This is a genomic window from Saccharopolyspora soli, from assembly GCF_022678645.1.
In the GTDB taxonomy this organism is placed as follows: Bacteria; Actinomycetota; Actinomycetes; order Mycobacteriales; family Pseudonocardiaceae; genus Saccharopolyspora; species Saccharopolyspora soli.
On record NZ_JALBWV010000030.1, the window covers coordinates 55,877 to 99,215 of the forward strand.

Sequence of the window (43,339 nt, forward strand, 5' to 3'; positions counted from 1 at the left end):
CGCGATTGGATTGGTGACTTCCGGTCCGGCCGCGGTTGCCGGGATTTCCGATCGGGGTCGGCTGGAACCCGGTCTGCGCGCGGATCTGGCGTTGGTGCAGCGGGGTTCGAGGTGGCCGCTGGTGCGCGCGGTGTTGTCGGGAGGTGCGGCATGATCGGATGGTCGGTTCCGGACCCGCAGATCCCATCCGCCACGCACGCGGTGCTGGCCGAGGCCGCCAAGGCGGCGTCCGCGGCGTTCCGCGACGCTCGGGCCCGCTACGACCGGACGGAACTCGCCGAGACGTCCTCGATGGGCGCGGACGGCACGGCGTCGATGCGGCTGGATCTGCTGGTCGAGGCGGGAATCGCCGAGGTCGCCGAGGCGCACCGGATCAACCTGCTCAGCGAGGAGGTCGGGTTCGTCGACAACGGCTCGGCGGTGACGCTGGTCGCCGACCCGGTGGACGGCACGGCGAACGCCGCCGCCGGGGTGCCGCTTTCGGCCTTCGCCGGGGCGATCGTGGTCGACGGGACGCCGATCGAGGCGTTGACCTGCTGGCTGGACACCGGACGGTGCTGGCACGCGGTAGCCGGGCAGGCGGCGGAGTTCCGCACCAGCGGCCGACGCGCGCTGGACGGTGCGGCGGTCAGCCTGCTGCGCCCGCACGAGCGCAGCGCGGATGCGTGGTGGCGAGTGGCGAAGCGAGCGGCGCGAGTGCGGATCCTGTCCACGAGCTGCCTGGAGGCGATGCTGGTGGCGGAGGGCTCGACGGACGCGTTCGCCGACGCGGCCTCGGACACCCACCGAATCGTCGACCTGGTTGCGGCGATGGTGGCGCTCCCGGCGGCGGGCGGAGCGGTCCTGGACGTCCACGGCAGACCGCTGGAAATCACCCCGGACCTGCACCGCCGCTGGTCGGGAGTGGTCGCGGCAACCCAGGAGCTGGCCGAAGAACTAGCCACCACCATCCGAGGCTGAAAGCTCTCGCCTTCCCCGGTGGGACGGTCAATTTCTCGCGAAATTGCGCAGCTTCCATGTGGGTGCACGATCGGGGGCTAGGTGAAGGGCACCTTTTCCCAACTATGTTGGTAAAAGGTGCCCCTCACCCGGAACGGATCGCGTGGTGGGTCAGTGGCGGAGGCGGCCGATCATGTTGTCGTCCGGGTCGAAGTCGGGGGATTTGACCCAGTTCAGGAACTTCTGCTCGCGTTCTACGACCTTGTCGGCGGCGGCCGGGAGTTCGGCGGCGATCTCCTTCGGAATGAGCAGGACGCCGTGCTTGTCGGCGTGCAGCAGGTCGCCGGGGGAGACCCGGAGGCCGCCGACCGTGACCGGGATGCCGACCTCTTCGGTGCGCACGTACGCGTGCGAGACGCCGACGGCGCTGGCGAAGAAGCGGAAGCCGATCGCGTGCGCCTCGTCGAGGTCGCGGACGCAGCCGTTGGTCACCACGCCCTCGCAGCCCAGCGCGTCGAAGGTGGTCGCCATGACCTCGCCCCAGAAGGCGCCGTGCGCGGGCGGGTCGTCGAGGTCCTGGAGCACCACCACGCGCGGGCCCGGCACCTCGCGCACGTGGTTCCACACGAGATCCGGTCCGTGGCCGGGCCCGGTGCCACGAGCGCGGATCGTGCCGGTGGCCGCGTAGCCGACCAGCACCGGCAGATCCGGGAAGATGCAGCGGATTTCGTGGCTGGCGTAGCCGGTGTCGCGTGGGCGGATGTCGAAGGTTTCGATCGCGTTGGCCATCGTCGGAGTGTCGTAGCGCCGCAGCGCGGCTAGCACGGTCGACTCCAGTTCCTCCACAGTGGACTCCTCGCTCGTCTGATCACCTGCCAGCTGAGCCGGTCTGGTCGCTCAGCCCACGCATGTCGCCCGAGATGAGTGAGGGGCACCCGTGACCAACTAACTGGGTCACGGGTGCCCCTCACCTCGGCGAAACCGCTACGCGCCGCGTGCCGCGGCCGCTTCCAGCGCCCGGCGCACCAGGACCTTCGCCAGGTGCCTCCGGTAGTCGGCACTGGCGCTGGCCTGGTCCGGAGGCGACGTGTCCTCCGCCGCCCGCTCCGCTGCTTCGGCGGCGCTCGCTCCGCTCGCCAGCGCCTCCTCCACGCCGCGGGCCCGCATCGGCGTCGGGCCCATGTTCACCAGCGCGACGCGCTGACCGGCGACGGCTACGCCGACCATCGCCCAGTCGATGGCCCGCTTGGTGAACTTCTGGAAGTCCCAGCCCTGCGTCGGGTTCTTCGCCACCCGGATCTCGACGAGCAGTTCGTCCTCGCCGAGCGCGGTCTCGAAGAAGTCGGTGAAGAACTCCGTCGCCGGGATCTCCCGCGACCCCGACGGACCCTGCGCGACCAGCACGGCGTCCAGCGCCAGCGCCACCGCGGGCAGGTCCGAGGCCGGGTCGCCGTGCACCAGCGAACCGCCGATGGTGCCGCGGTGCCGCACCTGCGGGTCGCCGATGGTGCCCGCCGCGTGCGCCAGCAGCGGCGCCTCGCGGGCCAGCAGTTCGGAGTTCTCCAGGTCGTGGTGCCTGGTCAACGCACCGATCCGGATCTCCGAGCCGTCCTCGCGGATGTAGGACAGGTCGCGCAGCCCGCCGAGGTCGATCAGCACCTCCGGCACCGACAACCGCAGCTTCATCAGCGGCAGCAGCGAGTGCCCACCGGCGAGCAGCTTCGCGTCGTCGCCGTGCTCGGCGAGCAGGCTCAGCGCCTCCTCGACGGTGTTCGCCTTCTTGTAGGTGAACGCGGCAGGGATCATTCCGCGGCCCCCGACTTCTCCTTGGCCGCGGTCAGCACGGCTTGGACGATGTTGTGGTAGCCGGTGCAGCGGCAGAGGTTGCCCTCCAGGCCGGAACGCACGTCGGCTTCGGTCAGGTCCGGGTTCTCGGCCACCAGCGACACCGAGGCCATCACCATGCCCGGTGTGCAGAACCCGCACTGCAACCCGTGCTTCTGCTGGAAGGCGCGCTGCATCGGGTGCAGGGTCTCGCCGTCGGCGAGACCTTCGATGGTGGTCACCTCGTGGCTGTCGGCCTGGGCGGCCAGCACGGTGCACGACTTCACCGACTCGCCGTCGAGCAGCACCGTGCAGGCGCCGCACGACGTGGTGTCGCAACCGATGTTGGTGCCGGTCAGCCCGCAGTTGTCACGCAGGTAGTGGACCAGCAGCGTGCGGTCCTCCACCTCGTGGCTGCGCTGCTCGCCGTTGACGTTGATCGAAACTTGCACGAAACGGACTCCTAAGTACTCATCGGGCGAGCACCGCCCTCGGCGCGAGGGCGGATCTCACCTACCCAAACCAACTCCACCGGTTTTCTATGCCTGGTTGATCGCTTTCCACACCCGCTCGGGCGTGGTCGGCATGTCGATGTGCCGGACCCCGAGGTGGGCCACCGCGTCCACCACGGCGTTCTGCACCGCCGGAGTGGCGCCGATCGTGCCCGCCTCGCCGATTCCCTTGGCGCCCAACGGGTTGAGCGTGGTCGGGGTCTCCATCGTGAGCAACTCGAAGCTGGGCAGCTCGGCCGCCGTGATGAAGGCGTAGTCGGCGAGGTTGGCGTTCTGCGGGTTGCCGTCGGCGTCGTAGGAGACCTCTTCCAGCAGGGCCTGGGCCGCCCCCTGCGCGATGCCGCCGTGCCGCTGCCCTTCGGTGAGGATCGGGTTGATGATCACACCGGCGTCGTCGACGGTCACGTGTCGAAGATAGTTCACCTTCCCGGTTTCGGTGTCCACCTCGACCACCGCCAGGTGCGTGCCGAACGGGAAGGTGGGCCGGTCCTCGACGAAGTGCACGTCGGCGGCCAACCCGTCCTCGGCCCGCTGGGCCAGCTCGGCCCAGGACAGCGTCACGTTCGGCGTGCCGCGCACCTGCCACTTGCCCTCGGACAGTTCGAGGTCGGCCTCGTCGATCTCGATCAGCTCCGCGGCCAGCTTGCGGCCCTTCTCCAGGACGTCCACCGCGGCCCGGTGCACCGCCGACCCGCCCAGTTGCAGCGAACGCGAGCCCATGGTGCCCACGCCGTTGGGGATCAGGTCGGTGTCGCCGTGCACGACCTCGATCTTGTCCAGGTCGATGCCGAGCTGGTCGGACACCAGCATCGCGTAGGAGGTCCAGTGGCCCTGCCCGTGCGGGGAACTGCCGGTGAGCACCAGGACGCTGCCGTCCGGGCGGATCTCGACGTGCCCGGTCTCGCCCTCGGTGTTGTTCGGCGCGGTGATCTCGACGTAGCTGGACACCCCGATGCCGAGCTGGTGGGTGGCGCCCTCCGCGCGGCGTTTGGCCTGCTCCTCGCGCAGCGCCCGGTAGTCGGCGGCTTCCAGCACGGCGTCCAGGCCCTTGATGTACTCGCCGGTGTCGTAGGTCATGCCACCCGGCGTCTTGTACGGGAACTGCTCCGGGCGCACCAGGTTGCGGCGCCGCACCTCGGCCGGGTCGACCTCGATCTCCGCGGCGAACAGGTCCATCGCGCGCTCCACGGCGGCGGTCGCCTCCGGCCGCCCGGCACCTCGGTAGGCACCGATCGGCGTGGTGTTGGTGACCACGCCGCGGGCGATGGACTCCACCTTCGGGATGTCGTAGACGCCGCTGACCATGAACCTGGTGAACAACGGGAGGAACCCGCCCATCCGAGGATAGGCGCCGACGTCCTGGGTGATCTCCAGCCGGTAGGCCAGCACGGTGCCGTCGCGACGCCCGCCGATGGTCACCACGTGCCGCTGCGCGCGGCCGTGGGTCATCCCGACCAGGTTCTCGCTGCGGCTTTCCACCCACTTCACCGGGCGGCCGACCCGCTTGGCCAGGAAGGCCAGCAGCACGGCCTCCTGATCGACGCCGATCTTGGCGCCGAAGCCGCCGCCGACGTCCGGGGTGATCACCCGGACCTGCTCCTGCGGCAACCCGAGGTTTTCCATCACGGCGTCCCGGCAGCCCTGCGCGTTCTGGTTGGACAGCCACAAGGTCACCTTGTCGCCTTCCCAGGCGCAGGCGGCGGTGCGCACCTCCAACGGAGCCGCGGCGAGGCGCTGGTTCTCGATCTGCCTGCTGACCACGACCTCGCAGTCGGCGAACAGCGACTCGTCCAGCTCGCCGCTGATACCGGTGACGTTGGTTTCGGCCTCCGGGAACAGCAAGGTCTCGCCGCGGAGGGCCTCGTCGACGTCGATCACCGGGTGCAGCGGGTCGTAGTCGATGGAGATGAGTTCGGCGGCGTCCTCGCCCTGCGCGCTGGTCTCGGTGACCACCACGGCGACCGGCTCGCCGACGTAGCGGACCGTGCCGTCGGCCAGGTGCGGCCGCAGCATCGCCGCTGGCGGCGGGCCGCTCATGCCGTCGTTCGGCGGGAACGGCGGGAGGTCCACGTCCTGGGCGGTGAACACGCCGTGCACGCCGGGCAGGTCGCGGGCCTGCTCGACGTCGATTTCAGTGATCTTGGCGTGCGCCATCGGGCTGCGCACGTAGGTGACGTGCAACGCCCCTGCCAACGCGGGATCGCGCAGATCGTCCACGTAGGTGCCGCCGACGGTGAGAAGGCGCGGGTCTTCGCGGCGTTCGACCCGGGTGCCGAGAATGCTCAATGCTGCCTCGCAGTCAACACGATCAGAATCGGGAACTGACCCGTGCGCATCCCGGGGGCCTTCGCGCCCCCGCGCACACGGGTCGTGACCTGGCGGTTCGCTCAGGCGTAGTTGTTCGAGCCGGTGGCCTCCTCTGCTTGCCCGGTCAGCTGGCGCACCGCGGTGGTGGCCGTCCCGCGCAGCAGGGCGGCATCGGAGGCCAGCGTCGTCATGCCGAAGCCCAGGTCCTGCCAGCGTTGCACGGTTTGAACGCCGTCACAATGGATGCCCGCGACGACTTCATTCCGCTTGCAACTGTCCAAAATGGACCGAATGAGCTGTTCGTGGGCGGCCTCGCGGACCGCCAGGGTCGGCGTCATGCCGTGTCCGAGGGCCAGGTCGGACGGCCCGATGTAGGCGGCGTCGATGCCCGGTGTGGACAGGATCTCGTCGACGTTCTCGACACCGGCCGGGGTTTCGATCATCGCGGCGAGCACGGTGCGTCGGTTGCCGACCTCCGGGCTGTAGTCCTCGACGTCGAAAGCCGCCCGGATCGGTCCCCAGCTGCGCGTGCCCAGCGGCGGGTACTTCGCGGCCTCGACCGCGCGGCGGGCGTCCTCGGCGGTGTTGACCATCGGCACGATGATGCCCTGCGCGCCCGCGTCCAGCGCCTTCATGATGTGGTCCGGCTGGTTCCACGGCACCCGCACGAAGGTCGGCGTCCCGGTGATCGCCAACGCCTGCAACATGGGCACCAGCTGGTCGTATCCGATGAGCCCGTGCTGGGTGTCCACGCACACCCAGTCGAACCCGCAGCGCCCCATCAGCTCGGCGGTGAACGGGCTCGGGATCGAGCACCAGCCGCCGACCGTCGGGCGGCCGGATTCCAGGGTTTCTCGCAGCGTTGCCATCATTCTCCTTCGAACCTACCGCCGACTGGTTGAGTTGTTGACCACATTCAGCGGATCTCGCCTGGCGAGTGCGCGACGGATGTTGGTGGCGACCGCGTCGCGCAACCGCACCTGCGCCTCCTCGGTATCGCCGCCGATGTGCGGGGTCAAGAACACGTTGTCCATCCGCCGCAGCGGCGAGTCGGCGGCCAGCGGCTCGACCTCGAACACGTCCAGCGCCGCGCCGCCGAGTCGGCCGGACTGCAGGGCCGCGACCAGCGCCGCCTCGTCCACGACCGGGCCCCGACTGGTGTTGACCAGCAGCGCACCCGGCTTGATCCGGTCGAATTCGGGCGTGCTGAGCAGACCGCGGGTGGTCTCGTCCAGCGGCGTGTGCACGGTGACCGCGTCGGAGCGCGCCAGCAGTTCCCCGAGCGGAACCGCCTGCGCGCCGGAGACCCCGCGAACCGCGATGTCGTGGAACAAGATCCGGCAACCGAACGCCCGCAGCCGGGTGAGCACCGCGCTGCCGATGTTGCCCATGCCGACGATGCCGACGGTCAGCGAACCCAGCTCCCGGCCGGTCCGCCGCGACCAGCCGCCGGTGCGCATGTCGCGGTCGCCCGCCGCGGCGTGCCGCAGCAGGTTGAGCAGCCCGAGGATGGCCAGGTCCGCGACCGCTTCGCGGTTGTAGCTGGTGGCGTTGGCCACCGGGATGCCGCACTCCGCGGCCGCGCGGTGGTCGATCGCGTTGAACCCGACCGCGGGCTGCTGGATCAACCGGCAGCGGTTCATCTTCTCCAGCATCGAGCGGTCCAACCTGTGCCGCTGGCGCGTGTCGGCGATGACGATGTCGGCCTCGGCGACGGCGTCGGCGACCGCCTCCGGAGCAGGCGGCTCCGGCACCAGCAGGACCGTCACGTCATCGGTTCCGGCCAGCTCGCGCACGTACTGCTCGGTGTACGGGCTGAGGCAGGCGATCGTGCTCACCGGCGACCTCCTCGGTTCTCAGGCGGGGTGCAATTCCCGACGGCCCTCGATCTTGTCCTCGTCCAGGTCCATACCAAGGCCCGGTCGCGTCGGCGGGGTCACCACGCCGCCGACCGGATGCACCGGGTGTGCCAGGAAGAACTGGTGCAGCGCGTTCCACTTCACCAGGTACTCCAACATCGGCGTCAAAGCCACCGGCAGCGCGAAGCTCAGGTTCGCGTTCGCCGGAACCGAATGACCGTGCGGGATGAGCTTGACGTCGTAGGTGCTGGCCAGTGCCGCGATCTTGAGCAGTTCGGAGATCCCGCCCGCCCAGTAGGTGTCCGGCTGGGTGAGGTGCAGCGCGCGGGACCGCATCAGCTGGTGCTGGCCCCAGCGGGTGTACTCGTGCTCGCCTCCGGTGATCATGATGCGGTTGTCGATCTGTGCGGTGATCTGCGCGTAGGAGTCGATCCGGTCCGGCTGGACGGGTTCTTCGATCCAGTGCGGGGCGTAGTCGACCAGTCGCTGCGCCATCCGCAGCGTGTACGGCACGTCCCAGGACATCCAGGCGTCCACCATGATGTCCACGTCCGGACCGACGGTTTCGCGCAGCGTGCGGACGAGTTCTTCGTTCTTGGCCATGCCGCCGCGGCCATCGGCCGGGCCGTGCCGGGGGAACCACTTCATCGCGGTGTACCCCTCGCCGACCAGTTGCGCGGCGCGCTCGCGAACCCGGTCGGGATCCAGCGAATAGCCGAGAGCCGAGGCATATGCCGGGATTTCGTCGCGGACCGGTCCGCCGAGCAGCACGTGCACCGGGACGTCGAAGTGCCGTCCTTTGAGGTCCCACAGCGCGCAGTCCAGCGCGCTGATCGCCATCATCTCGGTGCCCTTGCGGCCGTGCACGCAGTACCGGTGCAGTTGGTCCCAGCGCTGTTCGGTGGCCAGCGGATCCTGGCCGAGCAGCAGCGGCGCCATGCTGGTCAGGATGTGCTGCGCCTGTTCCCGCGTGATCGGTCCGGCGGTGCCGACGACTCCGCTGTCGGCCTCGACGTGCACGAACAGCGACTCGACCCGGTAGCTGCGCTCGCCGCTGCGGGGCAGGTGCGGCGGGCCTTCCGAGCGGAACCGCGGATAGATGTCGACGGGGCGGATGAGCCGCTCTTCCCAGAATTCCTCGGGGTGGTCCAGCGTGCCGGTGTATTCGACGCAGCGCACGGACGCGATCTTCATCGGCCGTCCTCCCTGCTCGCGGTCGACGGATGGGGACCCGAGGCATTGCACGCCGGTGCCGCGCGCACTGCCGTATCGAAAACGGTGATCGGCTGGGGGATTTCGGCGTAGATGGCGGTGGTGAGGACGTTGGCGACTCTAGGACACATCTGATGTTTCATGCAATACACCTGCGCGTCATCTGAACGCGCATCGACGCCAACGGAGTAATGACCATTGAGGACAAGAATTTTCATGGCAGCCTGCCGGGCGGTCGATCGACGATGACGCTCCAGAACATCTGACGTATTCGCCCGTGCCCGGCTTCGTGAGTGGCAAAGCGGGTTGGCGGCCGCTTTCGCGGTCACGACTACGCTGGGTCGACTGACGTGGAGGGAGCCGGATGGGGCGCAGCAATGACGCGATCGAGAAGATCCGCCAGCTCATCGCCAGCGGTGCGCTGCGCCCCGGTTCTCGCCTGCCGCGCGAGCCCGACCTGGCCTCGCAGCTCGGCCTGTCCCGCAGTTCGATGCGCGAGGCGGTGACTGCACTGGTGCACGCGCAGGTGCTGGACGTCCGGCGCGGCGACGGTACGTACGTCACGAGCCTGGAACCGCACCGGCTGCTGGAAGGCATCGCGCACGCCGTCGAGCTGATGCAGGACGACACGCTGCCGGAGATCTTCGAGCTCCGTCGCCTGCTGGAGCCCCAGGCGACGGCGCTGGCCGCGGAGCGGATCACCCCGGACCGGTTGGCGGAACTGCGCGAGCGCCTCGACGCGATGCGCCGGTCGGAGACGATCGAAGAACTCGTCGTGCACGACGCCGAATTCCACGCCTGCATCATGGCGGCGACCGGCAACCGGACCCTGATGTCGGTGGTCAACGGCCTCGCGGCGCGAGCCCTGCGCGCCCGGACCTGGAACGCGCTCAACATCGCCGACGCCCGAGAGCGGATCATGAGTCAGCACGAGGCGATCTACCAGGCCCTGGAAAGCGGTGATGCGGCCCTCGCCCTGTCCTGGGCCACGATCCACGTCACGACCTCCGAACAGGACCTGCTCCGCACGATCCCACCCGCCGCCGAGTGACCCGACGCGGTCGGCGGATTCGGCTTGAAAATCCACAATGGAGCATCAGTCGAGGAGTGCTGTCAGGGTCGTGGGGGGGGGGGGGGCGGGGCCCCCCCCCCGGCCCCCCCCCCCCCGGGGGGGGGGGGGGGGGGGGGGGCCCCCCCCCCCCCCCCCCCCCCCCCCCCCCCCCCCCCCGACGGTCGTGGCGGCGTTCCGCTCGGCGCCGGGAGTGTGCGGTCAGCCGGACAGCAGGAGGAGCAGGGCGGTGCAGGTGAGCAGGATCATGGCGAGCACCACCGGGAGTTGGCCCCAGCGGGCTTGCTTCGGTGGGAGCAGGCGCAGGGCTTGGTCGTGGGCTGCGGCCGTGCTTGCTATGTGGCCGAGCACGATCGCGTTGATCTGCACCATCGCCACCAGTTCCGGCGACACCAGCAGGTAGTCGATGGTGTGGTTCCGGGTGCCGAACAGGTCCAGCCCGGTGCCGAACGGGTCGCTGGCCAGGATGATCGGGATTTGGCCTTCCAGCAGGAAGAACGAGAAGTAGTGCGCGACCGCGTAGCCGAGCGCGATCGGCAGCAGCGTCGGGGCGAACCGCCTCGGCAAGCCGCGCTCCCGAGAAACCAGCCGCATCGCGACCGCGTAGAGGACCGACACGGCAGCGATCGATCCCAGCAGTCCGAGCGTGTCGCCGAGAACGCCGCTGGAGGACCAGAAGGTCGTGCGGGTGAGGCCGTCGAATCCGGTCGCGCCGATGAGCACGCACGCGACGGCAGCCAATCCCGGTTCGTCGTCGGGGCGAACGAGTCCGGCCAGCGGATTGCGCAGGATCAACATCCCGTCGCTGCGACGGGCGATCGGGCACAGCCGTGCGATCAGCGTCGCGTACACCTCGAAGCCGTCGCCGCGGGCGAACCAGCCCGCGCCGAAGAGCCGCGCCGCGACCAGGTTCACCGCCGCGTAGCCCAGAACCACACCACCAACCACGTGCGGATCGGATCGCGCTGGCAGCACGAGTTCCAGCCACGCGAAACCGGCGAGCCATCCTGCTGCGGGCCAGTGCCCCAGTCGTGAGTGGTAATGGTCGTTCTGGCAGCCATTACCACTCACGACTGATAGCAGCGAATGCAACGTCCGCAGCGGGTTGACGATCCGCCACACCGGCCCGAACAGCACGCTGAGCGGCACCAATCCGACCCAGAACGTCACGTACAGCACCCAAGGCGCGAGATTCGCCTCCGCCTCCGGCGGTCCGAACAGCGCCACCGCCACCACGACCGCAGCGAGTGCGAGCGTCAAAATCCTTGCGGCCCAACGAAGTCCGGGTGAGTCGACGAAGCGGAGGAACGATAGCGGCCGTCCGGCGTCCGGGTTCAGCCACGGCCGGGACCAGACCTGCGCGAGTGCGACGAACGACATCGCGACCGCGATTCCGCCGCCGGTGATCGCCGCAACGCCGTTCAGCGGCAGGTCGCTCCGACCGCCGAGGCCGTGCGCGAGGAAGTTCACCGCACTTCCAGACTGGGCAGGGCCAGTCCGCTGTCGTGCAGCTCAACCTCGAACACTCCGGGGATGTCCGCGCGGAATTCGACGACAGCGGGCACGCCGGGGCTCAACCGCGCGGATTTGTCGTAACCGTGCACATGCAGTTCGTCGGCCCGGTCACTGCGCACGGTCAGGCGAACCACGCGGCCGAGCGGGATTTCGAAGCGTTCTGCCGAACGGCGCACTTGTCCGCCGATGACTTCCACGTCGGCCGTGGCGACAGTCGGCGCCGATGGCGGTGCCGGTGCTTGCGGCGGTGCCGTGCAACCGGACAGCACCGCGGCCGTGAACAGCGCGGCGCATCCGATGGCAGGTGCGCTTCTCATCGGTCCTCCGTGGGCCACTCGGGTGATGTGGTCAACGTTTACATCGATCAATGTCACATTCAATGGTGACAATGTCCAGTTAGTGGTGTTCCATGCAGGTCATGACCTCGCTCATGCAGCAGCTGCCGGACACCCGCCCGGCCGGTGGGGCCGCCCTCGACCAGATCCTGATCGCCGCCGGAAGCGCGACGCTGCTCACCGCGCTCCTGCTCCTGCTCGGCCACGGCCACCGCACCGGCCGCACCAGGGTGCTGGCCCGGCTCGCCGCGCTCGCCGAGCGCTCCTGGTCGCTGCGCGGCCTGCCCGGCTGGGCAGCGCTGCCGATGCAGCTCGCCTTGGGCTCGCTGGCGCTCGCACTGCTCGGCATGTACTGGGACATCTCCCTGCACATCACGCACGGCCGCGATGCGGGTCCGCTGGCCAACATCGCGCACTACCCGATCCTGTTCGGGCTGTTCGGCCTGTTCGCTGCGGGCATGCTGGCGATCGTGCTGCCGATGGGCGAACGCCCCGGCCGCGCAGCGGTGCGGATCACCCGCGGCTGGTACGCGCCGACGGGCGGAATCCTGCTAGCCGCAGCAAGTTTCTACGCGCTGCTGGGCTTTCCGCTCGACGACATCTGGCACCGCATCTTCGGCCAGGACGTGACGCTGTGGGGCCCGACGCACCTGATGCTCATCGGCGGCGCCGGGCTCTCGCTCGTCGCGATCGCGCTGCTGGAACGGGAGGGGCGCTTCGTGCGCACCGAGCAGACCGAAACGATGCTGTCCAGCTACCTGCGCCGCGGCATGATCGCTGGTGGGCTGCTCGCCGGGTTGTCGGTCTTCCAGGCCGAGTTCGACTTCGGCGTCCCGCAGTTCCGGTTGGTGCACCAACCGCTGCTGATCGCCGTCGCCGCTGGCTGCGCACTGGTGGTCGCGCGGCTGTGGGTCGGGCGCGGCGGCGCGCTGTTCGCGGTCGGTTTCTACGTGCTGCTCCGCGGCGGGGTCTCGGTGGCGGTCGGGCCGGTGATCGGGCAGTTGTGGGCCGCCATTCCGCTCTACGTCGTCGAGGCGCTGTGCGTGGAGATCGCGGCGGTCGCCTTGCTGCGCCGCCCGCTGGCGCTGGGCGCGGTGTCCGGTCTGCTCATCGGCACGATCGGGTTCGCCAGCGAATACCTGTGGACGCAGGTGGCCTTCGTGCTGCCGTGGACGTCGGACATGGTGGTGGAGGGCGCGGGCATGGCGATCGTCGGCGGAGTCAGCGGCGGTTTGCTCGGCGCGTTGCTCGTCGGCGCGCTGCGCGGCGAGCTGCCACGGCCAGCGGTTCGACGAGTTGCCTTCGGCGGCGCCCTGCTGGCGATCGCGCTGGGCATCACCAACGGGCTGATCGGCACGGCCCCGGCCGGAGTGGCCGCGACGGTGGCGTTGGACCGGCAGACCGGTCAAGCGGAGGTGCGGTTGGATCCGCCCACCTTCGCCCAGGACCCGGCATGGCTGGCGGTGACCGGCTGGCAGGGCGGCGGCCTGCACGTCGACCGCCTGCAACCGCTCGGCGACGGCCGATACCGCACCACCCGGCCGATGCCGCTGGATGGCACGTGGAAGACGATGCTGCGGTTGCACGACGGCCGCGCGATGTTGGCGATCCCGGTGTTCATGCCCGCCGACGCGGCGCTCGGCCTGCCGGAAATCGCCGCCGACCCGCAGTTCACCCGCGACGGACAACCGGAGTGGCAGGTGTTGCAGCGGGAGACCAAACGGGATGTTCCGCCGTGGCTGTGGATCAGCGCCTCGCTGGTGGTCCTGGCTTGCTCGGTGGCGCTGGTGCTCGCGCTGGGCTGGGGCGCGCAGCGCCTCTCGCGAGCGATCTCGGGCCCGGACCGATCCCAGCACCCGGTGGTAGTCGGGCTCGCCGAGGACCCGGCGACCGCATGACCGGCGCGGCGACGGAGCTGGTCCTGGCCAGCCACCCGATCATCACGGCGATCCCGTTCTTCGTCCCGACCTTCGCGGTGGTGGCGGTGGTGGCCGTGCTCGTCTACCGGGACCGCCGCCGCAACCCGCCCGACGAAGATCAGGACTCGTGAGGCCGAACCCGTCGTCCGGTTCGTCTGGTCGCACCGCATCGCATGCCCACCGGCGGGCGAATCCGCCCAAGATCTACTGTGTGGCACTTGTCACATTTCGTCATTCCGGGCAGAGTCGTGGCGGGAGCACGACGACTAGGTGGAAGAAGGTGTTCGCCACATGGCCTCGACGACTGAACTGGCCGAATTCCGGCGAGTCCTGGCGCAGCTGCGCAGCAGCGTCAGCGCGCTGCGAGCCCGCTATGGCGACACCCCGGCCGTGCTCCGGATCCACAACGACGTGCAGCGGCTCGACATCGACATCGCCGAACTCTCCGACGTTCTGCCTGCGCAGCGACGCAGCGCCGAGTTCACCGAGAACGTGGTGATCGTGCCGGACACGCCGTACGACCCGTCGCTGTGGCGCGACGCCGACGACGAGGGGCTGGGCGGCCAGGCCAAGCAGTAGGAGGCACCTAACCCGTCCTTCAGCGGACCGGTTCGAACGTGGGCAAGGCACCCTGGCATCATGACTGGATACGGGGAGTAGCGGAACTGGTTGGGCCATTTGGTGGACTACCTGTTCCGCGACCCGTTAATCCACAATGAGCGATCTCAGGTGAGCACCGCCGGACAACCCACGACAACGAGGTCCGAGAATGTCCGCACCCCCTACCGCCGCTGGCCGGGCACGGATCTCCGTGCGCACGCTGCGAACCGACCGGTGGTGGCTGCCCCCGCTGGTCACCTTCCTGGGCCTGGCGGCCTTCGTGATCTACGGCCTGATCCGCACGTTCATGAACCAGTGGTACTGGGTGCCCGAGTACCACTACCTGGCGCCGTTCTACTCGCCGTGCCTGAGCACGGCGTGCGTGCCGGGCTCCAGCCACTGGGGTCAACCGGCCCCGGACCTGGGGCCGTTCGTGCCGCCGCCGATCTTCGTGCTGCCGTTCGTCCTCGGCTTCCGGCTGACCTGCTACTACTACCGGAAGGCATACTACCGGTCGTTCTGGGCGTCGCCACCGGCCTGCGCGGTGTCCGAGCCGCACCGCCGCTACACCGGTGAGACCCGGTTCCCGCTGATCATGCAAAACGTGCACCGCTACTTCTTCTACGCGGCGCTGATCGTGGCGGCGGTGCTCACCTACGACACGGCGATCGCGTTCCAGGGCGCCGACGGCGGTTTCGGCATCGGACTGGGCACCCTGCTGATGGTGGTCAACGTCGTGCTGCTGTGGTCCTACACGCTGTCCTGCCACTCCTGCCGACACCTGGTGGGCGGTCGGATCAACCACTTCTCCAAGCACCCCGTGCGGTACTGGTTCTGGAACAAGGTGACTTGGCTCAACGGCAAGCACATGCTGCTGGCGTGGTCGTCGCTGGTGTCGGTGGCGTTGGTGGACCTCTACGTGATGTTGGTGGCCAGCGGCGCGTTCCCGGATCCGAGACTTTTCAACTAGAAGGACGCCGATGGTGGAGATCGAGCGGCATGAGTACGACGTCGTCGTGATCGGCGCTGGTGGCGCTGGCCTGCGCGCGGCGATCGAAACGCGTTCCCAGGGTCTGCGCACCGCGGTGGTGTGCAAGTCGTTGTTCGGCAAGGCGCACACGGTGATGGCCGAGGGCGGCATCGCCGCCGCGATGGGCAACGTCAACTCGCGCGACGACTGGCAGGTGCACTTCCGCGACACGATGCGCGGCGGGAAGTTCCTGAACAACTGGCGGATGGCGGAGCTGCACGCGAAGGAAGCGCCGCAACGGGTCTGGGAGTTGGAGACCTACGGCGCGCTGTTCGACCGCACTCCGGACGGGCGGATCAGCCAGCGCAACTTCGGCGGCCACGAATACCCGCGGCTGGCGCACGTCGGCGACCGCACCGGGCTGGAACTGATCCGCACGCTGCAGCAGAAGGTCGTTTCGCTGCAGCAGGAGGACCACGCCGAGCACGGCGACTACGAGGCCCGGATCAAGGTCTACCAGGAGTGCACGGTCACCGAACTGCTCAAGGAAGACGACCGGATTTCCGGTGCGTTCGCGTACTGGCGGGAGTCCGGGCGGTACGTGCTGTTCCAGGCCCCGGTGGTCATCCTGGCCACCGGCGGGATCGGCAAGTCGTTCAAGGTGACCTCGAACTCCTGGGAGTACACCGGCGACGGGCACGCGCTGGCGCTGCGCGCCGGGGCGTCGCTGATCAACATGGAGTTCGTGCAGTTCCACCCGACCGGCATGGTGTGGCCGCCGAGCGTGAAGGGCATCCTGGTCACCGAGTCGGTGCGCGGCGACGGTGGCGTGCTGCGCAACTCCGAGGGCCGCCGGTTCATGTTCAACTACATCCCCGAGGTCTTCAAGGACAACTACGCGGACAACGAGGCCGAGGCCGACCGCTGGTACGAGGACCCGGACAACAACCGCCGTCCGCCGGAACTGCTGCCCCGCGACGAGGTGGCCCGCGCGATCAACAACGAGGTCAAGGAGGGTCGGGGTTCGGAGCACGGCGGCGTGTTCCTGGACGTGGCGACCCGGTTGCCCGCGGAGAAGATCACCCAGCGGCTGCCCTCGATGTACCACCAGTTCAAGGAACTGGCCGATGTGGACATCACCGCGGAGTCCATGGAGGTCGGGCCGACCTGCCACTACGTGATGGGCGGGGTGGAGGTCGACCCGGACACCGCGGCGTCGCGGGTGCCCGGCCTGTTCGCGGCTGGCGAGGTGGCCGGTGGGATGCACGGATCCAACCGGCTGGGCGGGAACTCGCTGTCCGACCTGTTGGTCTTCGGCCGCCGCGCGGGCACCGGCGCGGCCGAGTACCTGGCCGGTCTCGCCGATCGCCCGAAGATCAGCGAGTCCGATGTGGACGCTGCCGCGCATCGCGCGGAAGATCCGTTCTCCGCTGCTGCTTCCTCGGGCGCGGAGAACCCGTACGCGCTGCACGCCGAGTTGCAGCAGATGATGAACGACCTCGTCGGGATCATCCGCAAGGGCGAGGAGATGCAGAAGGCGTTGGACAGGCTGGCGGATCTGCGGGCGCGGGCCGAGCACTTGGCGGTGGAGGGCAACCGGCAGTTCAATCCGGGCTGGCACCTGGCCCTGGATCTGCGGAACATGCTGCTGGTCAGCGAATGCGTGGCGCGCGCGGCGTTGCAGCGCACCGAAAGCCGCGGCGGCCACACCCGCGACGACCACCCCACGATGGACTCGAAGTGGCGCCGCAAGCTGCTGGTGTGCGGCCTGGACGCCGACGGGATCGACGTCACCGAGGAATCCCAGGTGCCGATGCGCGACGACCTGCTGGCCCTGTTCCGGCCGGAGGAGTTGGGCAAGTACTACACCGAGGAAGAGCTGGCAGACGTCCAGGTGAAGGGACTCTGATGGGATACCAGGCGCACTTCCGGGTGTGGCGCGGTTCGGCCGACACCGGTGAGCTCCGCGACTACACCATCGAGGTCAACGAGGGTGAGGTGGTGCTCGACATCATCCACCGGTTGCAGGCCACCCAGTGCCCGGACATGGCGGTGCGGTGGAACTGCAAGGCGGGCAAGTGCGGCTCGTGCTCAGCGGAGATCAACGGCCGACCCCGGCTGATGTGCATGACCCGGATGTCCACCTTCGAGGAGGCCGAGACCATCACGGTCACGCCGATGCGGACGTTCCCGCTGATCAAGGACCTGGTCTGCGACGTGTCCTACAACTACACCAAGGCCCGCGAGGTCCCGGCGTTCGCGCCGCCGGAGGATCTGGAGCCCGGTGAGTACCGGATGCAGCAGGTGGACGTGCAGCGGTCGCAAGAATTCCGCAAGTGCATCGAATGCTTCCTGTGCCAGAACACCTGCCACGTGATCCGCGACCACGAGGACAACAAGAAGTCGTTCTCCGGCCCGCGTTTCCTGATGCGGGTGGCGGAACTGGAGATGCACCCGCTGGACGAGGCGGACAACCGCCCGGACGAGGCCCGCGGCGATCACGGCCTGGGCCTGTGCAACATCACCAAGTGCTGCACGGACGTCTGCCCGGAGAACATCCACATCACCGACAACGCCCTGATCCCGCTGAAGGAACGGGTGGCGGACCGCCGCTACGACCCGATCCTCCGCCTCTTCCGCCGCAACAAGGACTGAGCCGACCACGTTCAGGTGAGGAGTGAGGGGCACCCTTTACCAAGTAAGTTGGTAAAGGGTGCCCCTCACCTCATTCTCGTCACCGTGTGGTGCGACGAAGTGTGGTTGGGTTCCGCGCTTGCCCGGCCAGGTGAGGGTGTCCGGGACCGGCCTTGGGCGCTTCGCGTCAAGCTTCCTCGCGGGCACTGACCGTTGCTGGGTTTTCCTTGCCGTGTTCATCGCGGGTTACGCGGAATTCACAATGGTCGGCATGTCGGTCGCATTGGGAATTGTGTGAATTATCGACGATTGTGCCGCGTAACGCCGACCCGCTCGACAAAAGTGCAGATCGTGGCATCTTTCCATCGTCTTAATTGTCCCCAGTGGACGTCCCGGAATGGGCTGGCGGGTTTTTGCCAGGGTGCTGGAGGCTTCTGGGGCTGCCGTTATGTTCGATCGCGGCCAAGATGATTTCGGATCTTTACGGTAGCAATGCGGGGGGAGTGGTGGAGGCAGGCCATGCGGCAGGCGGGCGTCGGACCCCGACAACGACGACGTCGCCGCATCAGATGGCTTGCCGCGCCACCGGAACACCCCCGGCCTGCCGCGATGTCGCGGCAGGATCACCGGCGGGGGGGGGGGGGGGCCGCCCCCCCCCGCCGCCCCCCCCCCCCCCCCCCCCCCCCCCCGGGGGGAGGGGGGGGGGGGGGGCCCCCGCGGGGGGGGGGGGGCCCCCCCCCCCCCCCCCCCCCCCCCCCGCCACCAGCCCCTGAAGTCCTTGCAGATATCGGTCAACGCCGACCGCTGGAAATGAACATTCCCAACGGGTCCAGGTTACCGGACAGTGCACAGTGGAGTGTGAATTGTCCGGTATCCGCGTGGTTCTGGCGCTGGCGGCCAGAGGAAGTGCGGCGGACGTGCAGCAGATTCTCGTGGCATTCGACGGATTCGTACCAGCGGTGACGATCCTGTTCCCGATTGCGGTAATGGCGGGAGTTGGCTCGGCGGCGGTGCGCAAATATTCCGCGACGCGATTCGCGCCGCGCGAACCGCTGATCGACGGGGCTTTGGTGTATGCCGCGCTGTGCATCGGATATCTGGTCTTCACCCCGCAGCCGCCAGCGGCCGAACGCTTCCGGCCGGATCTCGGCAAGGACGTGTCGATGGCGCTGGCCGCGAACCCCGGCGATTCGCTGCCCTGGGTGCAGTTGGCCGGGAACCTGGTCCTGCTGCTGCCGCTCGGCGTGCTGGTTCCACAACGGGTGCTGTGGTTCGACAACATCGGCAAGATCGCGCTCGGCGGCTTGGCGGTGGCCGCCTCGATAGAACTGATCCAGTTCCTGGCCATCACCGGCCGCGTCGCGTCCACTGACGACGTCGTGTGCAACACGATCGGCGCGACCGTCGGCGGACTGGTCGTGCGCATGCCGCGCTGGCTCGCCGCCGCCCCAGTGGGGCGTCCGCAGCACAGCGCCACTGGCTACAACGACCAGACAGTGTGGCTGCTGATCGACAAGATCGAACGGGAACGGCAGCGCTACCGCGCTACGCCGATCCGGCGCCGGGTCCGTCCGGCGCGGCGGCCGGTGCTCAGCGAGCAGCGGTTGCGCTGAAACTCCCGCGCAACGGCCGGGTCAGCCCTGGAGCTTCTGGTTGCGTTCGCTCAGGGAGCGGCCGAGGTTGGCGACGTCCTGTTCCACCTTCGGGATGAGTCGGCGCAGGGTCGGCTGCATGAGCCATTCGACCAACCGCGACGAAGGCACATTGCGCAGCCAGTGCATCAGCATGATCGAGCGCGGCACGTAGATCCGGCGGCCGCGGCGCTCGACGCCGTCGGCGAAAGCCTTGGCGCACTCCTCGACGCTGGTGGTGGCGCGCATCGGCCACGGCAACCGCTTGCGCATCGCGTCGAAGCTGCTCAGGTCGTGCGCGACGTCGCGCACCATGTCGGTGTCGATCCACGACGGGTGCGCGCTGCCCACCGCCACGCCGAGGTGCGCGACCTCCGAGCGCGCAGCGCTGGCCAGGGCCTCCGCACCCGCCTTGCTCGCGGTGTAGGCGGCCATCCCGCCGATCGGGGTGAACGCCGACAGGGACGAGACCACCAGCAGGTAGCCGCGCCGGGCGATCAGGTGCGGCAGCGCGGCGCGGATGGTGTGGAAGACACCGGTGAGGTTGACGTCGATGGTTTTGGCGAACGCACGTGGATCGCTGGTGCGGATCGTGCCGATCGGTGCGATCCCCGCGTTGGCGATGACCGCATCGATGCCGCCCAACTGCTCGGCGGCGCGGGAGACCGCGGCGTCGATCGAATCGGCATCGGTCACGTCGGCCTCGGCCCAGAAGTGACCATCGCCCAGTTCCGCGGCTACCGCTTCGAGCTCGTCGGGCTCCAGGCCGACCAGGGCGAGCCGCGCCCCGCGCCGGGCCAGCTCCCGCGCGGTCTGCGCGCCGATCCCCCGCGCGGCACCGGTGATCAGGACGACCTTGCCGGACACGTTCGGCATGTGCGCTCCCAGGAGATCAAGCCAGCGAGTTATCTACCGAACAGTAGCTTACTCGCGGTAGGTTCTATCCCCAAGTGATCAGCGCGGAAGATCCGACCCAGAACAACGCGAAGGGCACCGTTGACCGTGAACGGTGCCCTTCGTCGTCGGTCGGTCAGGCGAGCGCGTTGAGCTTGTCCAGCGTCGCCTGGTCCTCGGCCACGAACTCCTCGGCCAGCGTGCGCATCTCCTGCGCCGAGCCCTCCTCCTGCTGGATGCGGGCCAGCTGTCCGGCGCTCTGCTGCAACGAGAGCATGGCCTGCTGCCACTGCTCGTCGAACTCGGCGCCGGAGAGCTGCTGCAACTCCTGCAACTGCTGCGGCGTCTGCAGGCCAGCGTCGTCGGTGTCGTCGGCCTCGTCCTCCGGAGCGCTGCCGGACTGCTGACCGGCGGCCGAGCTCAGGAACGCGTTGAGCCGGTCTACCTGCGGCTGCGCCGCCTGCTGGAGTTCGGTGGCGAGCGCCTTCACCTCGGCGCTCTGCGCGTTGCTCGCGGCCAGCCCGGCCAGTTCCAGCACCTGCTGCCGGTTGGCGAGCAGTTGCTGGGCGAACTCGCGATCCGTCTCGGTGTGCTCGCCGGTCGAACCCGCCGAGTGCCCGGTGTGCTGCTGCGCGGTCGCGGGCGGTGGCGTGCCGGGGGCCGGGGGCTGGTCGCTGGGTTCCTCGCTCGGCGTGCAGCCCGCGAGCGCGAGACCGCCGACCAGCACGGCGCCGATGATCGTGCTCCTCCGCACGTGCTTCCCCTCCAGGGTCTGGTGGACGTCGTCCCAGGGCGGCCCCGTTGATCGGTAGCGGCTGATCGCAGGTGGGCTGCCGGACCTCTTGCCCCGTAGGCTAACGGGCCCGTGCGGGCGCAGTCGCCGCAGCCCACCTGCGCTGCGCTGCCTGTCGCATTGATCTCACTGCCGGTGACGGGCCACCGCGCGATGAATAGGGTGGCTACGGCCCGGCGGAGTTCCGGTCAAAGACCAGGACTAGTATCCGCAGTCGGCAGGATCGCGACCGGCCTGCACCGCAGGACGTCGCATGTTGCCAACCGGCTCAACCGGGCCGGGGCGGGCCCCAGCCGGGTCCGAACGAGGCTTAAAGGGATCAGTGCAGGAGGCACCGTGACGGCCGTCGCGCCACAGCCGATCGCCACGCGCCCCTATCCGGTGCGCAAAACGGTCAAGGGTTCGTTCCTGGCGCGGATGTTCCGCACCACGGACCCGAAGCAGATCGGCATCCTCTACCTGGTCACGTCGATGGCTTTCTTCCTGGTCGGCGGCCTGATGGCGATGCTGATCCGGGGCGAACTCGCCGCGCCGGGGCTGCAGTTCTTGTCACAGGAGCAGTACAACCAGCTGTTCACCATGCACGGCACGATCATGCTGCTGCTGTACGCGACGCCGATCCTGTTCGGCTTCGCCAACTACATCCTGCCGCTGCAGATCGGTTCCCCGGACGTGGCGTTCCCGCGGTTGAACGCCCTTAGCTACTGGCTGTACCTGTTCGGCGGGCTGATGGTCGTCAGCGGCTTCCTGCTGCCGGGCGGTGCCGCCGACTTCGGCTGGTTCGCCTACACGCCGCTGTCCGACGCCCTGCACTCGCCGGGCCACGGCGCGGACATGTGGATCGCCGGTCTGGTCGTCAGCGGTCTGGGCACGATCCTCGGTGCGGTCAACATGCTGACCACGGTGATCTGCCTGCGGGCGCCGGGGATGACGATGTGGCGGATGCCGATCTTCACCTGGAACATCATGGTCACCAGCCTGTTGATCCTGCTGGCGTTCCCGATCCTGACGGCCGCGCTGCTTGGCCTGATGGCCGACCGCCACCTCGGTGCCCACGTGTTCGACCCGGCCAACGGCGGCGTGATCCTCTGGCAGCACCTGTTCTGGTTCTTCGGCCACCCCGAGGTCTACATCGTCGCGCTGCCGTTCTTCGGCATCGTCTCGGAGATCTTCCCGGTGTTCTCCCGCAAGCCGCTGTTCGGCTACTCCGGCCTGGTGCTGGCCACGCTGGGCATCGCGGCCCTGTCGGTGGTGGTGTGGGCGCACCACATGTACGCCACCGGCGCGGTGCTGCTGCCGTTCTTCGCGTTCACCACGTTCCTGATCGCGGTCCCGACCGGCGTGAAGTTCTTCAACTGGATCGGCACCATGTGGAAGGGACAGCTGACCTTCGAGTCGCCGATGCTCTTCAGCGTCGGCTTCCTGGTCACCTTCCTCTTCGGCGGGCTGACCGGTGTCCTGCTGGCCATGCCGCCGGTCGACTTCCACGTGTCGGACACCTACTTCGTGGTGGCGCACTTCCACTACGTGCTCTACGGCACGATCGTGTTCGCCACCTTCGCCGGGATCTACTTCTGGTTCCCGAAGATGACCGGCCGGATGATGGACGAGCGGCTGGGCAAGCTGCACTTCTGGTTGACCTTCATCGGTTTCCACACCACGTTCCTGGTGCAGCACTGGCTGGGCAACGAGGGCATGATGCGCCGCTACGCCGACTACCTGGAATCCGACGGATTCACCACGCTGAACACGATCTCCACGATCGGCGCGTTCATCTTGGGCGCCTCGATGCTGCCGTTCCTCTACAACATCTTCAAGAGCTACCGCTACGGCGAGGTCGTCGAGGTCGACGACCCGTGGGGCTACGGCAACTCCCTGGAGTGGGCCACCTCCTGCCCGCCGCCGCGGCACAACTTCACCGAGTTGCCTCGGATCCGTTCCGAGCGCCCGGCGTTCGAGCTGCACTACCCGCACATCGCGGAGCGGATGCGCCTGGAGGGCCACCTGACCCTCACCGGCAAATCCCTCGCCCACAAGCACTCGGACAAGCCAACGGTCAGCGCGTCGGAGGACGCCGAGAAGTGACCTTAGTGCTAACCGCGCACGGCAGAACTGTGCCAAGGTGGGGTTAGCTCGACGATGGGCCCCGGCGGGCTGTGCCCCGCCGGGGCCCGACGTTTGTCCGCTGCGCCGCAGAGAGGAAGAACCGCTGCCGTGAACGCGAACACCGTGCTGATCACCGTGACCGGGAAGGACAAGCCGGGGGTGACCTCCGTGCTTTTCGCCGCGCTGACCAGGCACGGTGTGGACATCGTCGACGTGGAGCAGGTGGTGATCCGAGGTCGGCTGGTGCTCGGCGTGCTGGTGGCCACCGAGCACGACCCGGAGCAGTTGCAGGAGGCGGTCGAGCAGGCGATGGCCACCGTCGGCATGACCGTCGACGTGGCGATCGGCGCCGAGGACGGCGACGGCAACCCTTCGACGCACGTCGTCGTGGTGCTCGGGCAGCCGGTGACCGCGCGGAACTTCAGCGCGGTGGCCCGCGGCCTGGCCGAGATCAACGTCAACATCGACTCCATCCGGCGGGTCGCCGACTACCCGGTGACCGGGCTGGAACTGCAGGTCAGCGCGCCCGACACGGGTGAGGATTCGGATGACGCGCTGACCTCGGCGATGGCTGACATCGCGGCCCGCACCGGGGTGGACGTGGCCGTCGAGCGCACCGGGCTGTCCCGCCGCGCCAAGCGGCTGGTGGTCTTCGACGTGGACTCCACGCTGATCCAGGGCGAGGTCATCGAGATGCTCGCCGAGCGCGCCGGTTGTGCTCAGGAGGTCCGCGAGGTCACCGAAGCGGCCATGCGCGGCGAGCTGGACTTCGCCGAATCGCTGCGGCAGCGGGTCGCGGTGCTGGCGGGCCTGCCCGCCACGGTGCTCGACGAGGTCGCCGCGGAGCTGGAACTCACGCCCGGCGCCCGGACCACCATCCGCACGCTGCGTCGGCTGGGCTTCCACACCGGCGTCGTCTCCGGCGGCTTCACCCAGATCATCGACCAGTTGGTCGACGAGCTGGGGCTGGACTTCAGCGCCGCGAACGAGCTGGAGATCGTGGACGGCAAGCTGACCGGCCGGGTGATCGGGGAGATCGTGGACCGGCCGGGCAAGGCCAAGGCGCTGCGGCGGTTCGCCGAGTCGTTCGGAGTTCCGGCGGCGCAGTGCGTGGCCGTCGGCGACGGCGCGAACGACATCGACATGCTCTCGGCGGCCGGGCTCGGGGTGGCGTTCAACGCCAAACCGGCCTTGCGGGAGGTTGCGGACACCGCGTTGTCGTACCCGTTCCTGGACACCGTGCTGTTCGTGCTCGGCGTCACCCGCGCCGAGATCGAGGCCGCGGATGCCGAGGACGGCGTGCTGCGCAGGGTGCCGTTGGACGTGTGATGTCGGGCGCCGTTCGGAATATCGGTGGCTCGGAATCGGATAATCGACATGTGTTCGGTGAAGACGTAGCTGCTGCCCAGCCGACCCGGCCGCATGGCGTGCTGGATCCGCTGATCGCCCGGTACGCCTCGTGGTTGGCGTTGCCGGAAGAGGCCACCGCGGACACCTCGGACGAGGATCCGGAGAACGTGGTCCTGATGCCGATGGTGCTGCGGATCGAGCGGCGCGAACCAGCGGACCGCACAGCGCTGCTGGAGGCTGCCGCCGCGGCGGCGATCGCGGTGTGCCTCGACGAGCGTTGCAAGCCGGGCGGGGAGTGGCACGACGCGATGCACTTCTGGATCTCCGGACGAATCCGCAAGGTGGCGCGCCGGGCACGCGGTGTGCACTGGGAGGCGGTGCAGTCGCTGCCCGGCCGCACGGTTCGAGTGGGCAATGCCGAGGTGCGGGCGTTCCTGCCGATGCGGGTGGCGGACATGCCCAAGGAGCTGAGCCGGTTGCAGATCTCGGGCAGCGAGTTGGAAGCCGACGAGCCGGGGCCGCCCGCGCCGGATGTGCCGACGCTGTGGCTGAACCCCGACGTGCCGATGAGCGCGGGAAAATCCGCGGCGCAGGTCGGGCACGCGACGATGTTCCTGGCGTCGTTGCTGCACGGCGAGGGGCTGGACGCCGAGCTGGACCGCTGGTCGGATGGCGGTTTCCGCTGCTCGGTGCGGCAGGCCGACGAGGACACCTGGGCACGCCTGCACCCGCGCGACGATGCGGAGACGGCCTGGCGCCAGCGTCGCGTGGCGGTGGTGCGCGATGCTGGCTTCACCGAAGTGGACCCAGGAACCGTGACGGTTCTCGCCCAGTGGCACTTAGTTGGTCCAAAGTGCCTTGTGCGACGGCAACTTCCGGATGACGGAAGGTAGCGAACCAGGCCCAGACATAGGCCAAGCCCGAGAATGTTTTGCAATCTTTCGATCGCTAGGTCTATTGGCGGCCTGATCGGTCGTCATGGCCACTGCATTCTCGGGCCGGTCGCCGGGTTTCCCCGGTAACTTCCAATGACACCACGGCTCGTGCGGGGACAACAGGGTCCAAAGTCCCGGTTCTGCAGTGCGCACCCGAACGACAGCTGCGCTCGTGAGTGGTTGTAGCCGCTATGACGACCATTGCCGCTCACGACTGCTTTCAGTCGTCGCCGACACCTCGGGCGGCGAGGGCTTCGCCGAGTTCGTCGGAGTGGCGCAGCGTGCGGACCAGGAACGGCACGGCGAACGCCGCGATGGAACGTTCGGCGTTGCGGGCCCGCTGCGCGTCGCGCACCTGCGTCGCGATCGTCGACAGCGCCGCGACCGCTTGCAGCGTCAGGCCCACCAGCAGCCCGATCCGTTCGGGTCGGACGCCGAGGCGCCGGGTGGGCCGCAGGCCGTGTTCCACGGCGCTGACCAGGTCGTCGACCCGAGTGGTCAGGGTGAACAGGTTCGCCGCGCCGAGCGCCGCCAGCAGTCGTAGGCACACCACCGCCGCGCGGTCGAACCCGAGCATCCACCACTGCAGCAGGAACACCAGCAGCAGCAACGGAATCAGCAGTCGGGCCGCCCGCCAGCAGCGGCGCGGCGGGATTCGGGCCACGAGGTACGCGACGACGACACCGAGCACGCAGCCCACCAGCGCCAGTGGCGAGTGCAGCACGAAGATCAGCACCGCGAATACCAGCAGCCCCAGGAACTTCCAGCCCGCGCCGAGTCGGTGCAGCGCGCTGGTGCCGGATTCGTACAGGCCGAGCGGGGTCATTCGATCAGCTTCCGGTAGTACGGGATGGCGGCGGCCGGTTCGTCGTCGGCGACCACCTCGCCCGCATCCAGCACCACGACCCGGTCGAAGCCGTCCAGCAGGTCCAGGTCGTGGGTGACCAGCACGACCTGCTGCGGTAGTCCGCGCAACACCTCGACGAAATGCCGCTTGTTGCGCAGATCGAGCAGCGTCGTCGGCTCGTCGCAGACCAGCACGTCCGGCTCCAGCACCAGCATCGAGCACAGCGCCAGCAACTGCTTCTGCCCGCCGGAGAGCTGGTGCGCCGGGTGGTCGGCGTAGCCCGCCAGCCCGTGCTGGGCCAGCACCTGCGCCGCTCGGCGCTGCCGCTCGACCTTGGTGAGACCCTGCCTGCGCAGCGAGAACGCGACGTCCTCACCGGCCGTGGGCATCACGATCTGGCTGTCCGGGTGGGTGAAGATGAAGCCGACGCGCCGCCGCACCGCGCGGCCGTTGCGCACCGGGTCCACCCCGTCGACCAGCACCCGCCCGCTGCTGGGGTGCACCAACCCGTTGATCATCCGGGCCAGCGTGGACTTGCCCGACCCGTTGGCACCGATGAACGCGACGCGCTGTTCGGCGAGCCGCAGGCTCACCCCGTCCAGCACGGTGCGTTCGTCGTAGCGGTGTCGGACTTCCTCGAACTCGATCAATCCACTCGCTCCCACATCGTGGCCACCCCGAGCCCGCCGCCGGAGGACAGCGCGGCCAAACCGATGCGCGGCTCGGCCGCCCGCACCATCCGGCTGAACAACCGAACCACCAGGACCGCGCCCGAAGCGCCCCACGGGTGGCCGAGCGCGATCGCCCCGCCGTCCGGGCTGACCAGCTGCTCGTCGATGCCCGCCGCGTCCAGGCAGGCCAGCGCCTGTCCGGCGAAAGCCTCGTTGAACTCGACGATCTCCGGGCTGTGCTGCTCGCGGAGTTCCCGCATGGCGGGCACCGCGCCCAGCCCGAGCCGGTTCGGATCGACGCCAGAGGTACGCGAGCTCAGCAGTCGCAGGCCCGGTACGCCGAGTCGGCGGCGCTGCTCTTCGGTGGTGATCAGCACCGCAGCAGCCCCGTCGCTGATCCCGCACGAGTTCGCCGCAGTCGCGGTGCCGTCCGGGGTGAACGCGGGGCGGAACCGGGCGAGCCGTTCGGCGGTGAAGCCCCGGCGCGGCCGTTCGTCCACAGTGGCGCCACCGATCGGCACCAGCTCGGCATCGAAGCGCCGTGCGTCCTGCGCGGCGATGGCACGTGCGTGGCTGCGCGCGGCGAAAACATCCTGGCGTTGTCGGGAAATCCCGGCTTCGACCGCCACCAGATCCGCCGCCGGGCCCATCTCCGGATCGCCGATCTCGGCAGGTGCGAACGGGGCTCGGCTGTAGAACTGGGGCGGCTCGCTCGCCGAACGCGGTCGCCACGCCCGCCACGGCGCGGTCGACGGGCTTTCCACGCCACCGGCCAGGAACCAGTCGCCGACTCCGGCCCGGACCATCGCGGCAGCTGTGATGATCGCGCTGAGCCCGCTCGCGCACTGCCGATCGATGGACATGCCCGGTGTCGTCTCGCCCAATCCCGCGCGCAACGCCGCCACCCGAGCCGGATTTCCGCCGGGGCCGAGCACATTGCCGAGCAGCACGTCATCCACCGCGTCCACTCCGGCATCGTCGAGGACAGCGCGCAGCACTGGCGCGGCGAGGCGGTCGACGGTCAAGTGGCGCAGCAGGCCACCGGCCTCGCCGATCGGCGTGCGCCGCGCCGCGATCACCACGGGAGTCCGGTTCACAGCGGCTCCGCGGCGAGAGTTCCGGTGCGCAGTTGCTGCGCGACGAGCGCACGGGCGGGCTTGCCGGATGCGGTTCTCGGCAGCTCCCGCACGGCCAGCCAGCGGCGGGGTCGTTGCGCCGGTTCCAGCGCTTCTCGTGCCCTGGCCCGCAGCATGCGCAGCGACGGTGGGGCGGCCGGGTCGACTTCAACGACCGCCGTGACGAGTTCGCCGAACCTGGGATGCGGCGTGGCGGAAACCAGCACGTCGAGCACGCCTTCGGCGCCGCGCAGCACCGATTCGACCGCTTCCGCGCTGACGATCCGGGCGCCGCTGTTGATCGTCGAACTGGCGCGACCAAGAACCTCCAGCGAACCGTCGGGACGCCGTACCGCGCGGTCGCCGACCGTCGACCAGCCATCCCGCGAGCGTGGCGGCACGATCATCCCGCTGTCGAGGTAGCCGTCGAAAACCAGCGCGGAGCGGACCCACAGCTCACCGACGCCGTCGACCGGATCGCGCACGTCCACCTCGACGACCGGCCGCAGCGGGCCACCCCGTCGAATCGCGATCAACGAGTGCTCGGCGGAACCGTAGTACTCGACGAGCTCGCATCCCGGAAGCACCTTGGCCAGCCGCTCCTCGATCGAATCGTCGACGCGGGCCCCGCCGCAAACCACGGTCCGCAAGCGACATTCGGCGCGCAACACCGGATCACGCTCCAAAATGGACAGAAGCGCGGCGAGCATGGCGGGAACGAGGTGGACCGCGGTGGCCCGGCGGGACGCCTCGGCGGCGTCGGTCGCAGACCACTTTTCGAGCAGCTGCACGTCGGCGCCCCCGTGCAGTGCGTGCAGCACACCGAAGAGGAACAGCGACGAGCTCAGCGGACCGGGGATGAGCACCCGATCCTGCGGCTCCAGCGCAAGGCCGAGCGCGGCGAAGCTGCGCAACCACGACCCCCGAGAACGGATCAGCACCTTCGGCGAACCGCTGCTACCCGAAGTGGTGGGGAGGTAGAACGGCGTGCGGTCGTCCCAAGTCGGGCTGATCGGCTGTACTGGCTGAAAGTCCTGTTCGTCCGGAGTGATGATCAGGTCGGGGCGGGCGTCGTCGAGGACCGCGGCTCGGTCGTGGGCGGTCCAGGTCGGTTCGATGAGCAGGGTTGCGCAGCCTGCCAGGTCGGCGCCCAGGAAGTAGATCAAGCGCGTCAGCGCGTCCCCGCCGTCGAGGGCGACTCGGGAGCCCGGCGGCATGAGTTGCGCAGCGCGGTGTACCCGCGCGAGCAACTCCGGAGCGTCCAGCGTGGTTCCGGCGTACGCGACCCGCGAAGCGGGGGAGCGGCCGAGGATCGGCAGCACGCTCAGCCCTCGGCGGTGGCGCGGCGCGCCGAGCCGGTCAGGGCCGCCGGGACGGCGCGGTGCACCGCGACGGCGACGAGGGAGACGGCGACGAGCTTCACGGCGTCGCCGGGCAGGAACACCAGGGACTGCACCGCGGCGGTGCGCAGGTCGCCGACCACCAGGCCCCAGTACGGGATGCCGATCAGGTAGTCCACCGCGACACCCGCGATGTTGGCCGCCAGCAGCACGAACAGACCCGGTTTCGGCAGGCGGCGCTGCACGATCAGGCCGACGACGACCGCTGACACCAGCCAGCCCGCCACGAATCCACCGCTGGGCCCGATGAACGGCGCGATACCGCCGCGGCCACCCGAGAGCAGCGGCAGCCCGATCGCGACCAGCGCCAGGAACAGCAGCACCGCCGCGCCGCCGCGCCGGGCGCCGAGCATGCTCCCGGCCAGCAGCGGGCCCATGTTCTGCAGCACGATCGGCACTGCGGCTCCGCCGAGGTAGAAGCCCGGGAAGATGCCGAGGACGGCGATGAATGCGGCGAAGACCACAGTCCTGGCCAGGTTCGCGGCGGGCGCGGCTTGGCGTGGTGCGGACACGGCGTCTCCCTAGCGGTTGATCGACAACATCGGCCGGTCGGCGACATTGCCGAACCGGACACCGGGACCACGCCACCGCAAAACCACCTGCGATGCGGTCGGAACCCGCCCTACCAGCGGTTCTCGTCGGATCGGGCAGCCACGGCGCGGCCCGATCAGCGCGGCGAGCCCAACCTACCCGCCAACCCCGCCGAAACAGAAAGCCCGGCGTCCCGTTGTCGATCTCCTACACCCCGGGCCGAGGTGTGCCGCGCAAGAGGTCAGGACGTGCTGGAGTCGGCTTTCGTCGCCGCGTCCAGGCGTCGCAGGGCTCCGCGCACGACCTCCGGGTCGTGGGTGGTCCAGAACGGTGGCAGCGAGGCGCGCAGGAAGCTGCCGTACCGGGCCGTGGACAGCCGCGGGTCCAGCACCGCGATCACGCCGCGATCGGCAGGGGAGCGCAGCAGTCGCCCCGCACCCTGCGCCAGCAGCAGCGCGGCATGCGTGCCCGCCACCGTGATGAACCCGTTGCCGCCGTGCTCGGACACCGCCTTCTGGCGGGCCGAGGCGAGCGGATCGTCCGGACGCGGGAACGGGATCCGGTCCATCACCACCAGTTGCAGCGAATCGCCCGGGACGTCCACGCCCTGCCACAGCGACAGGGTGCCGAACAGCGACGTCGCGGGGTGCTCGGCGAACCTGCGGACCAGCAGCGCGGTGGCGTCCTCGCCCTGGCACAGCACCGGGGTGTCGAGGCGATCCCGCAGTTCTTCCGACGCCTGCTTGGCGGCTCGCATCGAGGAGAACAGGCCGAGCGTGCGCCCCCCGGCGGCCTGCACCAGTTCGGTCAGCTCGTCCAGGTACTGCGGCGGCAGCCCGTCGCGGCCCGGCGGCGGCAAGTGCCGGGCGATGTAGAGGATGCCGCTGCGTTGGTGCTCGAACGGCGAGCCCACGTCCATCCCGGTCCACTTCGGACCGCTGGTGTCCGACGGCGGTTCCTTCTCGGTGGCCATCCCGGCGACCGGCTGGACCTGCTGCTGCGGCGGCAGGCCCCACTGCCGGGCCAGCGTGTCGAACGACCCGCCCAACGCGAGCGTCGCGGAGGTGAGAACCGTGGTGCGCTGCCCGAACAGCCGCTCCCGCAGCAGCCCGCCCACCCCCAGCGGTGCCACCCGGATACTCGGCGCGCGGTTCGGTTCCGCCGATATCCACACGACGTCGCGGTGCTTGTCGTCGTCGAAGGCATCCAGCAGCCGGACCGCGGTGTCGTGGACCTCTTCGGTGAGCGCGTGCGCCAGCTTGCGCGCCGTGCTGCCCTCGACGTCTTCCTTGCGTTCCGGGCCGAGCGCGGTGATGCAGGCCGCCGCCGCGTCGCGGGTGGCCGCAAGCGCACCGCCGAGGTCCTGCGGAAGTTCGTCCAACCGACCCGGATTCGCCGCTTGCAGCACCAGATCCAGGCCTTCGGCGGCCTCGTCGAGCCGGTCGGCGATCTCCTCGTCGATGGCCCGCCCGCAGCGCCGGGCCGCTAGCTTCACCCCGCCCGACGTCAGCTCTCCGGTGGCGGCCGAAGTGACCCGATCCACCAGGTCGTGCGCCTCGTCGACGAGGACGACGTCGTGGTCGGGCAGCACCGGCCGGTCGTCGAGCGCGTCGATGGCCAGCAGCGCGTGGTTCGTCACGACGATGTCGGCGCGTCCCGCCTCGGCCCTGGCCCGTTCGGCGAAGCAGTCGACGCCGACCGGGCAGCGGTGCACGCCGAGGCATTCCTTGGCGGTCACCGACAGCTGCCGCCAGGCGTGGTCGGTCACGCCGGGCACGAGCTCGTCGCGGTCACCGGTTTCGGTTTCGGTGGCCCATTCCTGGATCCGCCGGACCTGGCGTTCCAGCGCGGACGCCGCGAACGCGTCGAACAGGGCGCCTTCGTCGGGTTCCTCGGGTGCGTTGCCGTGCACCCGGTTCAAGCACAGGTAGTTGCGGCGCCCCTTTAGGATCGCGAAGGTCGGTCGTCGGCCGAGCGGTTCGGCGAGTGCCTTGGAAAGCCGGGGCAGGTCGCGGTCGACGAGTTGGCGTTGCAGCGCGATGGTCGCGGTGGAGACGACCACGGTGCTGCCCTCGGCGACGGCGTGCCGGATCGCCGGGACCAGGTAGGCCAGCGACTTGCCGGTGCCGGTTCCGGCCTGCACGGCGAGGTGCTCACCGGAGCCGATGGAGTGTTCGACGGCCTCGGCCATCGTGGCCTGGCCTTCCCGAGGTATGCCGCCGACCGCCTCGATCGCGATCTTCAGCAGGGTCGGCAGGTCCGGGATGTCCTGCTTCGCCTTGGCGGCCAACGGAACTTCCGGCGCGGCCCGCTCGTCCTTGTCGCCGCGAGCGAGGTCGGCGGCGATCTCCGGTGGCAGCTCGTCGTGCTCGTCGGGCTCGAACGCAACCGGGTCGGACCATCGCGGAACAGAGGTGGGCACGTCACAAGACGCTACCGCGCACCCCTGTCCACCAACGGGAGCACCGCCATTTCGCGATGCGGAATTGCGGGGTCGCAGGGTCCAAAACGTTGGTGTTGCGGCGGTGCGCACTGTGGCCTGCGGATATCGGCGTTCGACGGATTCGAGTTAACTCGAGGTTCCGGTGTTCGTGCGGTCCGCTGGGATTACCGGACGACGGGTTCGCCGATGAGGTCCACGCCCGCGGCGTCCAGTTCCGCCAGGGCCGTGTCGACCGTTTCGCGGGACACCCCCGCAGTGAGCTCCAGGAGCACCGTGGTGTCCAGGCCCGCGCGGGCGGCGTCGAGCGCCGTGGCGCGCACGCAGTGGTCGGTGGCGATGCCGACGACGTCCACGCGGCGGACGCCGTGGTCGGCGAGCCAGTCGCGCAACGGCCGGTCCCGGAAGTCGATGCCCTCGAAGCCCGAGTAGCCGTCGCTGTGTTGACCTTTCGAGAACACCGCCTCGATCGGGCCGACGTCCAGCTCCGGGTGGAACGACGCACCCGGCGTGCCCGCCACGCAGTGCCGCGGCCAGGAACGCACGAAGTCCGGCTGGTCGCTGAAGTGGGCACCCGGATCGATGTGGTAGTCGCGGGTGGCCACCACGTGGTCGTGGTCGAACCCGGCGAGGTACCGCGAAATCGCCGTCGCCACACCAGCACCACCGGCCACCGCCAGCGAGCCGCCCTCGCAGAAGTCGTTCTGCACGTCCACGATGATCAACGCCTTAGCCATCACGACTCCCTCGCTGCCGTCGCCACCGCCAACCGGTCGCAAGGATCGGCGGAATAGACGTTACCCGACCCCATAACCACCACGTCTTTTCGACGTGAAGGGCACCTTTGACCGAGTAAGCCGGTCAAAGGTGCCCTTCACTCACCACCCGGTCGAGGTGGCTGGGGTCAGGAGGTGTGGAAGACGGTCGGGATGGCCGGTTCGCCGTGCGAGAGCTTCAGCCCCTCCCACGGCAGGGTCACCAGCGCGTGCCGCAGCCGCTGCCGGTCGTCCGCCAGCGTCGGCAGGTCGTCGACCCGTTTCCCGTTGCGCATCAACGGGATCTGCACGAAGCGGTCGTCCGGTCCGAGCACCGGCTCGGCGGCGCCCGGCGCGATCTGGAAGATGACCTCCTCCACCGCCGTGCCGGTGTGCTTGTGCCGCCGCACCGCCGCCTTGCACCCGCCGCGCGACTCCTTGTGCGAGCTGCGCTTGGCGACCGGGCGGCCGTCGACCTCCACCAGCTTGTAGACCATCTCGGCGGTCGGCGCCCCGGAACCGGTGACCAGCGCGGTGCCCACCCCGTAGCCGTCGACCGGCTCGGCCCGCAGCGCGGCGATGGCGTACTCGTCCAGGTCGCCCGAGACGACGATCCGGGTGCCCGTCGCGCCCAACCGGTCCAACTGCTCGCGGGCCTGCCGGGCGAGCACCCCGACGTCACCGGAGTCGATCCGGATCGCGCCCAACTCGGTCCCGGCGATCTCCACGGCCAGTTCGATGCCGCGGGTGATGTCGTAGGTGTCGACCAGCAGCGTGGTGCCGGTGCCCAGCGAGGCGATCTGGGATTCGAACGCGGCGCGTTCGGAGTCGTGCAGCAGCGTGAAGGCGTGCGCCGCGGTGCCAGCGGTCGGGATGCCGTAGCGGCGGCCCGCCTCCAGGTTCGAGGTGGCGGTGAAACCGGCGAGGTAGGCGATCCGCGCCGCCGCCACGGCCGACTCCTCGTGGGTGCGCCGGGAGCCCATCTCGATCATCCGGCGACCGTTGGCAGCCGACACCATCCGCGCCGCGGCAGCCGCGATCGCGCTGTCGTGGTTGAGGATCGACAGCACCAGCGTTTCCAGCACGACTGCCTCGGCGAACGTGCCGCGCACGGTCAGCAGCGGGGAGCCGGGGAAGTACAGCTCGCCCTCGGGATAGCCGTCGACCTGGCCCTGGAACTGGTAGTCGCGCAGCCACTCCAGCGTCGCCTCGTCCACCACGTCGGCAGCGGCCAGCTGGTCGAGTTCGGGTTCGCCGAACCGGAAGTTCTCGATCGCGTCCAGCACCCGGCCGGTGCCGCCCATCACCCCGTAGCGCCGACCGTCCGGCAACCGCCGGGTGAACACCTCGAAGGCGCACTGGCGGTGTGCGGTGCCGTCCTGCAGCGCACTCGCGAGCATGGTCAGCTCGTACTGATCGGTCAGCAGCGCGGTGCTACCCGGCGAAGAGCTCATGTCGCAGAGATTAGAACTCGCGGGGGCCGGTTCGCCCAGCGGTCCCGCCGAGCTCCGAACCGGCCTTCGCGCTGGTACCGGTGGCGCGGAAACCGGTGGGTGCCGGGTTTGACCGTGTGGTCGACACGGCTGTGACGGTCGCGTGCGACGATGGAGCCATGACCTCGCCCGCTGAAATCGAGCGCGCGCAACTCGAACCGGACGCACTCGGCACCGAGGACAAGCCGTGGGTGACCGTGGTGTGGAACGACCCGGTCAACCTGATGTCCTACGTGACCTACGTGCTCCAGAAGATCTTCGGGTACACCCGGGATCACGCGACGAAGTTGATGCTGGACGTGCACCACAAGGGCCGTGCGGTGGTGTCCTCGGGTTCCAAGGAGAAGGTCGAGGGCGACGTGGCGAAGCTGCACGCCGCTGGCCTGTGGGCGACGATGCAGAAGGATTCCTGAGTGGAAGGCTGGACCCGCAAGAACGGTCACGTGCTCGCCGAGCTGTCGCAGCAGGAGGCCGCAGTCATCCGCGGACTGGTGGGGCAGATCAAGGACATGCTCACCGCTCGGGCCGCGGATGCGCCGGAGGACGAGCTGGCCGAGCTGACCGGTATCCGCACCGGGCCGACGACACCGCCGGACGACCGCGTGCTGGCGCGGCTGCTGCCGGACTTCTACCGGCGCGACCCGATCACCGGCGAGACCGACGAGGAGGAGTCGGACGCGGCCGGGGCGATGCGGTCGCTGCACGAGCCGGGCCTGCTGGAGGCCAAGACCGGGGTGGCCGCCCTGGTGCTGGAGACGTGCCCGCCGCAGGGCGGCCGGGTCAAGCTGACCGGCGAGCAGGCCGACGGGTGGCTGGCGGCGCTCAACGACGTCCGGCTGGCGCTGGGGACCGCGCTGGATGTCGAGGAGGACATGCCCGAGGAGGTGCCCGACGACGACCTGCGGCGCGAACACCTGGGCGTGTACCAGTGGCTCACCTGGGTCCAGGACAGCCTGGTCGGCGCCATGATGGCCTGAACAGGCGCCGATTTCGCGCGAAATCGCCAGTTCTCCCGTCCCTGAAACCGCAAGGCCGCAGCGGATCTCGGCGGGACGGAGGAGTCAACCGTGCAGGTCGCGGTAGGCGCGTTGGGCTCCGGGGTGGAGGGGGACCGGGCCGGTGCCGATGAGGTTCCGCACGTCCAGGAACTGGGTGCCCACCGTCTGCTGCGGGACCAGGAACGGCGCGCGGAGCACGAGGCAGCGGACCACGGCTTCGGCCAGGTCAGCGGGCAGTTCCGGCGAGCACGCCAGGATGTTGGCCACGCCGACCGTGGGCACTCCGGTGGTTCGCCGGTAGGCGCCCGGCGGCACCAGGACCGGGTCGCACGCCGCGCCGCAGGCCGCTCGGGTCGCGTCGAGCGGCAACAGCCGGATGCCGACCCGGTCGTCGAGCGTCTTGAGCACCGGGGTCGGCAGGCCACCCGACCACAGCAGCGCGTCGATCCGGCCGCTGGCCAACGCCGCGACCGCTTCGTCCAGTTGCAGCGACACGGCGCGCATGCCGGGGTGCGCCGCGAGCAGGCGCGCTCCGAACAGTGCGGTCCCGGACTTCGGGGCGCCGATCGAAACCGTGCGTCCGGCCAGCTCATCGAGGTTGGGCACGGGACTGTCCGCCAACACGACCAGCTGCGCGTAGTTCTCGTACACCCGGCCCAAGGCGTGCAGCGCGATCCGCGGGCCGAGCTCGCCGTTGTGGACCGCAGCCGCGGTGTCGGCGAGCACCATGCCGAGATCGGCCTGCCCGTCGCGCAGCAGTTCGACGTTGGCGACGCTGCCCTGGCTGCTCGATACCACCATCCGCAGACCCGGCGCGGTGGTGGGTACCTCGGCGGCCAGTTGCTTGGCGAAAGCGGTGTAGAAGCCGCCCGGCTCACCTGCGGCGATCCGGATCGTGCGGTCGGGTGCGCCTGCGGTGCAAGCGCTGACCAGTCCGGCACCGGCCAGTGCGAGGAGCGTGCGGCGCCGCATCATGCCTCCTCCCGGACCGGCAGTCCCAGCCATACCGACAACCCGTGCGGCTGGGCGCCTTCGATGTGCAGCGAACCGCCGCGTGCCGTCACCAACTGGTCCGCGATCGCCAGGCCGAGCCCGGAGCCGCGACTGCCGCGATGTCGTCCGGCACGCCAAAAGCGCTGGGCGGCAAGCGAAATCTCCTCGTCGGACAGGCCCGGACCGGTATCGCTGACGGTGAGCGTGCAGCGATCCGCCCCGGATTCGCAGCGCACCGCCACAGTTGCCCCGGCACCGGCGTACTTGATGGCGTTGTCCAGGAGGACATCGACGATCTGGGCGAGGTCGTCGGCCGGGAGGCCCACCACACCGTGGTCGAGCCCAGCTTCGCGCAACGCGATTCCGGCCGCCTCCGCCGCTGACCGCCACGCCTCGATCCGGTCGGTCACCACGGCCACCACTTCGCAGGATTCCACTGTGGACTCCGTTGTGCCACGATCGGCCGTGGCCAACGCCAGCAGTCGGTCCAGCAGCGATTCCAACCGGGCCACCTCGTCCAATGCGGACCGGTACACGTCCGTTCCTTCCGGCGTGATGCGGCGTTCCAACGCATCGACGCGCAACCGCAGTGCGGCCAGCGGATTGCGCAGTTGGTGCGACGCGTCCGCGACGAGCCGTCGCTGCTGTTCGTCGGCGTCCGCGACCGCTTCCGACATGCGGTTGAACAGCGCGGCCAACTCCCGCAGCTCGGGCGGGCCCGCATCGACGGGCACCCGCTCGCGGCGCGATCCGGCACCCACCGCCCGCACCCCGGCGCGCAGTTCGGCCAGCGGTCGCAGGATCCACCGGGCCAGCACGAGCGCCAGCAGCCCGCACACCACCAACGCGCTCAACGCCCCCGCTGCGATCAGCGCCCACCGCCCGGCGATGTCCTGGGTCGCGCGCTGCACCGAAGCACGCAGCACGACCGCACCGGTCACCCGAGTGCCGTCGCCGACCGGCCGATAACGGATCAACTCGCCCTCGGACCAGGGCCGCAGCCACGGCACCGGCCCGGCGAGCTCGTTGCGCAGCGCCTTGTCGATCGGCTCGGCCACATCGACGGCCCGCAGCCCGCCGGTTTCCACCACAGGTGCGCGGTTCGTGTCGACCACCACCAGCGGCTCGCCGTAGAGCGCGGTGTACCGGTCGGCCTCCGCGGTCAGCTGCGCAGTGTCGCCGGTGCCGAAGGCGTGATCGGCCAGCGCGGCGAACCTGTCCAGGTCAGCGGTGCGGGCGAGCACCAACTGCTGTGTCCGTTCCGCGGCCGTGGCGCGCAGCAGGGGCGCTGCGAACCCGGCCACCGCCACGACCGAGAAGCTGAGCAGCACCAGCAACAGCCTTCTGCGCATCAGCCCTCGCCGACACTTGTGCAGGGCAACGCTCGCGAACGGCGGCGCGCACCGCTACTGGGTGCCGGCGCGGATTCGTGACTCACCGCCGCGCCGCGGGATCTTGGCAGGTGCGCAGTCACGAGCGGGTCACTCCCCGAACCGGTAACCGAAACCGCGGATCGTCACCAGCAGCTCGGGCCGCCCCAACTTGGCGCGCAACTGCGCGATGTGCACGTCCAGCGAGCGCGACACGGCCAGGTAGGCGTCGCCCCACACCTCGTCCATCAGGCGCTGCCTGCTGACCGCCGTGTCCACCTCGCCGGCCAGCACCGCGAGCACGTCGAACTCCTTCGGCGTCAACTCCACGTCGCGGTCGCCGACCCGCACCCGCCGGGTCCGCAGGTCCACGCGCACGTCACCCACCTGGACCTCGTCGGCGGGCGCGGTAATCGGACGGCCGCGCCGCGCCACCGCCTCGATCCGGGCCAGCAGTTCCGCCATCCGCACCGGCTTGACCAGGTAGTCGTCCGCGCCGGAGCGCAGCCCGCGGACGACCATGCGCTCCTCGCCGCGAGCGGTCAGCACAACCACCGGGATCGGCCCGATCCGGCGGAGTTTCCGCAGCACATCGAGGCCGTCGGCATCCGGAAGGCCCAGATCGAGCAGTACCAGGTCGTGCTCCCGGTGCCGGGTCAGCGCGTCCGAGCCGCGGGTGACGCGGGTGGGCTGGTGGCCGTGCGCGGCGAGGACGTCGACGAGCGCGTTGGCCACCCCGTCGTCGTCCTCGACGAGCAGCACGCGCACCGGCCACCTCCGAAATCCGCTCCCGAGTATGGCCACGCGACGCGTCAGCCCTCCATGCGGGAGTCCTTCGAAGTCTCGCGCATCCGCAGGTAGACCAGCAGCGAGATCAGCACGCAGCCGGAGACGTACCAGAAGAACACCGGCTCCAGATCCGCCTGCTTCAGCCACAGCGCCACGTACTCCGAGGTGCCGCCGAAGATCGCCACCGTCAGCGCGTACGGCAGGCCGACGCCGAGCGCGCGGATGTTGGTCGGGAACAGCTCCGCCTTCACGATCGCGTTGATCGAGGTGTAGCCGGTGACGATCACCAACCCGGCGAGCATCAGCGCGAACGCGGTCACCGGGTTCTTGGTCGAACCGAGCAGCGTCATGATCGGCACGGTCAGCACGGTGCCGCACACCCCGAAGCCCAGCAGCAGCCAGCGGCGCCCGATGCGGTCCGAGAGCGCACCCGCCAGCGGTTGCAGGCACAGGAACACCAGCAGCGCGATGAAGTTGATCCAGGCGACGGTGCCCTTGTCGATGCCCGCGGTGTTCACCATGAACTTCTGCAGGTAGGTCGTGTAGGTGTAGAACGCCACCGTGCCGCCGAGGGTGAGACCGACGACGAGCAGGCATTCCCTCGGGTGCTGGAGCAGTGCCCGCACCGTGCCGCGCGATTCGGCACCGGTCGAGGCTTTCCGGTAGCTGTCGGTCTCGTCCATGCTGCGCCGCAGCCACATCACGACCAGTGCGCCGACGGCGCCGATCACGAACGGGATCCGCCAACCCCACTGCGCCATCGCAGCGCCGCTGAGCACCTCCAACAGCACGATCTGCACACCCAACGCGGTCAGCTGGCCGGCGACCAGCGTCACGTACTGGAAGCTGGAGTAGAAGCCGCGCTTGCCCGCCGTGGCGACCTCGGACAGGTACGTGGCCGACGTCGAGTACTCGCCGCCGACCGAGATGCCCTGCACCAGCCGGGCGAGCACCAGCAGCACCGGCGCGGCCAGGCCGATCGTCTGGTAGCCCGGCGTCAGTGCGATCACCAGCGAGCCGCAGGCCATCAGCGTCACCGAGAGCGTCAGCGCGGCCCGGCGACCGAAGCGGTCGGCGTAGCGGCCGAGCATCCAGCCGCCGAGCGGGCGCATCAGGAACCCGATGGCGAACACGCCCGCGGTGTTGAGCAGTTGGGCCGTCAGGTCGCCTTGCGGGAAGAACGCCGCCGCGAAGTACACGCTGAACGCGGTGTAGGCGTACCAGTCGTACCACTCGATCAAGTTGCCGACCGAACCGCGCACGACGTTGGCGACCACCCGACGTTCGCCGCCGGAGCGGACCGCTTCGTCGCGGCCGCGTACCTCAGTTGTCATCCGTCCTCCAGTGTGCTGCGGCCGGTCGGACGGGATGAGCCGGTGGGGAAGTGTGGCCCATCAGTCCTCCCTGGTGGTGAACGGACTCACAGTGCGGATACGGCGGTTCGGCAACAAGAACGACCACGCTTCCTTTACGTCTGGTTAACGTGATGCCGACGCAGCGAACAGGGAGGCTGGCGCGAATGGTGTCTCGGACGGGCAAGCTCGATGCGATCGTCGACGTCGACGACGTGCGCGTGGGCCACCACCAGCGGCTCGACGACCACTGGGCGACCGGCACCACCGCCGTGCTGGTGCCCGACGGCGCGACGGCGGCGGTCGATGTCCGCGGTGGCGGTCCCGGCACCCGCGAAACCGACGTGCTCGCCCCGAGCCACCTGGTGCAGCAGGTGCAAGGCGTGATCCTCACCGGTGGCAGCGCCTACGGACTGGCCGCCGCCGACGGCGCGATGCGCTGGCTCGGCGAGCGCGGGCACGGCGTCCGGGTGGGCGCCGATCCGTCACACGTGGTGCCGGTGGTGCCGAGCGCGGTGATCTTCGACCTGCCGATGAACGATTGGGGCAACCGGCCCGACGCCGAGTTCGGTCACCGCGCGTGCGAGAACGCGACCCGCACCGAGGTCCGGGAGGGCAACGTCGGAGCGGGCACCGGGGCGGTCGTGGGCACCCTCAAGGGCGGCATCGGCACGGCCAGCGCGGTGCTGGACGACGGCACCACCGTCGGCGCCCTGGTCGCGGTCAACGCTTCCGGCTCGGCGATCGACCCGGACACCGGGCTGCCCTGGATCCCGACACCCGGCCTGCGCCCGCCCGATCCAGCCGAGGTCGAGGCCGGTCGGCGGCTGTTCGGAGCGCGTCCGGGGCGGCACGGCCCGATTGCCCGCCCGCTGAACACCACGATCGGCGTGGTCGCCACCAACCTGCGGCTGTCCAAGGCCGAGTGCCAGCGGCTGGCCGTCGCCGCGCAGGACGCGCTGGCCCGAGCGATCCGGCCCGCACACGCCCTGGTCGACGGCGACACGATGTTCGCGCTGGCAACCGGCACCGGCGCGGCCCTCCCGGCGCCAGGGGAGCAGGGCTGGTCCGAGCGGTTGGACGCGGTTTGCGCGGTCGCCGCCGACGTGGTCGCGCGGGCGATCGTGCGCGGCGTGCTGGCCGCCGAACCGGTCGACGAGGTGACTTCTTACACGCGGCTCTACCCCTCGGCCCGGGAATGAATCATCGTGGTCCTACGTTCTGGCCCGACGAAGCCGCACCGGTGCAGGGAACTTCCACATCATGGGAGGCCGGTGCTCCACCGACTAGGATGGTTGCTGTGCTGGTGATCCGACGCGACCTCGTCGACGCGATGGTCGCGCATGCCCGACGGGACCACCCGGATGAGGCGTGCGGGGTGATCTCCGGCCCGGAGGGGTCGGACCGCCCGGAACGCCTGATCGAGATGATCAACGCCGAGCGCTCGCCCACCTTCTACCGGTTCGACTCCGCCGAACAGCTGAAGGTGTGGCGCGAGATGGACGCAGCCGACGAGGAACCGGTGGTCATCTACCACTCGCACACCTCGACCGAGGCATACCCGTCGCGCACCGACGTCTCCTACGCCTCGGAGCCCAACGCGCACTACGTGCTCGTGTCCACCCGGGACCCGGAAACCCATGAGCTGCGTTCCTACCGGATCCTCGACGGTCAGGTGACCGAGGAGCCGGTAGAGGTCGTGGAGTCGTACATGTTCGCCCACACCGGTGCTGACGAGGTCCCAGACCGCGACTGATCCGCGGCTGGCGCACCCCCACCGATCGGCGCCGCGCGTCCCGTTCCCAACGAAGTCCTTCGTGGACAGGAGGTTCCCCATGGCAGTCAACGTCTCCATCCCCACCATCCTGCGCACCCACACCGGCGGCCAGAAGTCGGTCGAGGCCAGCGGCAGCACGGTCGCCGAGGTGATCAACGACCTCGACACCAACTTCAACGGCCTGAAGGACCGCCTGGTCAAGGAAGGCAGTCTGCACCGCTTCGTGAACGTCTACGTCAACGACGAGGACGTCCGCTTCGCAGGTGGGCTGGAAGCCAAGGTCACCGACGGCGACAGCGTCACCATCCTGCCCGCGGTCGCCGGTGGGATGAACTGAGAGAGGCGCACCGTGGCTCGTTTCGACTCGTTGCTGGACGCGCTCGGTGACACCCCGCTGGTGGGACTGCCCCACCTGTCACCGGCGCCGGACGTCCGGTTGTGGGCCAAGCTGGAGGACCGCAACCCGACCGGCTCGATCAAGGACCGGGCCGCGCTGGCCATGATCGAGGCCGCCGAGAAGGAAGGTCGGCTCACGCACGGCTGCACGATCCTGGAGCCGACCTCCGGCAACACCGGGATCTCGCTGGCCATGGCCGCCAAGCTCAAGGGCTACGGCCTGGTGTGCGTGATGCCGGAGAACACCTCGGAGGAGCGTCGGCAGCTGTTGCAGGCGTACGGGGCGCGGATCATCTCCTCGCCCGCGGCTGGCGGGTCGAACCAGGCCGTGGCGATGGCCAAGGAGCTGGCCAAGCAGAACCCGGACTGGGTGATGCTCTACCAGTACGGCAACCCGGCCAACGCCGAGGCGCACTTCCGCACCACCGGCCCGGAGATCCTGCGGGACCTGCCGACCATCACGCACTTCGTGGCCGGTCTCGGCACCACCGGGACGCTGGTCGGGGTGGGCCGCTACCTGCGGCAGCAAAAGGCGGACGTGCAGGTGGTGGCGGCCGAACCGCGCTACGGCGAGCTGGTCTACGGCCTGCGCAACCTCGACGAGGGATTCGTGCCGGAACTGTACGACCCGGACGTGCTGACCCGCCGGTTCTCGGTCGGCTCCTACGACGCGCTGCGCCGCACCAGGCAATTGCTGGACAGCGAGGGCATCTTCGCCGGGATCTCCACCGGCGGAGTGCTGCACGCGGCGCTGACGATCGCGGAAAAGGCTGCGGCCGAAGGGGAATCGGCCGACATCGCCTTCATCGTGGCGGACGCGGGCTGGAAGTACCTGTCCACCGGCGCCTACAGCGGCACCCTAGACGAAGCAGCCCAACGCCTCGAAGGCCAACTCTGGGCCTGAAGGATTGTTTCAGTAGTGGTTTGCGTTGCGGTGCGGGTGGCGGAACCTCAGCAGCCGCCTCGACTCCGGGATCCCCGACATCATGTACTTCCAATTCGCAGTTT

The 43,339-nt window shown here is 69.5% G+C and carries 43 protein-coding genes (1 of these 43 only partly in view); 19 read left to right on the forward strand and 24 right to left on the reverse strand.

Translation table 11 applies throughout. From position 1 onward, the window contains the following. Positions 1–154, forward strand: partial view of an alpha-D-ribose 1-methylphosphonate 5-triphosphate diphosphatase gene (locus MOQ72_RS22795; RefSeq protein WP_242187229.1) — the 3' end only. It extends 1,010 nt beyond the left edge of the window; only the last 154 of its 1,164 coding nucleotides appear in the window; its start codon lies beyond the left edge, outside the window; it ends in the stop codon at positions 152–154. Next, positions 151–960, forward strand: a complete 810-nt coding sequence (locus MOQ72_RS22800) for an inositol monophosphatase family protein (protein ID WP_242187231.1) — start codon at positions 151–153, stop codon at positions 958–960. The genes MOQ72_RS22795 and MOQ72_RS22800 overlap by 4 nt, the downstream gene beginning before the upstream one ends. 150 nt (positions 961–1,110) lie before the next feature. Here MOQ72_RS22800 and MOQ72_RS22805 read toward each other — a convergent pair whose 3' ends face one another. From MOQ72_RS22805 to MOQ72_RS22840, 8 genes are all read right to left on the reverse strand, one after another. Continuing rightward, positions 1,111–1,785 carry an RraA family protein gene (locus MOQ72_RS22805; RefSeq protein WP_242187234.1) on the reverse strand — a complete coding sequence of 225 codons (675 nt, stop codon included), beginning with the start codon at positions 1,783–1,785 and terminating at the stop codon, positions 1,111–1,113. Positions 1,786–1,923: 138 nt separating this feature from the next. Continuing rightward, on the reverse strand, positions 1,924–2,745 hold the full coding sequence (locus tag MOQ72_RS22810; RefSeq protein WP_242187235.1) for an FAD binding domain-containing protein: 822 nt from the start codon (positions 2,743–2,745) through the stop codon (positions 1,924–1,926). After that, positions 2,742–3,215 carry a (2Fe-2S)-binding protein gene (locus tag MOQ72_RS22815; protein WP_242187237.1) on the reverse strand — a complete coding sequence of 158 codons (474 nt, stop codon included), beginning with the start codon at positions 3,213–3,215 and terminating at the stop codon, positions 2,742–2,744. The genes MOQ72_RS22810 and MOQ72_RS22815 overlap by 4 nt, the downstream gene beginning before the upstream one ends. A gap of 87 nt (positions 3,216–3,302) precedes the next feature. Further along, complete coding sequence (locus tag MOQ72_RS22820; protein WP_242187239.1) at positions 3,303–5,561, reverse strand: xanthine dehydrogenase family protein molybdopterin-binding subunit; 2,259 nt, start codon at positions 5,559–5,561, stop codon at positions 3,303–3,305. Between the two features lie 101 nt (positions 5,562–5,662). Beyond that, on the reverse strand, positions 5,663–6,451 hold the full coding sequence (locus tag MOQ72_RS22825) for an HpcH/HpaI aldolase family protein (RefSeq protein WP_242187248.1): 789 nt from the start codon (positions 6,449–6,451) through the stop codon (positions 5,663–5,665). A 15-nt stretch (positions 6,452–6,466) separates the two neighbouring features. Next, on the reverse strand, positions 6,467–7,420 hold the full coding sequence (locus tag MOQ72_RS22830; protein WP_242187251.1) for a 2-hydroxyacid dehydrogenase: 954 nt from the start codon (positions 7,418–7,420) through the stop codon (positions 6,467–6,469). 18 nt (positions 7,421–7,438) lie between these two features. Next, positions 7,439–8,635, reverse strand: a complete 1,197-nt coding sequence (locus MOQ72_RS22835; protein ID WP_242187253.1) for an enolase C-terminal domain-like protein — start codon at positions 8,633–8,635, stop codon at positions 7,439–7,441. Then, positions 8,632–8,982: a hypothetical protein gene (locus tag MOQ72_RS22840; protein ID WP_242187255.1), complete on the reverse strand. Its 351-nt coding sequence runs from the start codon at positions 8,980–8,982 to the stop codon at positions 8,632–8,634. Before MOQ72_RS22840 ends, MOQ72_RS22835 begins: the two co-directional genes overlap by 4 nt. A 35-nt stretch (positions 8,983–9,017) precedes the next feature. Here MOQ72_RS22840 and MOQ72_RS22845 point away from each other — a divergent pair, with 35 nt between their 5' ends. Further along, positions 9,018–9,704 carry a FadR/GntR family transcriptional regulator gene (locus tag MOQ72_RS22845; protein WP_242187257.1) on the forward strand — a complete coding sequence of 229 codons (687 nt, stop codon included), beginning with the start codon at positions 9,018–9,020 and terminating at the stop codon, positions 9,702–9,704. 219 nt (positions 9,705–9,923) lie between these two features. Here MOQ72_RS22845 and MOQ72_RS22850 read toward each other — a convergent pair whose 3' ends face one another. Continuing rightward, positions 9,924–11,192, reverse strand: coding sequence for a hypothetical protein (locus MOQ72_RS22850; RefSeq protein WP_242187259.1), 1,269 nt, complete (start codon positions 11,190–11,192; stop codon positions 9,924–9,926). Continuing rightward, the gene (locus MOQ72_RS22855) at positions 11,189–11,554 is read right to left on the reverse strand and encodes a cupredoxin domain-containing protein (protein ID WP_242187262.1); all 366 of its coding nucleotides are present in this window, start codon (positions 11,552–11,554) and stop codon (positions 11,189–11,191) included. The genes MOQ72_RS22850 and MOQ72_RS22855 overlap by 4 nt, the downstream gene beginning before the upstream one ends. Positions 11,555–11,655: 101 nt before the next feature. Between MOQ72_RS22855 and MOQ72_RS22860 the strand changes: the two genes are divergently transcribed. The 7 genes from MOQ72_RS22860 to MOQ72_RS22890 all read left to right on the forward strand — a co-directional run bounded on the left by MOQ72_RS22860 (position 11,656) and on the right by MOQ72_RS22890 (position 19,308). Further along, complete coding sequence (locus tag MOQ72_RS22860; RefSeq protein ID WP_242187264.1) at positions 11,656–13,470, forward strand: hypothetical protein; 1,815 nt, start codon at positions 11,656–11,658, stop codon at positions 13,468–13,470. Then, the gene (locus tag MOQ72_RS22865; RefSeq protein WP_242187273.1) at positions 13,467–13,622 is read left to right on the forward strand and encodes a hypothetical protein; all 156 of its coding nucleotides are present in this window, start codon (positions 13,467–13,469) and stop codon (positions 13,620–13,622) included. The genes MOQ72_RS22860 and MOQ72_RS22865 overlap by 4 nt, the downstream gene beginning before the upstream one ends. 160 nt (positions 13,623–13,782) lie before the next feature. Further along, entirely contained in the window at positions 13,783–14,070 is a 288-nt protein-coding gene (locus tag MOQ72_RS22870; protein WP_242187275.1) for an Rv0250c family protein, read from the forward strand. 190 nt (positions 14,071–14,260) lie between these two features. Continuing rightward, a complete protein-coding gene (sdhC, locus tag MOQ72_RS22875; protein WP_242187277.1) occupies positions 14,261–15,061 on the forward strand; it encodes a succinate dehydrogenase subunit SdhC in 801 nt (266 codons plus the stop codon). Between the two features lie 10 nt (positions 15,062–15,071). Next, positions 15,072–16,970 (forward strand): fumarate reductase/succinate dehydrogenase flavoprotein subunit, encoded by a 1,899-nt coding sequence (locus MOQ72_RS22880; RefSeq protein ID WP_242187286.1) that lies wholly within the window; start codon positions 15,072–15,074, stop codon positions 16,968–16,970. After that, complete coding sequence (locus tag MOQ72_RS22885) at positions 16,970–17,716, forward strand: succinate dehydrogenase/fumarate reductase iron-sulfur subunit (protein WP_242187288.1); 747 nt, start codon at positions 16,970–16,972, stop codon at positions 17,714–17,716. The genes MOQ72_RS22880 and MOQ72_RS22885 overlap by 1 nt, the downstream gene beginning before the upstream one ends. 842 nt (positions 17,717–18,558) lie before the next feature. Then, positions 18,559–19,308 carry a VanZ family protein gene (locus MOQ72_RS22890; RefSeq protein ID WP_242187290.1) on the forward strand — a complete coding sequence of 250 codons (750 nt, stop codon included), beginning with the start codon at positions 18,559–18,561 and terminating at the stop codon, positions 19,306–19,308. A 21-nt stretch (positions 19,309–19,329) separates the two neighbouring features. Here the strand turns inward: MOQ72_RS22890 and MOQ72_RS22895 are convergent, their stop codons facing one another. Both MOQ72_RS22895 and MOQ72_RS22900 read right to left on the reverse strand, forming a co-directional pair. After that, the gene (locus tag MOQ72_RS22895; protein ID WP_242187298.1) at positions 19,330–20,202 is read right to left on the reverse strand and encodes an SDR family oxidoreductase; all 873 of its coding nucleotides are present in this window, start codon (positions 20,200–20,202) and stop codon (positions 19,330–19,332) included. 154 nt (positions 20,203–20,356) lie between these two features. Next, the gene (locus tag MOQ72_RS22900) at positions 20,357–20,974 is read right to left on the reverse strand and encodes a DUF305 domain-containing protein (protein WP_242187301.1); all 618 of its coding nucleotides are present in this window, start codon (positions 20,972–20,974) and stop codon (positions 20,357–20,359) included. A 375-nt stretch (positions 20,975–21,349) separates the two neighbouring features. Between MOQ72_RS22900 and ctaD the strand changes: the two genes are divergently transcribed. From ctaD to MOQ72_RS22915, 3 genes are all read left to right on the forward strand, one after another. After that, on the forward strand, positions 21,350–23,098 hold the full coding sequence (gene ctaD / locus MOQ72_RS22905) for an aa3-type cytochrome oxidase subunit I (RefSeq protein WP_242187303.1): 1,749 nt from the start codon (positions 21,350–21,352) through the stop codon (positions 23,096–23,098). 129 nt (positions 23,099–23,227) lie between these two features. Beyond that, positions 23,228–24,448, forward strand: a complete 1,221-nt coding sequence (gene serB / locus MOQ72_RS22910) for a phosphoserine phosphatase SerB (protein ID WP_242187305.1) — start codon at positions 23,228–23,230, stop codon at positions 24,446–24,448. 50 nt (positions 24,449–24,498) lie between these two features. Continuing rightward, a complete protein-coding gene (locus tag MOQ72_RS22915) occupies positions 24,499–25,362 on the forward strand; it encodes an aminoacyl-tRNA hydrolase (RefSeq protein WP_242187308.1) in 864 nt (287 codons plus the stop codon). A gap of 262 nt (positions 25,363–25,624) precedes the next feature. Here MOQ72_RS22915 and MOQ72_RS22920 read toward each other — a convergent pair whose 3' ends face one another. From MOQ72_RS22920 to MOQ72_RS22955, 8 genes are all read right to left on the reverse strand, one after another. Continuing rightward, positions 25,625–26,230: an energy-coupling factor transporter transmembrane component T family protein gene (locus MOQ72_RS22920; protein WP_242187310.1), complete on the reverse strand. Its 606-nt coding sequence runs from the start codon at positions 26,228–26,230 to the stop codon at positions 25,625–25,627. After that, positions 26,227–26,901 carry an energy-coupling factor ABC transporter ATP-binding protein gene (locus MOQ72_RS22925; protein ID WP_242187312.1) on the reverse strand — a complete coding sequence of 225 codons (675 nt, stop codon included), beginning with the start codon at positions 26,899–26,901 and terminating at the stop codon, positions 26,227–26,229. Before MOQ72_RS22925 ends, MOQ72_RS22920 begins: the two co-directional genes overlap by 4 nt. After that, complete coding sequence (locus tag MOQ72_RS22930; RefSeq protein WP_242187313.1) at positions 26,898–28,019, reverse strand: thiolase family protein; 1,122 nt, start codon at positions 28,017–28,019, stop codon at positions 26,898–26,900. The genes MOQ72_RS22925 and MOQ72_RS22930 overlap by 4 nt, the downstream gene beginning before the upstream one ends. Further along, on the reverse strand, positions 28,016–29,359 hold the full coding sequence (locus MOQ72_RS22935) for a class I adenylate-forming enzyme family protein (protein ID WP_242187316.1): 1,344 nt from the start codon (positions 29,357–29,359) through the stop codon (positions 28,016–28,018). Before MOQ72_RS22935 ends, MOQ72_RS22930 begins: the two co-directional genes overlap by 4 nt. 2 nt (positions 29,360–29,361) lie before the next feature. After that, positions 29,362–29,949 carry a biotin transporter BioY gene (locus MOQ72_RS22940; protein ID WP_242187319.1) on the reverse strand — a complete coding sequence of 196 codons (588 nt, stop codon included), beginning with the start codon at positions 29,947–29,949 and terminating at the stop codon, positions 29,362–29,364. A gap of 260 nt (positions 29,950–30,209) precedes the next feature. Next, positions 30,210–32,390, reverse strand: a complete 2,181-nt coding sequence (locus tag MOQ72_RS22945) for an ATP-dependent DNA helicase (protein ID WP_372495515.1) — start codon at positions 32,388–32,390, stop codon at positions 30,210–30,212. Between the two features lie 185 nt (positions 32,391–32,575). Continuing rightward, positions 32,576–33,145, reverse strand: a complete 570-nt coding sequence (locus MOQ72_RS22950; RefSeq protein ID WP_242187322.1) for a nicotinamidase — start codon at positions 33,143–33,145, stop codon at positions 32,576–32,578. 167 nt (positions 33,146–33,312) lie between these two features. After that, positions 33,313–34,617, reverse strand: a complete 1,305-nt coding sequence (locus MOQ72_RS22955) for a nicotinate phosphoribosyltransferase (RefSeq protein ID WP_242187324.1) — start codon at positions 34,615–34,617, stop codon at positions 33,313–33,315. Positions 34,618–34,775: 158 nt separating this feature from the next. Between MOQ72_RS22955 and clpS the strand changes: the two genes are divergently transcribed. Together clpS and MOQ72_RS22965 are read left to right on the forward strand one after the other, a co-directional pair. Then, complete coding sequence (clpS, locus tag MOQ72_RS22960) at positions 34,776–35,069, forward strand: ATP-dependent Clp protease adapter ClpS (RefSeq protein ID WP_242187326.1); 294 nt, start codon at positions 34,776–34,778, stop codon at positions 35,067–35,069. Next, complete coding sequence (locus tag MOQ72_RS22965) at positions 35,070–35,633, forward strand: DUF2017 domain-containing protein (RefSeq protein WP_242187344.1); 564 nt, start codon at positions 35,070–35,072, stop codon at positions 35,631–35,633. It abuts the gene before it with no gap. 84 nt (positions 35,634–35,717) lie between these two features. On the opposite strand, the gene MOQ72_RS22970 is transcribed toward MOQ72_RS22965, so the two are convergent. From MOQ72_RS22970 to MOQ72_RS22985, 4 genes are all read right to left on the reverse strand, one after another. After that, entirely contained in the window at positions 35,718–36,626 is a 909-nt protein-coding gene (locus MOQ72_RS22970; RefSeq protein ID WP_242187353.1) for a TAXI family TRAP transporter solute-binding subunit, read from the reverse strand. Further along, the gene (locus MOQ72_RS22975) at positions 36,626–37,999 is read right to left on the reverse strand and encodes a sensor histidine kinase (protein WP_242187371.1); all 1,374 of its coding nucleotides are present in this window, start codon (positions 37,997–37,999) and stop codon (positions 36,626–36,628) included. Before MOQ72_RS22975 ends, MOQ72_RS22970 begins: the two co-directional genes overlap by 1 nt. A 129-nt stretch (positions 38,000–38,128) precedes the next feature. Next, positions 38,129–38,785 (reverse strand): response regulator transcription factor, encoded by a 657-nt coding sequence (locus MOQ72_RS22980; protein ID WP_242187373.1) that lies wholly within the window; start codon positions 38,783–38,785, stop codon positions 38,129–38,131. Positions 38,786–38,829: 44 nt separating this feature from the next. Continuing rightward, entirely contained in the window at positions 38,830–40,140 is a 1,311-nt protein-coding gene (locus MOQ72_RS22985; RefSeq protein WP_242187375.1) for an MFS transporter, read from the reverse strand. Between the two features lie 185 nt (positions 40,141–40,325). Between MOQ72_RS22985 and MOQ72_RS22990 the strand changes: the two genes are divergently transcribed. From MOQ72_RS22990 to MOQ72_RS23005, 4 genes are all read left to right on the forward strand, one after another. After that, entirely contained in the window at positions 40,326–41,360 is a 1,035-nt protein-coding gene (locus MOQ72_RS22990; protein ID WP_242187377.1) for a P1 family peptidase, read from the forward strand. Positions 41,361–41,458: 98 nt separating this feature from the next. Further along, positions 41,459–41,914: a M67 family metallopeptidase gene (locus tag MOQ72_RS22995; protein ID WP_308197940.1), complete on the forward strand. Its 456-nt coding sequence runs from the start codon at positions 41,459–41,461 to the stop codon at positions 41,912–41,914. Positions 41,915–41,993: 79 nt separating this feature from the next. After that, positions 41,994–42,272 carry a MoaD/ThiS family protein gene (locus tag MOQ72_RS23000; protein ID WP_242187379.1) on the forward strand — a complete coding sequence of 93 codons (279 nt, stop codon included), beginning with the start codon at positions 41,994–41,996 and terminating at the stop codon, positions 42,270–42,272. Positions 42,273–42,284: 12 nt separating this feature from the next. Then, the gene (locus MOQ72_RS23005) at positions 42,285–43,235 is read left to right on the forward strand and encodes a PLP-dependent cysteine synthase family protein (protein ID WP_242187380.1); all 951 of its coding nucleotides are present in this window, start codon (positions 42,285–42,287) and stop codon (positions 43,233–43,235) included. The last annotated feature ends 104 nt before the right edge of the window (positions 43,236–43,339 follow it).

Coding starts and splice junctions, on each gene's coding strand:
- MOQ72_RS22800 (WP_242187231.1), top strand. CDS start 151: ATGATCGGATGGTCGGTTCCGGACCCGCAGATCCCATCCGCCACGCAC.
- MOQ72_RS22810 (WP_242187235.1), bottom strand. CDS start 2,745: ATGATCCCTGCCGCGTTCACCTACAAGAAGGCGAACACCGTCGAGGAG.
- MOQ72_RS22825 (WP_242187248.1), bottom strand. CDS start 6,451: ATGGCAACGCTGCGAGAAACCCTGGAATCCGGCCGCCCGACGGTCGGC.
- MOQ72_RS22835 (WP_242187253.1), bottom strand. CDS start 8,635: ATGAAGATCGCGTCCGTGCGCTGCGTCGAATACACCGGCACGCTGGAC.
- MOQ72_RS22845 (WP_242187257.1), top strand. CDS start 9,018: ATGGGGCGCAGCAATGACGCGATCGAGAAGATCCGCCAGCTCATCGCC.
- MOQ72_RS22855 (WP_242187262.1), bottom strand. CDS start 11,554: ATGAGAAGCGCACCTGCCATCGGATGCGCCGCGCTGTTCACGGCCGCG.
- MOQ72_RS22860 (WP_242187264.1), top strand. CDS start 11,656: ATGACCTCGCTCATGCAGCAGCTGCCGGACACCCGCCCGGCCGGTGGG.
- MOQ72_RS22865 (WP_242187273.1), top strand. CDS start 13,467: ATGACCGGCGCGGCGACGGAGCTGGTCCTGGCCAGCCACCCGATCATC.
- MOQ72_RS22870 (WP_242187275.1), top strand. CDS start 13,783: ATGGCCTCGACGACTGAACTGGCCGAATTCCGGCGAGTCCTGGCGCAG.
- sdhC (WP_242187277.1), top strand. CDS start 14,261: ATGTCCGCACCCCCTACCGCCGCTGGCCGGGCACGGATCTCCGTGCGC.
- MOQ72_RS22880 (WP_242187286.1), top strand. CDS start 15,072: ATGGTGGAGATCGAGCGGCATGAGTACGACGTCGTCGTGATCGGCGCT.
- MOQ72_RS22885 (WP_242187288.1), top strand. CDS start 16,970: ATGGGATACCAGGCGCACTTCCGGGTGTGGCGCGGTTCGGCCGACACC.
- MOQ72_RS22895 (WP_242187298.1), bottom strand. CDS start 20,202: ATGCCGAACGTGTCCGGCAAGGTCGTCCTGATCACCGGTGCCGCGCGG.
- MOQ72_RS22920 (WP_242187310.1), bottom strand. CDS start 26,230: ATGACCCCGCTCGGCCTGTACGAATCCGGCACCAGCGCGCTGCACCGA.
- MOQ72_RS22950 (WP_242187322.1), bottom strand. CDS start 33,145: ATGGCTAAGGCGTTGATCATCGTGGACGTGCAGAACGACTTCTGCGAG.
- MOQ72_RS22955 (WP_242187324.1), bottom strand. CDS start 34,617: ATGAGCTCTTCGCCGGGTAGCACCGCGCTGCTGACCGATCAGTACGAG.
- clpS (WP_242187326.1), top strand. CDS start 34,776: ATGACCTCGCCCGCTGAAATCGAGCGCGCGCAACTCGAACCGGACGCA.
- MOQ72_RS22970 (WP_242187353.1), bottom strand. CDS start 36,626: ATGCGGCGCCGCACGCTCCTCGCACTGGCCGGTGCCGGACTGGTCAGC.
- MOQ72_RS22975 (WP_242187371.1), bottom strand. CDS start 37,999: ATGCGCAGAAGGCTGTTGCTGGTGCTGCTCAGCTTCTCGGTCGTGGCG.
- MOQ72_RS22985 (WP_242187375.1), bottom strand. CDS start 40,140: ATGACAACTGAGGTACGCGGCCGCGACGAAGCGGTCCGCTCCGGCGGC.
- MOQ72_RS22990 (WP_242187377.1), top strand. CDS start 40,326: ATGGTGTCTCGGACGGGCAAGCTCGATGCGATCGTCGACGTCGACGAC.
- MOQ72_RS23000 (WP_242187379.1), top strand. CDS start 41,994: ATGGCAGTCAACGTCTCCATCCCCACCATCCTGCGCACCCACACCGGC.